This window comes from Pseudomonas sp. MWU347 (assembly GCF_017947305.1).
Lineage (GTDB): Bacteria > Pseudomonadota > Gammaproteobacteria > Pseudomonadales > Pseudomonadaceae > Aquipseudomonas > Aquipseudomonas putida_A.
In genome coordinates, this window is sequence record NZ_JAFGZB010000018.1 from 1 (window position 1) to 56,219 (window position 56,219).

Consider the following 56,219-nt stretch of genomic DNA (forward strand, 5'->3'; position numbering starts at 1 on the left):
ATTTTCCTGCCAATACAGGCCCTAACTGCTTGTTTTTGCCCTGATCTGACGCGAAATCCAAGCCCGACTGTAGGCCAAAACACGACTAGCCATGGTGGTCGGAAAATGGATAAAGCCATGGGCGGACGAGGGCAGTAGATGGATTTCAACCGGTGCTGATCGTTGCCAGCGCTCAGCCAGTTCCAGCGTGTCATCGCGCAGCGGATCCAGTTCACCGGTGAACATCAACGCCGGTGGCAATCTGCTCAAGTCGCCGTACAGCGGAGACAGTGGCGCCTGCCGGCGTTCATCATCGCTCAATCCTGGAGTCAACAAGCGTAGCGCCTCGACCATTCCCGGGCCGTCGAGTACCAGCGTTTCAGCAGGTGCTGCGTGCACGCTTGGGGTGCCGGCGAGATCGTAAACGCCGTAATAGAGCAGGGCGCCGCTGACCCGCTGCAGCAAATCGGATGATGCTTTGAGCGCTAACAGGGTGGCAGCTGCCAGATGCGCGCCTGCCGATTCGCCGACAACGATTACCGGCAGGCCGACGAACTCCGTGCAATCATCGCTCAACAGCCAGCGTGCAGCGCACAGACAATCCTGCATGAGATCCTCAACTGGCGTATTGACTGCCAACCGATAGTCGACCGATACCACCGCCACGTTGCATGCCTTGACCATGCCGATATTAAGGTCGTCGTTCATCTGCGCATTGCCGATCACCCAGCCGCCACCGTGGTAATCCAGCACCACACCTTGAGCCTTTCCTTGCGGGCGGATGATTCGGACGGGTACTGAAGTGCCTTGTGAGTGGACCACAATGTTCTGCGCATGAAGATCATGCTTGAGCGTTTTATCCGCGCTGAGAATCTGACTGGCACGCAGCAATGCCTGGATCAAACGCGGCGTCAGCCGATTGCGGATGCGAAAACGCGGCAGCCAGGCGAGCTTGCGATTGAAGCGTTGCATCTGCGCCAGATCACTATCGCTGAACTCAAGCACATTCTTAGCCAAATCCTTCCTCCTCAGGTTGCAGCGCCGGCTCAATATTCCCCACCTGCGGCAATGTCTCAGGCACCGCCAGCCACAACAGCACGAACGCCACTCCGGCAATCACTGCCAGGGTGAGAAATGCCGCGTTGTAACCGGCCTCCTGCAGCACAATGCCCGCCACGCTGGCACTCAATGCTGCGCCCAGACCAAACACCGTCGAGAGAGCGCCGAGGCTGATGTTGAAGTGTCCAGTGCCCAGCGTCAGGTCTTTCACTACCACCGGGAACAGCGCACCGAAGATCCCCGCGCCGACGCCGTCGAGCATCTGCACCGCTACCAACCAGTAAGGGTCGGCGGATAACGTATAAAGCACGCCACGCAGCGGCAGAATCAGGAAGCCTGCGAGTAGCAGCGGCTTGCGTCCCCAAACATCGGCTTTGGCCCCGACCAGCAAGGCGACCGGCACCATGACCAGTTGTGCGGCAACGATACAGGCCGAGGTCAGTGGCGTCGCCATCTGCAAGTTGACCTGCGCCAGTTTCTGGCTCACCAGTGGCAGCATCGCTGCGTTGGCCAGGTGAAAGAGGGCGCAGCAGATGGCGAACATCAGCAGCGCCTTGTTGGTCAGCAGCACCGCCAATCCCGAAGGCGCCTTGGCGTGAGTGGCGTCGCTGGGGTCAAGGCCCCGGGCCAGATCATGGTTGATCGCGTTGGCATCGACGAAGCTCACGGCGATAACACTGCACAGCGCCATGACCGCCATCAGATAAAACACCGCCACCGGCCCGAACAGGTACGCGAATCCACCGGCCAGCAGCGCCGCGCAGGCGTTGCCGGCATGGTTGAAGGTCTCGTTGCGTCCGGTGCGTCGGGTGAACGCGCGCGGCCCGGTGATGCCCAGGGTGATCGCCGAAATGGCCGGAGCGAACACCGATGCCGCGGCGGCGCTCAGCGCTTGGGTGATCGCTACCAGACTGAAGGACGTCACGAAGGGCAACACCACGCAACTGCCGGTCACCAGTAACGCGGCAATCGCGATCACCGCTCGTTTACTGCGTGTGTTGTCGACCAGGGCCCCGGCGGGCGCCTGGGTGACAAGGGCGGCAATGCCAGCGAGGGTCATCACCAGCCCGATGCTGGCCGGCTCCCAGTGATGAACGGCCAGCAGGTAAATGGCCAGATACGGCCCGAGCCCGTCGCGCACATCGGCGAGGAAGAAATTCAGGCTGTCCAGCGAGAGGTTGTTGCGACGATTGGTATGAGTGACCACGCTGGCATCTTCAATAAACGAGGTTCGGCGAAATGCCTCAACCTCCGCTAAGTCAGTGACTTGTCGCCTGCGGATTTAGTTTCCTGGCGGATGCCGACGGCACACACTTTTTCGCTCGGTGCTCGCCCCAGCAATGGCAACCCGACCAGGGTCAGACCGATACCGAGTAGCGCGCTGGCACTCAGCGGATCGTCGAACTGCATCCACGCCCACAACAGTGTCACCGGTGGCGTCAGAAACAGCGCGCCACTGATGCGCTGTATGCTGAATTGCTGCAAGCACAGCCAATAAAATCCGTAGCCACCAAACGTCGAGAAGATCACCAGCCACAGCACGCCACTGACGAAATCCGCAGTGATGGGCGGGCGTAATTCACCCTCAAGGCCAGCCAGCAGCGCAAATACAGGAATCACCGCGCATACCTGAATGAACAGCGCCGTGGTGGCCGGTATTGCAATGCCCGGCCGGGCTTTCTCAAACAAGGTGGCCGCCGCCAGCGACAATACCGCCAGTAACGGCAAGCTGTAGGCCCACAACCCCGCACCGGCCCATTCGACACTCGCGGCGCTGGACAGGAGCATGCCGATCACGCATAGCGCCGCACCCAGCCATTGCCAGCCACGTGTGCGCTGGCCTGGGACGCTGCCGGCCAGCAGCACGATCGTCAGCGGCAACAGATTGGCAAACAGTGACGCAGTGCCAGGCGTGACGCCAAGTTGAATCGAGGCGGCAATCGGTCCGATGTAGCCACCCATCGCGAATAGCCCAAGCAGTGCCTGATGCCACATGTCCTTGCCGCGTAAACCACGCAAGCCGGGCCAGGCGAACGGCAGCAACAGCAATGCCGCCAATACAAAACGCCACAATGAGGCCAGGTATACGCTGCCCTGATCGGCGACGTAGCGATAGCCAATGAACCCCGAACTCCAGCTGACCACCATTGCCATCAGCAGTAAAAAACGAACAGGCATGACGTTCATCGCATGGCACCTGACAGAGGAATGAGTTCGATGATATGAATCAAGCACTGATGCATTCAAACGATACGATCCGCACCACTGATGCAGGAATTCTCAAGCATGGCCGAAGCCCTTGATATCGAACTGTTGCGCACCTTTCAGGCAATCGTGCGCTTCGGGCAATTTCTCGCCGCCGCGAGTTTCCTCAACAAGAGCCCGTCAGCGGTCAGCCTGCATGTGCGGCGTCTGGAAGCGCTGGCGGGCGGGCGCTTGCTGGAGCGCGATAACCAGACGGTCAACCTCACGCCACTGGGTCGACGCTTCGCCCTGCAGAGCGCCGATTTGCTACGCCACCACGATCAATTGCTGGCGAGTTTCAGCACGCCGCTGGCCAGCGGGCGGGTTCGCCTGGGGATTTCCGAGGAATACGCCGGCGCGGTCCTGGGCTGTACGTTGCCGCACCTGTCGGCAGATTTTCCGCACATCGAATTGGAAGTCGAAACAGGTGCCAGCGGTCGGTTGAGTGCGCGTCTGGAACGCGGGCAACTGGATCTGGCGTTGCTGGTGGTCGTCGCAGACGCGCCGCCATCGACGCGTTGCGTAAGGATGCTGGGCCTGACCCAGCCCGTGTGGGTTGCCGCGCACAATTACACGCAGGATCTCACCCGGCCGGTACCGCTGGCCTTGCACGGCAAGGGTTGTCCCTATCGCAGCGTTGCCGTGGATGCATTGAGCGAGCAGGGACGCCGGTGGCGCGCAGTGATTGTCAGCGCCGGTGCCAGCGCGCTGGAAACAGCCATCGAGGCCGGACTGGCGGTGGGCATTGTTGATCGTGCGCAAGTGCGACCCGGCCTGCGCGTGTTGAGCAGTGAGGAGGGGCTACCCGAGTTGCCGCTGCACGAGTTGCGCCTGATGCAGGCACCGGGTGAATTGAGTGAGGCGGGGGAGGTTCTGGTGCGCTTGATCGGTGACGGCTTCGTGTTGTGACGCGTTGAGCGACGGCGGCCTCCGGGCAGGGCCGCCGTCAGTCATTACATCAGTTGATGCGCGGATGCTGCTGCACCAAATCCTTGCGCTTGGCTTCCAGTTCGGCGATTTCGGCGTCGATGTCTTCGATTTTCTGCTCGATGTTGTCGTGATGTTCCTTGAGCAGTTCCTTGGCTTCCTCAAGATCCGACGCCGCCGGTGCGGCACCGCGCAGCGGTTTGTTGGCGGTCTCTTTCATGGTCACGCCGGTGATCAGGCCGACCACGGCAATCACCATCAGGTAGTAGGCCGGCATGTACAGGTTGTTGGTGCTTTCTACCAGCCAGGCCACGGCAGTCGGGGTCAGACCGGCGATCAACACCGAGACGTTGAACGCGGCGGCCAGTGCGCTGTAGCGGATGTGCGTGGGGAACATTGCCGGCAGGGTCGAGGCCATGACACCGATGAAGAAGTTCAGCAACACCGCGAGGATCAGCAAGCCGGAGAAGATCAGGCCGATCTTGCCGCTGTTGATCAGCATGAACGCCGGAATCGCCAGCAGGAACAGGCCGATGCTGCCGACCACAATGAAGGGCTTGCGGCCGATCTTATCGCTGATAAAACCGATCGCCGGCTGCACGAACAGCATGCCGACCATGATCGCGATGATGATCAGCACGCCACGGTTTTCGCTGTAGTGCAGGTTGTGCGACAGGTAGCTCGGCATGTAGGTCAGCAGCATGTAATAGGTGACGTTAGTCACCGCCACCACGCCAATGCAGGTCATCAGGCTGCGCCAGTGTTTGGTCGCGACTTCCTTGAACGAGACCTTCGGCCCGCCCGCCAGACCTTCACGGTCGCCTTCTTCGAGTTTCTCGACGTGCTGTTGAAACGCCGGCGTCTCTTCCAGCGCATGCCGCAGATAGAGGCCGATCATGCCCAGCGGCAGGGCGAGGAAGAACGGCAGACGCCAGCCCCATTCGAGGAATTTCTCTTCGCCGATGATCGTCGAGATCAGCACCACCACACCGGCGCCGAGGACGAAACCGGCAATCGAGCCGAAGTCCAGCCAACTGCCAAGGAAACCGCGCTTGCGGTCGGGCGCATATTCGGCGACGAAGATCGAGGCGCCGGTGTACTCACCGCCGACCGAGAAGCCCTGAGCCATTTTCGCCAGCAACAGCAGGATCGGCGCCCAGATGCCGATCGACTCATACGACGGTATCAGGCCGATGGCGAAGGTACTCAGCGACATGATCACGATGGTCGCGGCCAGCACTTTCTGCCGCCCGTATTTGTCGCCCAGCGCACCGAAGAACAGGCCGCCCAACGGACGGATCAGGAACGGCACCGAGAAGGTCGCCAGCGCTGCGATCATCTGCACGCCAGGATCGGCGCCGGGGAAGAAGATCTTGCCCAGTGCATAGGCGACGAAGCCGTACACCCCGAAGTCGAACCATTCCATGGCGTTGCCCAGTGCGGCAGCGGTGATCGCCTTGCGCATCTTGGCGTCGTCGACAATCGTGATGTCTTTCAATCCGATGGGATTGACCTTGTTTTTCCTTGATTTCATGCGGGTCACTCATAGCTGAACGGATTCGATGCCATTGTTTTGCTGGCATGGGTTCTTTCCGTCAGATACAAGAAGACACGAAAAAATTCACTGCTCAGGGCATTTTTGTCGTTCGCACCCGCCAAGACGCAGCAGAGCCCACCCGGCGGCGATTACGCAAAAGCACAAGACGTCAGGCTGAAAACCCGGATAATGGCCGCCAATTCGTTTCTGCTCTCTGGTAAACCCGCATGGAAATCAAGGTCAACTTTCTCGACAACCTTCGACTTGAAGCCAAGTTCGACGACTTCACGGTGATCGCCGATCAGCCCATTCGCTACAAGGGCGATGGCTCGGCACCGGGGCCGTTCGACTACTTCCTGGCGTCGTCGGCCTTGTGCGCGGCTTACTTCGTGAAGCTGTACTGCGAAACGCGCAATATCCCGACCGAGAATATTCGCCTGTCGCAGAACAACATCGTCGACCCGGAAAACCGTTACAACCAGATCTTCAAGATCCAGGTCGAATTGCCAGCGGACATTTCCGAGAAGGATCGTCTGGGCATCCTGCGTTCGATTGATCGCTGCACGGTGAAGAAGGTCGTGCAGACCGGTCCCGAGTTTGTGATCGAAGAAGTCGAGAACCTCGACGCCGATGCGCAGGCCTTGTTGATGCCGCATTCGACTTCCGAAGCCGGCACCTACATTGCCGGTAAAGATCTGCCGCTGGAGCAGACCATCGCCAATATGTCGGGAATTCTCGCCGATCTGGGGATGAAGATCGAAATCGCCTCGTGGCGCAACATTGTGCCTAACGTATGGTCGCTGCACATCCGTGATGCGCATTCGCCCATGTGTTTCACCAACGGCAAAGGCGCGACCAAAGAGGGCGCGCTGGCCTCGGCACTGGGCGAGTTCATCGAGCGCCTGAACTGCAACTTCTTCTACAACGACCAGTTCTGGGGCGAGGACATCGCCACCGCCGAGTTCGTGCATTATCCGAACGAGCGCTGGTTCAAGCCCGGTCCGAAAGACGAGCTGCCGGCAGAGATTCTCGACCCATACTGCCTGGACATTTACAACCGCGACGGCGAGCTCAAAGGCTCGCACCTGTTCGACACCAACTCCGGCAACACCCAGCGTGGCATCTGCTCGCTGCCGTTCGTGCGCCAGTCGGACGGCGAGGTGGTGTACTTCCCGTCGAACCTGATCGAAAACCTGTTCCTGAGCAACGGCATGAGCGCCGGCAATACCTTGGCCGAAGCGCAGGTGCAATGTCTGTCGGAGATCTTCGAGCGCGCGGTCAAACGCGAAATTCTCGAAGGCGAGATGGCTTTGCCCGACGTGCCGCAGGAAGTGCTGGAGAAGTACCCGAGCATTCTCGCCGGGATCAAAGGCCTGGAAGAGCAGGGCTTCCCGGTGCTGGTCAAGGACGCGTCGCTGGGCGGTGAATTCCCGGTGATGTGCGTGACCCTGATGAACCCGCGCACTGGCGGCGTGTTCGCCTCGTTCGGCGCGCACCCGAGCCTGGAAGTGGCGCTGGAACGCAGCCTGACCGAACTGCTGCAGGGCCGCAGTTTCGAAGGCTTGAACGATCTGCCGCAACCGACTTTCTCGGGCCAGGCCGTGACCGAGCCGAACAACTTTGTCGAGCACTTTATCGACTCCAGCGGTGTGGTGTCGTGGCGCTTCTTCAGTGCCAAGTCTGACTTCGAATTCGTCGAGTGGGACTTCTCGGGGCAGGGCGAAAACTCCAACGCCGAAGAAGCCGCAACGCTGTTCGGCATCCTCGAGGAAATGGGCAAAGAAGCCTACATGGCGGTCTACGACGACCTCGGCGCCAACGCTTGCCGGATCCTGGTGCCGGACTACTCGGAAATCTATCCGGTGGACGACCTGATCTGGGACAACACCAACAAGGCCCTGCAATTCCGCGCCGACATCCTCAACCTGCACAGTCTGAGCAAGGTCGGCCTGCGCAACCTTGCTCAAGGCCTGGAAAACAGCGAGCTGGATGATTACACCGACATCACCACGCTGATCGGTATCGAGTTCGACGACAACACGCCGTGGGGCAAACTAACGATTCTGGAACTGCGCCTGCTGATCTACCTCGCCCTGCAGAAATTCGAACAGGCCAAGGATCTGGTCGAAGCCTTCCTGCAGTACAACGACAACACTGTCGAGCGCGGTTTGTTCTACCAAGCGGTGAACGTGTGCCTGGAAATGGAGCTGGACGAGGATCTGGAGCTGGCCGATTACGAGGCCAACTTCCGCCGCATGTTCGGCGACGAGCGCATGGACGCGGCGATCGGTTCGGTCAATGGCAGCGTGCGTTTCTACGGTCTGACGCCGACCAGCATGAAGCTCGAAGGGCTGGATCGTCACCTGCGTCTGATCGACAGCTATAAGAAGCTGCACGCGGCGCGGGCTAATGCGGCGGCGTTGAATCGCTGATAGCAGACGGTCACTTCTGCTGAGTAAACCTGTCGTGAGGGGATTTATACCCGATGGCGCGCAAAGTGGGCCGGGCTTCTTCAACCAATAAAGAAGCGGGCCTGCTACGCAGTCCATCGGGGATAAATCCCCTCACCACAAGTGAGTATTGTGGGGACATGGAGTCGGCAAAATGACTCTCACTAATACTGCTGTGTACTTGAACGCCAACGCCATGAACCGCATGGATCAGGACGGCACACTGGACGCCAATCCCGTCTCCGCCGCAAAACCTGCGGGAACCCGCCGCTAATTCTGAGTCCACTGCACAACCCCATGTGGGAGCGAGCCTGCTCGCGAAGAGGGCGTGTCAGTCGCCATCGCTTTGGCTGACGGATCGCATTCGCGAGCAGGCTCGCTCCCACATTGGATTTCTGGCAGCCGCCAATCCTGAGTCCACCCAATAACCCTGTGGGAGCTGGCTTGCCAGCGATAGGGCCGTTTCAGCCAACATCATTATCGGTGCCGTCAGCGCTTGCACTGCGCCTGCACCACCTGGCAAGTGTTCGGCGTCCCTCCGGAGCGGCTCGCATAACGCATGCAGTTATTCAACGACTTCTTGCGCGCCATGCTCAAGGTATCGCCCCAGGCCAGACCGCCTTCGCCGGAAGTGGGCACGGCTTTGGCGTAGCAGTTCGAGCCATTGGTGGCGTAGCGCTTGCTCGAACAGCCGGCCGTCAGCGCCATGGCAGTGGCGAGCAGGGTAAGTAGCACCCAGGACGAGCAGTGGCGTGCGGTGATTGTGGTCATCTGGGTTCCTCGTTGGGTCATGCGCCTCAATTGCCTCGCCGACAGGCGTTGGGCATTATCCAGCAATCGACATAAGGAAGCGTCCCCAATGCGTGCACCCACACTACACCTGATGTGCGGCAAGATCGCCTCGGGCAAATCGACACTGTCCCAATTACTGGCTGAGGAGCAGCGCGCGCTGGTGCTCAGTGAGGATCAGTGGCTGTCGCGGCTGTATCCGGAGCAGATCAAATCCGTGGCGGATTACCTTCGATGTGCGCGGCAGATTCGCGGCGTGCTGGGGCCGTTGGTGATCGATCTGCTTAGCGCGGGGGTGAGTGTGGTGCTGGATTTTCCGGCCAATGCCGTGGCGGATCGGCAGTGGCTGCGAGGGCTGGCGGATACTGCAAAAGTGCCGCATTGCCTGCACTATCTCGCGGTGGATGACGATACTTGCCGCGCCCGGCTACATGCACGCAATGCGCTGGCCGAACATGAGTTTGCGGCGTCGGATGCAGAGTTTGATTTGATCTCCAGCTACTTTCAGGTGCCGGAAGTGGGCGAGGAGCTGAAGATCGTCATGCACGGAAATCGCTAGCAGGCTAGCTCCCACTTTGGATCTCTGGCAGCCGCCAACCCTGAGCTCACCGCAAAAAACTGTGGGAGCTGGCTTGCCAGCGATAGGGCCGTGTCAGTCGCCATCACTTTGGCAGGCTCGCCCCAATCGCCAGCAGGCCAGTTCCCACAATGATTTCCACCGCCTGATCCACGGAGAGACTCGTGGTGTCGAGCCGAAGGATCGGCTGCGTCCAGGCCTCATATTCGTGATTCACAACAGAAAACCAACTCGGTGATGTCAGCCCCGTGATGTCTGATTGCCGCTGCTCAACCCGACGACGATGCTCACGTCGATCCGAGCAAATCACTTCGATGTTGAGCAACGGCGCACCCGAGCGAGCCGCGATGTCGGCCCACGTCGCGTGCAGAAGTGGATGAAGAACTTGACCTACAAAGCCCACATCCGAACCAGGGCAAATTGCAGATCCACAGTGACGCATGTCCGGCCATCCACCCATTCATCTTCGCGAAGGCGACGTCCGGTATTGGTTTCGCGCTCGCCTTTGGCGATGACCAGGACGAACAGGCGGGTGGGGCATTCGAAAGAGCGCAACCGATCAACATCGGCCCGCACTGACCAATCGCCTTCCAGGCACTTGGCCTGCGAGACATCGCCCAGGCATTTGATTTCGGCGACCATCCTCGGCGCACCGTTGTCGTCCAATGAGTACAGGTCCGCTTTGCGTCGGTCGCCTATCGGCAGATCCGTCCAGATCTCGATCTCATCTTCGAACCAGGCTTGCAGACTGATCTGGGCTTGAATCCAATGCTCGCGGCAACTGTTGAGTTGCAGCACTTGCTCAAGATTCTTCTCCATGCCGCGAAAAGCCCGCTCGAACAAACCGAGCCATTGAGTGGTGTCCATTTCACATTTCCTGTGTCAGTCCATTTGGGGGAGGGATTATGGACGGAATCGCCTTCAACCGAAAACTCCACATTCTTCACCGAACCCTGTAGGAGTGAGCCTGCTCGCGATAGCGGTATATCGCTGACATTTACGTTGTCTGACCCACCGCTATCGCGAGCAGGCTCACTCCTACAGTGGCTCTCCGGCAGATACGGACAAAAAACGCAGCCCACGGCCCAATCACGCAGGCATTTGCGTGCGCAGTCGTTCTGTCATATTTGGTATCAGTTGATTGCAGATAGTAGCCAGCCCAATGCTAATTCCAATGAGGCTGCACTGTGTTTCAACGTCTTGTGTGTTCGCTGTCCGTTCTGAGCCTGTCCATCGCCGCTGCCCACGCCGCCGAGCCTGTGGTGCTCGACACGCCGCGCCTGCAAAGCATCGACAACTTCCGTGATGTCGCCGGCCTGACCACTGCGTATTCCACCGCCCACGACGGCACCATGCGTGGCGGCGTGTTCTACCGCTCCAACGCGATCACGCCGTCGGCAGCGGATCTGGCGACGCTCAACAGCCTGGGCATCAAAGCCGTCTACGACCTGCGCACCCCGAGCGAAATCGCCGCCACGCCGGATACGATGCTGAGCGGTGCGACCTACCAGAACATCGACATTATCGGCAGCACTACCTCGGGCGCGAACATCACCACCGTGTCGTTCAAAAGCGCCGCCGACGCCATCGCCATGATGGAGCAGACCAACCGCGCCTTCGTCAGCGACGCCGGGATGCGCGGTCAATTCGGCAAGCTGTTCAACGAACTGGCTACCACCGACGGCGCACAATTGTTCCATTGCACCGCCGGCAAGGACCGAACCGGCTGGACCGCCGCCGTGCTGCAGAGCATCGCCGGGGTCGATAACGCGACCATCATGGCCAACTACCTGGCGACCAACGACTACACCGCCGCCCGCGTCGCCGCGACTCTTAAAGCAATGCCGCCAAGCATGGCTTCGGTGTACGCGCCGCTGCTCGGCGTGCAGGCCAGTTACCTCCAGGCCGGTCTGGATGAGGTCACCGCCGAATACGGCAGCATGGACAACTACCTCAAACAAGGCCTCGGCCTGTCGCAGGAAACCATCTACGTGTTGCGCGGCAAACTGGTCGAGTACAACAGCCTGCCGGGTCAGGCGGGGTTGATCGGCAACGCCGCTGCCGGTGCCCAATTGCTCCGCGAGTTGCAGAACACCAACCTGTCCGGCACCTACAGCGCCTACAACTACTACCTGCAATCGGCCATCGACGCCGGCACCCTCGGCGGTGTCGAATCCCAGGTTGGCGGTCAAGTTCACGCCGACGCCGCCAGTTACTTGCTGCGGCAGAACGCGCTGATCGAACAAGCCGCCGCACCCTACGCCAGCGGCACCGATCTGAAAGTCGGCCAATACCGTTTGTGGACCACCGCGCTCGCCGGTTACCTCGGCACCGACGGCTCGTCCCACGCCGAAAGCAGCAACGAACACAGCCAGGGCCTGATGGTTAGTATCACCCAGCGCTTCTCCGAACAACTCAGCGCACGCGGCGGCTTCGGCTACAGCAAAGGCACCGTCGGCGGCGCGGGCGGCGAGGCCGATACCGATTTCACCTTCTTCAACCTCGGCGCGCGCTACGGCTTCACTAGCCTGGAACGTGGCCTGTTCGTCGACGCCAACGCCAGCGCCGGCTACGTCGATTACGACAGCAAACGCGAACTCGGTGGCGGCCTCGGCGCGGCCAAGGGCGACACTCACGGCAACCTCTCCGGCGCGACGTTGGCGCTGGGTTACCGCGCACCGGTCAACGGCATGATCCTCGAACCGAGCCTCGGCTTGCGCGTCAGCCACCTCGACCTCAAAGGCTTCCAAGAGAACGGCAGCGAACTGGCACTCGACATCGACGACAACACCGCCACCCGCCGCAGTGCCGTCGCCAACCTCAACGTGGCATTTGCCCCGGTGGCGATGGGCGCATGGCAACTGGTGCCGGGCGTACAAGTCGGCTACGAACGCACCCTGGGCAACAACGACGTCAACAGCCAAAGTCACCTGCTGGGCCTAGACATCGAACAGCGCGCCGCCTTCGACAACCGCGACCAGTTCAGCGGCGGCGTCAACCTGATGGCCAGCCTCGGCGCGGTCAGCGTCGGCGCAGAAGTCGGTGCCAGCGGCGGTGGTGACAGCCACGGTTTCAGTGGCAGCCTGAAGGCCAGTTACGCGTTCTAAAGCAGGGACAACCGCGCAAGGTCAAGGACGACCACCATTCACAAAGCACCAGCAAAATATGGTGGAGCAGGGAACGGCCAACCCTGAGTCACCGCAAAAACTTGTGGGAGCGGGCTTGCTCGCGAAGAGGCCGTGTCAGTCACCATCACCTCGCCTGACCCACAGCATTCGCGAGCAAGCCCGCTCCCACATTCAGATCCCGGCCAGCCGCCAAACCTGAGCCCATCACATCAGTCGTGTCACCGACCAGCGCCAGTCTTGAGTCCACCAACTAACCCTGTGGGAGCGAGCTTGCTCGCGAAGGCGTCATGTCAGCCAACATCACCATCAACTGACCCGCCGCATTCGCGAGCAAGCCCGCTCCCACATTCAGATCCCCGCCAGCCGCCAAACCTGAGTCCAGCACATCAGCCGTGTCACCGACCAGCGCCAGTCTTGAGTCCACTGCATAACCCTGTGGGAGCGGGCTTGCTCGCGAAGGCGCCATGACAGCCAACATCACCATCAACTGATCCACCAGCATCCCCGCCGATAAACCAATCAACCCCGCCCTCTCAGATGCGCCGGACTCACCCCATACGCCTGCTGAAAATACTGACAAAACCGCCCGACATTACTGAAGCCAAAGCGCAACGCCACCTCCGTCACCGACGCCGAATGCCGCTGCCCCAGCGCCTCGAAAGCGCGCTCCAGCCGCACCTGCCGCTGATACGCCACAATCGACATCCCGACAAACTGCCGAAACCCATCCTGCAATGCGCGCTGACTGGCATTGCTCAACCGCGCCAACTCAACCCCACTCACCAACTGCTCGGGATGCGCCTGAATAAACTCCATCGCCAACTTCACATGCCGCGGCGCCACCCTCGGCGCCGGCTGGCGCAACGCCTCGGTAAAATTGTGCGGCCACGCCTCCAGCACCGCATCAATCAACATCTCGCGCAACCGCGACGGCATCAGCGTCCCGCTGTTGAGCAACAGATCAAACTCCGTCCCCGTCGCCAGATCAATCAACGCCTTGATCCCGCCAAACGCTGCCGAGTGCAGATCCACCACCGGCTCAAACACAATCTTCTGCACAACCGGCCGCCCCAACAACGCCGCCAACCGCTCAGTCAACTGCCCCCGATTCACCGAAATCCCGTGCTGCGCGTGATTGTCGAGAAACCGCATCGAGCGGATATCCGCCTTATCAATCGCCAACCCCACTTGCGCCACACCGACGGACTCGGTGCGGTGGTTGAACACAATCTTGCCCGCCGTGGGAATCACAAAAGTGATCTCGTCCTGCGGGTCGGGGAAGGTGACGGTGAAATCACCGTGGTAATGCATACGCCGGAAACTGACCCCGTCGTGCCGCCCGTAGACGCCGCCGATGATGATGTTGGAGGGGATCGGCGGGGTGTCGGCGTAGCGATTGCCGAAGAGCCGGGAGAAGAGGGCGCCGAAGTCTTCGGAGTGGAGGTTTTCGGAGCGGAGGATGATTTTTTGGCGGGGTGGGGCGACGGAGTACACCTTGGGGCACCTTTTGTTGGGGCTCTTAAGTAAGTGGGGAGGAGGCGCAGGGGAGGTTAGCAGGTTGGGGGTGACAGGTTTGTGACGGGAGATTGAGCCACTGGAGGCAGGTTTCCTTTCGACCAATAACCCCCAGGTATATCCAGCAGCAGGCAGATACTTCAGGTTGTTCTTGCTTAGGTTTTATCTAAGGCTTCTTAAATATCTGTTCTGTCATTTTCGTGGTTGGAATGATCAATGACTTTGTGTAATAGGTTTTATATCCATACGCAGTAATGCTTACCTTGCAGGGTATGAAAGCCTTATTGGCTAGTAGCGGTCGGACGGCTTCGTAATCATTCAGATCGAGTTGCGTCCCATCGGGTCTTGTATTGTAAAAAACAAGTTCTGAAGTGAAGGTGTAATTTGGTCTGGTTTGGCTGCTCGCGTTCACCAGGCCTTCAGCCTTTATATTGATTGAATGCTCGGACGAAAAATCCATATCGCCGTCTAACGAACAGGTCAGCGTTGGTGTGAGCTGATTAGTATTTTCGAAATCATTGAATGCGCTAGCCAAATCCACTGTTGAAGTAAATTTCACAGTGAAAAGATTATTCGCTCCTAATTCGAAAGACGATAAAGTAAGGTCGGCGGGTGGGATGTTGGCTGTTTTTACACAGCCAGCGCAGAGAAGTAATGTCAGGTAGACGAAGCAGCGATACAGATTCATTGACCGAAAATACCATTGATGGAATCAAAAATCAGATCGAGCGCTGAATTGGCTTCCTGAACAGGTTGAATGAATATCCAGTTATTCGGCTTGCCGTTTTTTATCTCTTTGCGCACATTTCGATGTCAGCCTGCGTTGACGCCTCTGTGTGGATACCTAATCTGTACTTGCAATAATCAATGACGTCCTGCCTTTGCTCGCTCGTGAGCTTTCCTACTCTACGGTAATTCCCATCGTTTGCATGGATGTTTGTAAATTTTACACGCAACGTTGGCTCCTTCTTAATGAAGAAAACTCGATTGACCTCACCATCAGAAACTTCGTTATAGAAGCCCACGTTCAGGATGATCAAAAGCGAGACCAAACCAGCAAATATCAAATATTTCATTCCGCGCCTGGCTTCGGTGGTGGAAGAAGTCCGGTCTTGGTGCGGATGTTTCTGACAAGCTCCATGCCAATGTTGCCGGGGCAGATTTTCCCTTCACTCACTTGGCCGGGGTACTCCCGGTGGCCGCCAAAATTCTTGATCAGAAAAACGTCTTTAAGCACTTTGATCAATCGCAGTAACGAGTCAATCTGTGCCGCAGGTATGACATTTGTTGTGCTAACCCCGAAGTACTCCAGGGTTTCCCTGCCTTTCGCAACGATGTCTCCGCCTTCCTCTGCAGTAGTCAGGTTTTCCAGAAGCACTATTCCGATCACGCCTGTATTGAAGAGGTGAACGTTCGACCCTAGAAACCTGATGTCACGGCCTTCTAGAACCGTTCCGTCGCATGCGATTCCATAGTGGTAGCCGATATCGTCAAAGCCGTTACCCATGTGGTGGGATTGAACGCCTTTCATCTGCTTGCTTCCGCCTGGAGTGCATTCGTATGAGCGCCCGGCATGGTGCAGAGCAATCATTGAATAGTCCCAATCCTTTTCCATGTCAGGTTTGGCCTTGGCCGCACCCCAGCTAGAGCGTTCGGTAAAGACGCCGCCTGCCTTTCGGATGCTTTGAATTATCGCCTCGCGTGTTGCCGCACGATCATCGACTTTTACCGGGATGGGGCACATGAACTCGCCAGGTTTGATTTTTTGAGCGGTCGCTTTCGTTGAGAAATTGTCAGCCATTATTGCCCCTCCGACAGTTCGTCGAGTGTTCTTGCCGGAGCATTAAATATGACGTGCAGAGAGATTTTTGAGTCTTTCGATGGCGCCTTCACGTGAGCAACTCCATTTGCATCCGTGACGCCCGTGACTTTTACCCCGTCGACGGTTGCTACAAAATCCCTGAGTGCCAATGGCTCACCGGTCTCGCTGTTGAGCACGCTGAATGATTGACCAAAGGTATTAGGCAGGACTAACGGCAGTGGAGGCGTAAACGGCGCGGGAGTATGTGAGTTGCCAATGATTACAGTACCGGAGCCACTGATGACATTGTTGCCATGGGCTCCCGTGCTACCCAAGGTTGCTGCGGGCAAGCCGTTGATGAGAACCGTGGAGGCGACGTTTCCGACAATTGCGCTCCCACATGCGCTCTTGTCAGTTTGTCGGGCGGCAGCCAAGCCATCGAAGAAAACGTCAGGAGACCCGGAGGCTATTGGATTGACTCCATGCCCTGGTAGTGGGCAGGACGTGGGATCGGTAATACGAGCGGCAGGTTTGCCCGACATCTTGAACATCCTTGTAGAAGTAACGGCAGTCGAAGTCTGGCATAGAGGCAGGCTGCAAACCATAGCAGGGCGATCTTGAGCTTTCGGAGCGAGGTGTTGGGAATCTGAGAATTCGCCTATCGGTTCGTCCTGAAGGCAGATGCCTAACGCGTTCCTGTTTCTAGTTAGTCCCTCCGTGGCGACCTATTTAACGCCGCCAAGGAGGGAGCGTTCGTTATGCCGTCGGCACAACATTATCCAACGCCTGATTCACCGCCAGTTCCCCCAGCATCACCACCTGCGCAATGCCCAGCAGCGTCTTGCGAATCGGCCCCTCCACCAGCGCGGCCACATCCCCCAACATCACCGTTGCCGAACCCAGTGATTCACTGGCGTTCGCCAGCAATTCCTCGGTGGCGATTTTGGGGTTGGCCAGGAACATGGCGTTGGGTGTGTAGGGCGTGGCCATGATTTGGCTGGCGGGGTTCAGGTAGTGGTCGAGGGCGCGTTCGGCGGCTTCGCTGAGTTTTCGGGAATCGGAGGATTCGTAGGGTGAGACCGTTTCGGTTACGGGTGGGTTTGGTGTGACCTTGAACATAGTGACGCTCCATATGTGGCTAAGGGAACCATCACATTCGCTACCAAACGAGGGTGGTGGCCATTACGAAGGTTGGTAGACCGGCACACATGGAAAAACCGGCGCGCTCGAAAGCGCCCTGCGCATGGCCACCATAAAACACAGGCGCCAGAAGGCATCTGCGTAAGGTGACGTTTTGCGCCATGTGTGAAACCGGGCTACCAAACCCGATCGCTGCTTTATCAGCGACCGACCCACGATAGAACCCGCACTCTAGGCGCACAAGCCGGCGGATTCTGGCGTAGTCGTAGGCAATGGCGCAAGGCGTTGTAGCCTTGGGGACGTAACACCGGGTGTCATATAAACAACTCTGTTTAAACGCGTCATCGCGCGCCATTGGTAGGGTCGCCCTCGGCCAGCATGTGTTTCATGTATTCGCGTTCTGGCGCGCCGGGCAGGACGCCGGTGGTGATAGCTTCGAGCACGGTGATGTGTTGTTCGTTGAAGACGCTGACTTCGGCTGTTGCGTGGCCTCGCTCGTCGATGCTGGTGATGAGCCAGTGGCAGGTGATGGTTTCGCCGGGATAGACGGGGCGCTTGAACTGGAGGTTCATGCCGGTGGCGAGCCAGCCGATCTGGCCGCCGATTTCGGTCATCAGGCTGGCCGTGAGCAGGCCGTGGGTGATCGGCGCTTTGAATGCTCGCAGTTGCGCATAGTGCGCGTCGCAGTGGACGGGGTTGTAGTCGCGGGACAGTTGCGCGAAGTGATGGACGTCGTCGGGTGTGAAACGGCGGACGACGTTGAAGCGGTCGCCCACCTTGAGGCCTTCGGCGGCGCGTTGTCTCGGGGTTTGCATGGGGGCCTCCTGCTGCTGGCGGTTGGTTAAAAGGTGTGTTCGGGGCCGGGGAAGGTGCCGGCCTGTACGTCGTCGGCGAAGTCTCTGGCCGCCGTTTGCAGGACGCTGCGCAGGTCGGCGTACTGTTTGACGAAGCGCGGCAGACGTCCCAGGCGCAGGCCGGCCATGTCTTGCCAGACCAGCACTTGCGCGTCGCACTGATTGCCGGCGCCGATGCCCACAGTGGGGATCGCCACCGCTTGAGTGATCGCTGCGCCAACGTCGCCGGGCACCATTTCGATCAGCAGGGCGAACGCGCCGGCGGCTTCCAGCGCTTTGGCGCTGTCGATCAGGCGCTGCCCGTCTTCGCCCCGACCTTGTACACGATAGCCGCCCAATTGATGTTCCATCTGCGGGGTGAAACCGATGTGGGCCATGACCGGGATGCCCGAGACGCTGAGCTTGGCGATGTGTGGCAGCAATTCGACACCGCCCTCGATCTTCACCGCATGGGCGCCAGCCTCCTTCATGAAACGCACGGCGGTTTGCAGGCATTGTTCGGGTGAAACCTGGTACGAGCCGAAGGGCAGGTCGGCGATGACCAAGGCCCGCCGGGTTGATCGGGTGACGGCGCGCACCAGCGGGAGCAGTTCGTCGACGGTCACGGCCAAGGTCGAGTCGTTGCCAAACACGTTGTTGGACGCTGAGTCGCCGACCAGCAGGACGGGAATGCCGGCGTCCTCGAAAATTACTGCGCTGTACATGTCGTACGCGGTCAGCATCGCCCATTTGCGCCCTTCGACTTTCATCTGTTTGAGCTGCGGGATGCGCAGGCGTGTTGCCGGCTTGGTTAGGGCAGTGGTGTCGTAGGGTGAGGTGTGTTCGGTCATTGGCAGATCTCGTCAGGAGGAAGAATCAGGCGTGCAGCTGTTCGATCAGCAGCCCCAGCGCAATCGCAATCATGATCAGCCCTGAAACTCGACTGACCCTGCGTGCCGCTGCAGGCCGGGCGCGCAGTACCACCTGTGAGCCAAACCCGACCAGCAGATAGATCACCGCGCAACTGGCGGTATGCACCAGGCCGAGCGCGACCATTTGCAGCGGCACGGGCCACGGCGCGCCGGCGTCGGTGAATTGCGGCAACAGGGCGAGAAACAGCAAGAACACTTTCGGGTTGAGCCCGCTCACGCAAAGACCCTTCAAGGCCCAGCGCGCCCATGAGTCGCTGGTCTGGCTCGCTGCGGCGTGCGGAGTGGAAGGGCGGGCGAACAGATTGGCGCCCAGCCACAGCAGGTAACCGGCGCCGGCTACGGTCAGTGCTGTCAGGGCCAGCGGATGTCCGGCGATCAGCGTGCCTACCCCGGCCGCCACAATCAGCGTCGCGAGTAAGTGCCCGGACAGCAGACCGCCCACGGCGGGGAGTACGACGCGGTGCTTCAAGCCTGCGGAAATCGCGTAGGCCCAGTCGGCGCCGGGGGTGATCACAAACAGAATCGATACCGCCCAGAAAGCGGCGAATACGCTGAAGGTCATGGCGTCACCCATGGCCGTTGACGTGGCGTTGCTTTGCTCATGTTGGTTTTCCATCAATCAAGTGCCGCGCCGGTTGCAGCGGTGCGGCAGTTTTTGGTTGAGGGAGAATAAGCAAACTCGGCTAGAATATTTTTCCAAAGATGGTCGTCATGGCGCATCAGATTAGAAGGTTTTATTGCGTGGACAGAACTGATCGGAAGATTCTTGCTGAGCTGCAAAAGGATGGTCGGCTGTCGGTCACCGAACTGGCCGATCGCGTGGGCCTGAGCCTTTCACCCTGCCACCGCCGCGTGCGGGCGCTGGAAGAGTCCGGGGTGCTGCTCGGCTACCGGGCAAAACTCGACCCCGCCGCACTGGGCCTGAACTTTTCCGCGATGGTCTTCGCCACGTTGCGCGAAGGCGACCGGCAAGCGGTGGAGGCGTTCGAGGCGGCGCTGGTGGAGATTCCGCAGGTGGTGGATGCGCAACGGTTGTTCGGCGAACCGGATTATTTGCTGCACGTCATCGCTCAGGATTTGCCAGCGTTTCAGCGCCTGTATGACGAGTGCCTTTCGACTTTGCCGAATGTGCAGCGGCTGACCTCGACGCTGGTGATGAAGCGCGTGGTGCAGGATCGACCGTTGCCGTTGTAAACAGAGTGATACGATCGGGGCGTGCCTCCCACGCCACAGAGCAGAATCGTCCACCATGAAACCCAGTTTCGAAAAAATCCCCACCGAAGCCACTGCCTCCTGGACGCTGCTGAACCGGCGCCTGCCAGGGGCAATTCCGTTTGAGTGGCACCACCACCCCGAGTACGAACTGACGCTGACCTTGAACAGTCGTGGCCATCGCTATATCGGCAATGACGTCGCGGCTTACGATGACGGCGATCTGATTCTGGTCGGGCCGAATGTGCCGCATAGCTGGTCGTCGGCGGAGCGGGTCGACGCCGGGCAACCGCATGTGGCGTTGGTGATCTGGTTTTCGGCGGCGTGGGCGGAGTCGCTGGTGACGTTGTTTCCGGAGATGGGGTCGCTGCGGCAATTACTTGTGGCGGCGCGGCAGGCGTTGAGTTTCAGTGCGGCAGCGTCGCGGGAGATTCGGCCGCTGATCGAGGCGATGGTTGAGCAGGAGCCGGCCGAGCGTTTGATCGCGCTGTTGACCGTGTTGAGCAAACTGACGCGGGACGTCGATGCCAGGCGAATCCTCTCTGCGTCGGACTCGCAGGCTGGCAGCCAGATTGTTGAAGACCCGCGCATCCACCGGGTTCTGGATTATTTGCATGGTCACTACGCCCAGGCCATCAGCATTCCAGCGTTGGCCGTGATGGCGTGCGTCAGTGTGTCGGCGTTCCATCGGATGTTCCGCCGTCATACGCGCTGCACGGCGTTGGACTACATCGTACGGCTAAGAGTCGGACACGCCTGTGCGTTGTTGATGCAGGGGAATACGACGGTTTCGCTGATTGCCGACGAAGTAGGGTACTCGTCGCTGGCGCTGTTCAATCGGCAGTTCAAGGCGTTGAAGGGGCTGACGCCTTCGGAGTTTCGTCGTCAGCACGGTCATCACTTTCAGTAAGCAGCGCGCCGCTACAACGCCACAATCGTATTACTTGACGCGGCAAATCAGGCTGCCGCCGACACCATCGGAAGTGGTCCCATACCTGCACCAACAACAAGGTCTGCAGGTCCCCCGATGAGCAAATACCAGGCATTCGAGAGCGCAACGCTTCCGGAGAATTACCGCGAAAGTATCGTCAAAATGAAACGCACCTTGCGCGCGCAGATCGGCGATGTGCAGGGGCTGTTTGCCGAGGTCAGTGAGTTTATTGCCGGCGAGATTGCGTCGATCAAAGCCCAGGAGGCGCAGACCGGGTCGGGCTGGCCGGTGCTGGAGTTCGCTGACATCGCCGCTGGCACAGTGACTGCCGAGCAACTGGCGTTGATCAAGCGTCGCGGTTGCGTGGTGATCCGCAATCACTTCCCCCGCGAGCAGGTGTTGCAGTGGGACCAGGGGTTACTGGATTACCTCGACAAGAACCGGTTCGATGCGTTTTACCGTGGGCCGGCCGACCAGTTTTTCGGCAATCTTGAGGCGTCGCGGCCGGAGATTTTTCCGATCTATTGGTCGGCGGCGCAAATGCAGTTGCGCCAGCATGAGCGGATGGGCACGGCGCAGGCGTTTCTCAATCGGTTGTGGAAGACTCATTCGCACGGTCAGGACTGGTTCAATCCGGACATCAACGCGCTGTATCCGGATCGGGTACGTCGGCGTCCGCCGGGCACGCACTCGAAAGGCCTTGGCCCGCACACCGATTCCGGGGCGCTGGAGCGCTGGCTGCATCCGGCGTATTTGAAGGTCTTCGACAAAATCTACAGCAACGACTTCGCGGCCTACGACCCGTGGGATGCGGCGTTTCGTACCGAGGTGGATGAATACGCCTACAAGGACACGGTGAAGTGTTCGGCGTTTCGCACGTTTCAGGGCTGGACTGCGCTGTCGGACATGCAGGCCGATCAAGGCGTGCTGCACACCCTGCCGATCCCCACGGCGATGGCGTACCTGCTGCTGCGGCCGCTGCTCGATGACGTGCCCGAAGACGAGTTGTGTGGGGTGGCGCCGGGCAAGGTGCTGCCGGTATCGCGGCAATGGCATCCGCTGCTGATCGAGGGGCTAAGTCCGATTCCGGATGTGCAGGCCGGCGATTCGGTTTGGTGGCATTGCGATGTGATCCATAGCGTCGCGCCGGTGGAGAATCAGCAGGGCTGGGGCAACGTGATGTACGTGCCGGCGGCGCCGATGTGTGCGAAGAATCTGCGCTATGCGCGGGATGTGTTCAGGGCGTTTGAGCAGGGGGCGTCGCCGGATGATTTTCCGCGGGAGGATTATGAGCGGGCGTGGGTGGAGCGTTTTCCGGTGGAGCGTCTGAATTCGATGGGGCGTGCGGGGCTTGGGTTGGAGTAGGTGAGTTTGGGGTTTGGGGCCGATTCGCGGCCCATCGGGACGGTGCGACGTATCGCTAAACCTCTCGCCATGGGTTTTGTGTTGTCTGGTCGCTGGCGGTCGTCTCGGGTTCTTTGTTGACTGGGCTGGCGCCATCGCGAGCAGGCTCACTCCTACAGGTTTTGCGCCCGCCACAACATTCGTGAGCACTGCAAAATCCACTGTAGGAGTGAGCCTGCTCGCGAAAAGGGCACCCACGGTGTCTGGACTTATTCATCACCATTCTGGACACAGTGTTTGTCCAGCCGACCGATTTTTGCCGTGCGCTTGAACCCCTAACATCGTCTCCACTCCGTGAACAAACACGGTTCCCCACGAGACGGTGAACATCATGAAACTTGCAAAAATCGCTCTTCTTCTGGCCCTAGGCGGTATCGGCGCGCAAGCCTTTGCGGCGGATGAAACCGCACAAGTCGAGGCGTACAACTCCGCCAGCCAACTCGACATCGCTCACGTGGTGTCGATCTCCGACACTGCCAATCAGTGCGGCGCGGTGCCGGTGCAGATGACTTATGACGACTCAACCGGCGCGCAACACGTCGTGCAATACCAAGTGATGGGCAGCGGTTGCTCTAACGGTTAATGGTCGATGCCGGTGCTGGAGGGTCGACACTCCAGGTCTGCGGCACTAAGCATCAGCGAGTTGCTTGGCCCCAGCCATGTCTTCATCCGATGCCAACAGTTGCGGGATGGCGGTTTTCAAGAACTCCACCCAGGTCTTGATTTTGGCGTCGACGAATTTGCGCGACGGGTAGATCGCGAACAGGTTGTATTCCTCCAGGCGGTACTGCGGCAGTACCCGCACCAGCGTTCCTCCCACTAATCCTTCGACGGCTGATGCCAGCGGCTGAATGCCGATGCCCATGCCATTTCTGATCGCCGTGGCCATGCCGTCGGCGGTGTTGATGTGGAAGGGTGAGTCGGGGATATTCTGGGTTTCCATGCCTTGAGGCCCTTCGAACACCCAGTTGTCTGCGGGCATCACCGTGTTGACGATGCGCAGGCAGTCGTGCGCGGCGAGGTCGGCGGGTGTGGCGGGGTGGCCGTGTTTGGCCAGGTACGCCGGTGAGGCGCAGAGGATGCTGTAAGTAGTGCCCAGGCGTTGCGCGACGAAGCCGGAATCCGGCAGGTCGCGGGCGAGGACGATCGACATGTCGTAGCTTTCTTCGAGCAGGTCGGGCAGGCGATTGCTCAGGGTCAGGTCGAACATCACCGTGGGGTGAATTTCGCGGTAGCGGGCGATCGCATTGATCACATAGTGGTTGCCGATGGCGGCCATGGCGTGGATCTTCAGACGCCCGACCGGCAAGGTCTGCGCGGTGCCGGCTTCGTCATCGGCCTCGCGCAGGTCATCGAGAATTTTCTCGGCGCGCTGCAAATAACGCACGCCGGCTTCGGTCAGGGCGAGGCGGCGAGTGGTGCGGTTGATCAGGCGCGTGTGCAGCCGGGCTTCGAGGCTGGAGACGGCTTTGGAGACGTTGGTCGTGGTGGTGTCGAGCACGTCGGCCGCAGCGGTGAAGCTGCCGCTCTGGGCCACGGCGACGAAGCAGCGCAGGGTCTGAATAACGTCCATCGTTGTGCTTGGCTCTGTGGCTGGGATGGCCATTCTAGGGTTTGCCGTGGGTGGTGGTGCAAATGTTTGCGAATGAGGGCGGGCGCATGGCGGGTGAAGGGCTTGAAGACATTCTGGCGCCGGGGCTTTCGGTGGTGTTCTGCGGAATCAATCCGGGATTGCTCGCGGCGGCGCAGGGGCATCATTTTGCCGGGCGCAGTAATCGCTTCTGGCGCACATTGCATCTGGCCGGGTTCACGCCGCATGAAGTGCGGGCGGAGGACGATCAAAGTCTCCTGCAATTTGGCTGCGGTTTGACGGCGGTGGTCGATCGGCCGACGGCGCGGGCGGATCAATTGGCGGCGCAAGAGTTCGCCGCTGCCGCCCAGGGCTTTGAGCAGAAAATCAGCAGCCATGCGCCGCGCTATGTGGCGTTTCTCGGCAAGTCTGCGTATGCGGCGTTGTCGGGGCAGAAGGTGGTGGCGTGGGGGCCGCAGGCAAGGACCTTCGGCGGCGCGCACGTGTGGGTGTTGCCGAACCCGAGCGGGAGGAACCTCGCGTTCAATCTTCAGCAGTTGGTCGACGCTTATCGTCAACTGCAAGTGGCGTCGTCAGCGTCGAAAATCTAAACATCACCACTGCGCAAAAAGTTGCGCAGTTGTTTCACGGATTTCACCCGAGAATCTACTTCAAACCCTTATAAACCGTGCCCTCCAGCCAAGTGCGCAAGAAGTTGCACAGTACTGCGCAACTTCTTGCGCACTTTTTTCTGTTTATCGAAATTTTAAACGCCTAAACGCAAAGGCATTGCCGCCAACCCCTTGATCCATAATGGCTAGGTGATGGCTGGCACGGAGTTTGATCTCTGAGCAGGCACCCGGACAGGCAATGGTGCCTGTCGGTTGTGTATTTTCAGGGTAGAAGAGCATCCCCATGGCCTAAAACAGGGTGGGCATACATCATCGTATTCAAAATGTATGAAAACCAAGCTGGGGATCTGATCAATGCAAAAGCCTGAAGCTGTTTATCCGGACGAAGCGCAGAAAGAAATCTGTAGTAAATATGGAATGCCTGTGCAACCGCCTGAAGAGCTGGTTGCGGTTGCTATCGAATCGCTTGGCCAGTCGCCTATCTACGGCACAAGAGTGCAATTGCCTACGGACGGCAATATCAGTTGGTTCATTCACTGCGGTGAGTACTCGGCGGCGGATGATTTTTACAAGCCTGTCCATGTTCACCACCTGAGTGAAATGCTGCCCCAGACTGTGAATTATCTTTGTTTGCCCACCGGCGCAAATTTCATCATCGATACAGCTGGCTATGGAGATGTCTGGATGGCCGATTAAGAAATATTGAAGCCGTTTGACCACCGGTTCCACGTTTTAATTGATCTCGTGAATCAAGATTGGAAGATCAGAGGCTGGGTCAAAGGGCTGACAACATGAAGTCGCAATTGATCGCGTTCTCGTGGTTTGAAAATGACCTGATATCACTCTTCAATACTATTTAAAGGACTAAACATGAAAAACACCGCTGTGATCCTCGTACTGGCTGCCACTTTAGGCGCCTCTTCCCTGGCCCGCGCAGAAGCACCAGATCCCGCTACCCTGAAAAGCATGTATGACAGCGGTCGCAACATGTCGGGCCTGATCAAGCATTGCGTCGACAAGGGCTACCTGAAAGCGGATAGCACTGAAAACGCCAACAAGATGGTGGCGTTCGTTGCGAATATGCCGGGCGAGTTCGACAAGGCCGATGGCGACAAGAACGAAGGTCGCGGTCGCAAGGGCGAAGTGTTGGCCGACGGTCAATACAAGAGCCTGGAAGGCAACCTGCCGCCGGATCTGAGCCTCAAGCAATGGTGCGAGCAAGCGGATCAAGGGATGCGTGAGGGGCTCAAGCAAATCGGCTTGTAAACCACATCGAAGAGAACACTTGCCATGAAATCCGAAATACCACCCACCGACGCCTCGGCACTCATCGACGCTCGAATCGCCGAACTGGCCGATTGGCGTGGTGCCGTCCTCGGCGAGATTCGCAAGGTCATGCACCAGGCCGATCCCGAGGTGGTGGAGGAGTGGAAGTGGCGCGGCGTTCCGGTGTGGTCGCGGGGCGGGATCATTTGCACCGGGGAGACCTACAAGGCGGCGGTGAAGATGACCTTCGCCAAGGGCGCGGCGCTGGCCGATCCGGCGGGATTGTTCAACGCCAGCCTTGAGGGCAACACCCGCCGGGCGATTGATTTTCATGAGGGCGACAAGGTCGATGAACAGGCCTTGCAAGCGCTGATTCGCGAGGCGATTGCGCTGAATTTGTCGAAGTGAATCGCACCGTTTGCCTCGGCTCAGAAATAACTGGCTGTTTTAAAACAAATTTTTTTGCACTCAGGGCTTCCCAGATCAAAAAAAGGTTGGTAAATTGCGGCCCATTCTCGCAGAGCTTGTTACAGAGCTTGAGATACAGGGGCGTCGCCAAGCGGTAAGGCAGCAGGTTTTGATCCTGCCATGCGTTGGTTCGAATCCAGCCGCCCCTGCCATATTCAGAAAAAACGCCAGTCCGAAAGGGCTGGCGTTTTTTTATGCGCGCGATTTGTGGCTGGGGCTGACAGTTGCCTGAGCCGGAGCGGGGGACTGATGTAAACTGCCCGCGCGAAAGTCCCGGCGGGTTGTTGGCCGGCGACCCTCAATCTCTCCAGACAAGAGACTTTCATGGCTAATCAAGACCTCAGCTTCACCCCTGATCCGGATGCAGATTCGATTTCCTCCGACGTTGTCGGTTTCAACGGCATTCTGGTTTCGACCCAGATCCCGACCCGCGCCGACGGCAGTCTGGAGCTGGGCGACATCACCCAGCAAAGCGAATGCACCCTGCAGGCGCTGAAAGTGGCGCTGGAGCGGGCCGGCAGTTCGATGGATCGCGTGATGCACCTGACCATCTACCTCACCGACATGGCCGATCGTGCGGCGTTCAACGAAGTCTACAAGCGCTTCTTCGCCAAACCATGGCCGGTGCGCGCCGCTGTGGGCGTGGCGTCGCTGGCGGTGGAAGGCATGCGCGTGGAAGTCACCGCAATGGCCGCCAAGGCCTGACCGCCCCCTGTAGGAGTGAGCCTGCTCGCGATAGCGGTAAATCAGCCACCATCAACGTTGACTGTGCCACCATCATCGCGAGCAGGCTCACTCCTACAGGAGACTCTCGTGTCGGATTGGAGCGAGGTCATCTGCCACTTGGCAGCACAGGCGTGCCGCTCGGGCGTTTCGCGGCTACAATGCGCGCCTTAACCGTGACAGCCTGACTAAAAAAACTATGTCCTTGCCCAAGCATCATCTGGAATTGCTCAGCCCCGCCCGTGACGTGGCGATTGCCCGCGAGGCGATCCTGCACGGCGCCGATGCCGTGTACATCGGTGGCCCGAGCTTCGGCGCGCGCCACAACGCCTGCAACGAGGTGAGCGAAATCGCCGAGCTGGTGGAGTTTGCCCGCCGTTATCACGCGCGCATTTTCACCACCATCAACACCATCCTGCACGACAACGAACTGGAGCCGGCGCGCAAGCTGATCCACCAGTTGTACGACGCCGGTGTCGACGCGCTGATCGTCCAGGATCTGGGCGTGATGGAACTGGACATCCCGCCGATCGAGCTGCATGCCAGTACCCAGACTGACATCCGCACGCTGGAGCGGGCGAAGTTCCTTGATCAGGCCGGTTTCTCGCAACTGGTACTGGCCCGCGAGCTGAACCTGAAAGAAATCCGCGCCATCGCCGACGAAACCGATGCCGCCATCGAGTTCTTCATTCACGGCGCACTGTGCGTGGCGTTCTCCGGGCAGTGCAACATTTCCCACGCGCAGACCGGGCGCAGCGCCAACCGTGGCGACTGCTCGCAGGCCTGCCGTTTGCCGTACACCCTGAAAGACGAAAAGGGTGGGGTGATCGCCTACGAAAAACACCTGCTGTCGATGAAGGACAACAACCAGAGCGCCAACATTCGCGCGCTGGTCGAGGCCGGTGTGCGTTCGTTCAAGATCGAAGGTCGCTACAAGGACATGGGCTATGTGAAGAACATCACCGCCTATTACCGCCAGCGCCTCGACGACGTGCTCGAAGACCGCCCGGACCTGGCCCGCGCTTCCAGCGGCCGTACCGCGCACTTCTTCCTGCCGGACCCGGAAAAGACTTTCCACCGTGGCAGCACCGACTACTTCGTCACCGATCGCAAGATCGACATCGGCGCGTTCGATTCGCCGACCTTCACCGGCCTGCCAGTGGGCACCGTCGAGAAAGTCGGCAAGCGTGACATGCAGGTGGTGACGCAGGAGCCGCTGTCCAACGGCGACGGCCTCAACGTGCTGGTCAAGCGTGAAGTCGTGGGTTTCCGCGCCAACATCGCCGAGCCAAAGGGCGAGTTCGAAGAAGACGGCGAGAAGCGCTATCGCTACCGCGTCGAGCCGAACGAAATGCCCGAAGGCCTGTACAAGCTGCGGCCGAATCATCCGCTGAACCGCAACCTCGACCACAACTGGCAACAGGCGCTGCAGAAGACCTCTGCCGAGCGTCGTATCGCATTGAGCTGGGTCGCACGTCTGCGTGAAGAACAGCTGGAAGTGACCGCGACCAGTGAAGAGGGGATCAGCGCCAGTGTGACCCTCAACGGCCCGTTCGGTGTGGCCAACAAGCCGGAGCAGGCGCTGGAGCAATTGCAGGATCTGCTCGGTCAGCTCGGTACCACCCAGTACCACGCCACCGACATCAAACTTGATGCACCGCAGGCGTTCTTCATTCCGAACTCGCAGCTCAAGGCCTTGCGCCGTGAAGTCATCGAAGCCCTGACGGCCGCCCGTGTCGCGGCGCATCCGCGTGGCAGCCGCAAGGCTGAAACCACGCCACCGCCGGTGTACCCGGAGTCGCACCTGTCGTTCCTGGCCAACGTCTACAACCAGAAGGCGCGCGACTTCTATCACCGTCATGGCGTGAAGCTGATCGATGCGGCCTACGAGGCGCACGAAGAGGCCGGTGAAGTGCCGGTGATGATCACCAAGCACTGCCTGCGTTTCTCGTTCAACCTGTGCCCGAAACAGGCCAAGGGCGTGACCGGTGTGCGCACCAAGGTCGCGCCGATGCAGCTGATTCACGGCGACGAAGTGCTGACCCTGAAGTTCGACTGCAAGCCGTGCGAGATGCACATCATCGGCAAGATGAAAGGCCACATCCTCAACATGCCGCAACCGGGCAGTGTGGTCGGCCACATCAGCCCGGAAGACCTGCTGAAAACCATCCCGCGCGCGCCACACTGAGTGACGGGCGGGCGTGGCGCTACGGTGTCACGCCTGCTCGGGCTCTCGCTCCGCCAGCTCTTCGAGCAGGTCGGCTGACGGCACAAAGAACAACCCCCCGGTGACTGCGGTGCTGAAGTCCAACAAACGGTCGTAGTTGCCGACGGGTTTGCCGACAAACATGTTCTCCAGCATCTGCTCGATCGGTTCCGGCGAGCGCGCGTAACCGATGAAATAGGTGCCGAACTCGCCAACCCCCGGACGACCGAACGGCATGTTGTCGCGCAGGATCTTCTGCTCCTGACCGTCCTTGGTGATGGTGGTCAGGGCGCTGTGGGAGTTGCTCGGCTTGACCTCCTCACCGAGTTCGATGTCGGCCAGTTTGGTGCGGCCGATCACCTTCTCCTGAGCCTCCACGCTCAACGCATTCCAAGCGTCCATCTTGTGCAGGTACTTCTGCACCAGCACATAACTGCCGGATTCGAACGCCGGGTCTTCGTTGCCGATCAGGGTGAAATGGTTTGCCTTGCGGCCCACCGGGTTCTCGGTTCCATCGACAAAACCGATGATGCTGCGCATGTCGAAGTAGCGGAAACCCTGCACCTCATCCACCACCGTGATCGCGCCATTGAGTGCGCTGCACAGCTGCGTTGCCAGTTCGAAACACAGGTCCATCTGATCGGCACGGATGTGCAGCAGGATGTCGCCCGGGGTCGCCACGGCACGGCGGCCCTCGACGCCGAATTCGCGGAATGGATGCAGTGAGGCCGGGCGCGGACTACCGAACAGGGCGTCCCAGGCGCTGGCGCTGAACCCGCAGACACACGACAGGTTGCCGCTGGGCACGCGTTTGCCAACCGAACGGGTGAGGGCGGCGATGTCGCCGCACCAGCCGCGCACCTGACTGGCGGCGTCGCTGCCGGGCAGCAGCGTGGCGACGATGAAGATCGCGCTGCTGGTGATCGGGTTGCAGATTGCTTGTGGCTCGGGTGTCTGGGTATCCATTGATGAAGTCATAGTCGGTTCCATATGCGCGGGGCCAAGGTCGGCGCTCAGTATGAAACCAAAAACGTTTCATCGATATCTCAGAAGCGACCGAGTCGATAGGCATCCAGTGCCGGCAAGCCGGAGTTCGCTGAGGGTGACACCAGATGCGCGACCATCTCTGCGGTAATCGCAGCTTGAGTCAGCCCCAGATGCTGATGACCGAACGCGAGCAGTACCTTGCCGTCGCAGACCTTGTCGATGATCGGCAGCGAGTCCGGCAGCGACGGACGAAAGCCCATCCACGGCGTCGCGTCTTCAGCGTTCAAATCACGGCGGAATAAGCCCTTGCTCAAACGGTGTAACTGCCAGGCGCGTTCCATAAACGGCGGGCGCTCCAGACCGGCGAACTCAACGGTGCCGGCCAAGCGCAAGCCGCCGGCCATCGGCGTCATGATGAACTTGCGCTCCAGCGACGTGACGGCGAACGGCAGGCGTCCTTGCTCATGCGGCAACATCAGGTGATAGCCGCGTTCGGTGTCCAGCGGCACGCGTTTACCGGTCAGTGCAGTGGTGAGCTTCGCCGAATGCGCGCCACAGGCGATCAGCACCTGCCGCGCGGTGAAACGTCCCTGATCGGTGATCAGCGACATGCCATGCGCCTGCAACTGGCCGCCCTGAACCTCCTGCTGGAAGAACTGCACGCCGGCCGTTTTGGCCGCGCTCACCAGTTCACATACCACCTGATACGGGTCGAGAAAATGCCCGGTGCGCGGGTAGAACAATCCGCCCTGAATCTGTTCGCTGAGCTGCGGCGCGCTTTCTCGCACGGCGCTGGCCGACCAGAAATCCACCGGCACCTGTTGCTGACGCATGCGCGCCTGCAAGGCTTCGACGGCGGGTCGCGATTCGGCGCGCTCGAACACTAACAGCGAGCCGTCCTCCTTGAGCAGGTCGGGGTGGGCGATGCTGTGCAGCAGGCGCTTCCAGGCGTCGAGGCTGCTTTCGTTGAGCGCGCGCAAACCGGCCACGGTGCGCTGAAACGGCGCCGGGCGCAGGTTCAGCAGTAATCGGCTGAACCACGGCAAAGCGCGCGGCAGGTACTTCCAGTCCAGGCGCAGCGGCCCCATCGGGTCCATCAGCATTGCCGGCAGGCGCTTGAGGATCGACGCATCGGCAATCGGAAACACCTGCTCGGTGGCCAGATGCCCGGCGTTGCCGAACGAGGCGCCATGACCGGGCGGCTGCTTGTCGATGACCACCACCCGTTTACCCTGACGCGCCAGTTGCAGAGCGCAGGCGACGCCGATGATGCCGGCGCCGATCACCGCGATGTCGGCGTTGTCCGTTGTGAGGTTGTCGGGCATGTTCAGGCTTCCCTCTGGCCGTCGAGCAAGCGTCGTAACTGCAGCGGATTTGCCTGTTTCAGCGGCTGCGGCAGCAGGCTGTCGGGGAAATCCTGATAACACACCGGACGCAGGAAGCGCAGGATCGCCGCCGTGCCGACCGAGGTGCTGCGCGAATCCGAGGTGGCCGGGAACGGCCCGCCATGCACCATCGCGTCACACACCTCGACCCCCGTCGGCCAGCCGTTGACCAGCAGACGTCCGGCCTTGCGTTCCAGTGTCGGCAACAAGGCCCGGGCTTGATCCAGATCGGCGTCATCCAGGTGCAGGGTGGCGGTCAACTGGCCTTCGAGGTGTTCGCAGACCTGACGGATTTCATCGTCGTTGGCGCACTGTACGAACAGTGATGCGGCACCAAAGATTTCACCTTGCAGGCGTGCGTCGGCGAGGAAGTCCTGCGCCTGAGTCATGAACAATTGCGTCTGGCACTGGTTCGGGCCTTCAGCCGCTAGACCGCTCGCCACGTGTTGCGCCTGCGGATGTTCGGCCAACGCGGCGACGGCGCTTGCATAGGCGCGGAAAATCCCCGGCGTGAGCATGGTCTGCGCCGGGCTGCGCTGGACCCCTTCGGCGGCGGTGGCGATGAAACTGTCCAGCGCCGGCCCTTGGTGAGCGATGACCAGCCCGGGATTGGTACAGAACTGCCCGGCACCCTGAGTCAGCGAGGCGACAAAACCCTGCGCCAACGCCTCACCGCGAGCAGCAAGCGCTGCGGGAAACAGCAGCACCGGATTGATCGAGCTCATTTCCGCGTACACCGGAATCGGCTCCGGCCGTGCCTGCGCCGCTTGGCTCAGGGCGAGACCGCCACTGCGCGAGCCGGTGAAGCCCACAGCCTTGATGCGCGGATCGCTGACCAGGGCGATGCCGACCTCATTGCCCGAACCGAACAGCAGCGAAAACACGCCGTCTGGCAAACCCGATTTTTTCACTGCACGCGTCAGCGCTTGGCCGACCAGTTCACTGGTGCCGGGATGCGCGCTGTGCGCCTTGACGATCACCGGGCAGCCGGCGGCGAGTGCCGAAGCGGTGTCACCGCCTGCCACCGAGAACGCCAGCGGAAAGTTGCTGGCGCCGAACACGGCCACTGGCCCCAGCGCGATCTGCCGCTGGCGCAAATCAGAACGTGGCAGCGGCTGGCGCTGTGGTTGTGATTGATCGACGCGAACGTCCAGCCATTCGCCAGCACGCACTGTGCGGGCAAAGGTGCGCAATTGCCCGCAAGTGCGTCCGCGTTCGCTCTGGATACGGGCGCGTGGCAGGCCGGTTTCGGCCACGGCACGGTCGATCAGCGCATCGCCAAGGGCTTCGATCTCATTGGCGATGGTTTCGAGAAATTCGGCGCGCGCCTCCAGGGAGGTCTCGCGATAACGATCAAACGCTTGCCACGCCAGTGCGCAGGCCTGTTCGACATGTTCTGCAGTGCCACCGGCATAGGCCGGTTCCAGCACTGCGTCGGTGGCGGGGTTGATCGCATGGATCGCTTCACGGCTGCCGGCAATGGCTTGGCCGCCGATCAGCATGTGGCCTGTCAGAGTCATGACGCTTCCTTGATAAAAGAGGTGAAGCCCCGGCATCACACCGGGGCAGGGACTGCGATCAGGCGAGGTTCTGTTCGGCGGACCAGTTTTTGTACCACTGGCGGAACAGCGCGTACTGGGTCTCGGCGTAACGGCGCTGGGCATCGCTCAAGGCGTCGGTTTCGTTGAAGTGCAGGGCGTACTCATGGTCGCCGTTGAGCACCATCAGGTGCTTGTAATACAGCACCAGATCGCAGCCTTCATCGAACGACGACAACACTGCCAGCGCCGCTTCCAGTTCGCGCGCCAGACGTCGGGCCTTGGCATCGCCCTTGGCCGCTTGCTTGCTCAGCGCCACCAATTGCAGCACTTCGCGGGGCAGGGCGTTGCCGATGCCGGTGATCGCGCCAGTGGCGTTGCAGTTGACGAAACCGTGCACCACTTGGGTATCGACACCGACCATCAGGGTCACGGCATCGTCCTGCGAGGTGATGTTTTCGGCGGCGTAGCGCAAGTCGGCGCCACCGCCGAACTCCTTGAAGCCGATCAGGTTCGGGTGTTCACGGCGCAGTTCGAAGAACAGCTCGGCGCGGGTGGCGAAGCCGTAGTAGGGACTGTTGTAGATCACCGCCGGCAGGTTCGGCGCGGCGTTGAGGATCGCGGCGAAGTGGGCTTTTTGCGCGGTGGCCGAAGCACCACGGGACAAGACGCGCGGAATCACCATCAGGCCATGGGCACCGACTTTCGCCGCATGTGCAGCGTGGGACACCGCTTCACGGCTGTTGACCGCGCCAGTGCCGACGATGGTCGGAACCCCGGCGGCCACCAGACGCGCTACGCCTTCCTGACGCTCGGCCTCGGTCAGCAGCGGCCAGTCGCCCATCGAGCCGCAGTAAACCACCGCGCTCATGCCGATATCGATCAGCTCGCGACCCTTGGCCACCAGTGCGTCGAAGTCAGGTTTGCGCGCGGCGGTGCACGGAGTCATCAGCGCGGGAATGCAGCCAGTGAAGATGTTATCGCTCATTGTTGTAGCTCCTCGGGACATTCATTCGGATCGTTAGAAAAGCGGGGCACTCAGATGCCCCACGCGAAAGGGTCCTGCTCGTCGATCAGCAGAGTGGCGTCGGCGGTCATGTAGGCGCGGCCGGTAATGAATGGGCGTACGCGTTCGCCTTGCCATTCGAAGCGCCCTTCGAACTGGCTGCCGGTGATGCTCGCCTGGGTCCAGACCTGGCCTTCGGCGAGTTTGCCGTCAGCGGCCAGGCAGGCGAGTTTGGCGCTGGTGCCGGTGCCGCAGGGCGAGCGGTCGTAGGCCTTGCCCGGGCACATGACGAAGTTGCGGCTGTCGGCGTGGGCGTCGTCGGCAAACAGTTCGACGTGATCGATCAGTGCGCCGTCCTCGCCGTGAACGCCTTGGGCCTCAAGGGCCTTGAGCATCGCCCAGGTGTAATCGGTGAGGCCTTCGACGTTGCTCATCTGCAGGTCCTGGCCGTGCTCGGAGACCAGGAAAAACCAGTTGCCGCCCCAGGCGATATCGCCGAACACGCGACCGTAACCGGGCACGTCCACCGGCACCTGTTTGCGGTAGCGCCAGGCGGGGACGTTGCCAAGGGTCACCGCGCCGTCCTCGTGCAGGGTCGCGCTGACCGGGCCGACCGGGGTGTCGATCTTGTGCACGCCCGGTTCGATGCGGCCCAGGTAATGCAGCGAGTTGACCAGGCCGATGGTGCCGTGGCCGCACATGCCGAGGTAACCGGCGTTGTTGAAGAAAATCACCCCGCAGGTGGCATCCGGCGAGACCGGCGCGCAGTACAGCGCACCGACCAGCACGTCGTTGCCACGTGGTTCGAGCAGGCAGGCGCGGCGCCATTGATCGTGGCCTTCGCGCAAGGCATCGCGCTTCTCGGCCATGCTGTTGCCGGGCAGCTCGGGGAAGCCCTTCATCACCAGGCGCGTGGGTTCGCCGCCAGTGTGGGAATCGATGATGTGCAGTCGTTTCATGGTTCGTCCCTTGAGTGAAGGTCAGGCGTGAGCAGGGCGCTGGCCCTGTGCCGAATGGGTGGAGGATTCAGCGGCTTCGCTTTCGTCGTCTTCGGTTTCCAGACGAATCAGGTGTGCCGGCACGCCGGTGGCGGCGCCCCAGTAGTAGATGCCCAGTGCGCAGACGGCGACGATCACGGTGTCGAACGGATGACTGAGCACGCCGATACCACCGAAACTGCCGAGCTTGGAGAGGACGATGGTCACGGCGTAGAAGCCGATCAGCCACGCTGACGAGCGCACTTGCTGGCCGAGGTTGAGGTGCGCGGTCGGCACCATACGCCCGCACAACAGGTAGATGACAAACATCAGGATTTGCAGGCCGAGCAACCACGACACGGTGCCCCAGCCCGACCAGTAGACAATCAGCGCGGCGATGATGAACGACAGCGGCCCAAGCACGCTCATGCCCTTGACCCGGAACGGACGCGGCATGTCCGGCGCGTTACGGCGCAGTGCGGCCACCGTCACCGGAGCCACCGCATAGCTCAATACCAGCGCGGCGGAGACCACGTTGATCAGCGCTTCCCACGACGGGAACGGCAGGGTCCAGAACACCGACAGGCCAAAGGTCAGCCACAGCGCCGGGCGCGGGATGCCGGATTTTTCGTCGATGCGGGTGAAAATCTTGAAGAAGGTCCCGGTCTGCGCCCAGCCGTAGATCACCCGTGGCGTGGCGTTCATGTAGATATTGCCGCAGCCGCTGGGCGAGATCACCGCATCGGCCACCACCAGATACGCCAGCCAGCCGACACCCAGTGCCAGAGCGATGTCGCGGTACGGCAGGGCCAGTTCCTTGGCGACGCCGGCCCAGCCATTGGCGAGCATTTCGGTCGGGATGCCGCCGAGGAAAGCGGTTTGCAGCAACACGTAAATCGCGGTGGACAGCAGCACCGACAGGATCAGCGCAATCGGGATCGTGCGTTGCGGATTCTTCACTTCGCTGGCCACGGAAATGATCGGCGTCAGGCCCAGATAAGCGAAGATCACCCCGCCGGCCGAGACCGCCATTTCGATCCCCGACAAACCGAACGGCGCAAAGCCGTGCACTTCGAAATTCGCCGGTTTGAAGAAGCTGAACAGCACGCCGATCACCAGCAGCGGCACGATGAACTTGAACACGCTGACCAGATTGTTGGCCATGGCGAAGGTCTTCACGCTGCGGTAATTGAGCAGGAAAAACAGGCACAACAGCCCGAACTGCACGAACCAGCCGAGCACGGTCGGGTCACTGGAACCGACCTTGGTCAACTCGGGAAACCACGCCGCCGCATATTGCCGGGAGGCAACCACTTCGATCGCCACCAGACTGGAAAACGCGATCAGCGTGATGAAGCCCATCAGGTAGCCGAGCAGTGGGCCGTGGGAGTAAACCGGGTAGCGCACCACGCCGCCGGCACGGGGCAGTGCGGCACCCAGTTCGCAGTAGACGATGCCCAGCAGCAACACGGCGAAACCACCGAGCAGCCAGGAAAAGATCCCCGCCGGGCCGGCGATGGCCGACACGTGACTGGCCGCGAACAACCAGCCCGAACCGAAGATCGCCCCCAGCCCGATGAACGTGAGGTCTATCAGTGAAAGTTGTTTCTTGAACTTGCCTTGGCCTGTCATAGCGTCGCCTTCTTGTTGGTTGTTGGAGGGGCGTGCAGTGGCGCTACAGTGAACTCATCAGGCGATGCGCGATTGATGTTTTTTGCCGGTGACGATGACGAAATCAGCACAATGGCCAAGGTCAAAGGCCCGGCTCGACAGGCTGTCGGCCATCGGGCAATCTGCGCGCAAGCCAATGCGCACCGTGGGGAGTGACAGTCATGACGCAGAATGCGTTTGCGATCCTGAGCCAGCAGAACGAAGCGAGCCGACCGCAAAGCCTCGACGATCTGCTCGCCAGCATGGCGCTGCTGTTGCCGATGCTCGACGTGATTCCCAACGCGGCGATCTTCATCAAGGATCTGCAGGCGCGCTATGTCATGGCCAACCAGACGCTGGTGCAGCGCTGCGGTTTGAAAGACCTGCGACCGCTGCTGGGCAAGACCAGCGCCGAGGTGTTTCCGGCGCAATTGGGGCCGGGCTATACCGAGCAGGATCGGCGCGTGCTGGAAGAGGGGTTTGTGTTGGAGGATCAGCTGGAGCTGCATCTGTACGGCAGCCGCGAACCGGGTTGGTGCCTGACCCACAAGCGTCCGCTGTACGATCGCGACAACCGGATCATTGGCCTGGCGGGAATTTCCGTCGACCTGCAAACCGCCAGCGAAACCCATCCGGCGTATCAGCGGCTGGCGGCGGTGGACGAGTACATTCGGGCGAATTTCGCCAGCCGCGTCAGCCTGAGCGAACTGACGCGCATCGCCGGGATTTCAGTGGCGCAACTGGAGCGCTACTGCAAGCGCGTGTTCCACCTCACGCCGCGGCAGATGATCCAGAAAGTCCGTCTTGAGCACGCGCATCGGCTGTTGCACGGCGACTTGCCGATCACCGAAGTGGCGCTGCAGTGCGGTTATACCGACCACAGCGCGTTCACCCGGCAGTTCAAGGCTTCCACCGGATTCACCCCGCGCCAGTATCGCTTGGCGACAGCGCCCTGAGGCTTGCCCGTCAGGCCTTGACCCAACGCTGCCGGCTCCAGGCACTCAGCGAATCCACGCCCAGCACCAGAATCAGCATCGCCAGAATCACCGTGCTCGCCTGCGCTTCCTGAAACAGGCTGAGGCTGACATACAGCATCTGCCCCAAACCACCGGCACCGACAAAGCCCAACACGCTGGCCATGCGAATGTTGTTTTCCCAGCGATACAGGCAATAGGCGAGCAATTGCGGAGCGAGGTTGGGCAGGGTGCCATAGCAGAAGGCGAGCACCGGGTTGCCGCCCTGCAAGCGGATCGCTTCGGCCGGTTCCGGCGGGGTATTTTCCAGCGCTTCGGCGAACAACCGGCCGAGCACGCCGGTGGTGTGCAGGGCCAGCGCCAGGGTGCCGGCGTTCGGGCCGAGGCCGGCGGCGAGCACCATCAGTGCCGCCCACACCAGTTCCGGAATCGCCCGCAGACCGTTGAGCAGCAGGCGCGAAGCGCTTTGCAGCGGCCAGCCGAAACGTCCGGCGGCGGGCAGCGCGAGGAGGATGCCGAACACCGCCGCGAGCAGGGTGCCGAGGGCCGACATGGCCAGGGTTTCCAGCGAGCCCTTGAGGATCGCCTGCAAATGCGTGGCGCTCAGGTCCGGGCTGAGAAAGCGCTGCGCGTAGGCACCCATCTGCTTGAGGCTGGTGGCGCTGCCGAGTTCACCGAGATCGAGTTCGAGGTAACCGAACGAGGCGATAACCGCGACGCCAATGCCGACGATCAGCAACAGATTGATCAGGCGATTCATGTCAGCCTCCAGCGCAGCAGGCGGCTGAGTTGGTCGGCACCGAGCACCAGAATCAGGAACGTCAGCAACATGCTCGCCACTTCACCGCTGGCGAACATGCGCAATGATAGGTCGATCTGTTGGCCGAGGCCTCCGGCGCCGACAAATCCCATCACCACCGACGCACGAATCGCGCACTCCCAGCGATACACCGTGTACGACAGCAGCTCGGCCGCGACATTCGGCAGAATCCCGTAGGCAAACGCCGCGAGTCGTCCGCTGCCGGCCTGCATCAAGGCGTGCGCCGGGCGTTGGTCGGTGGATTCGAAAATTTCCGCGTAGACCTTGCCGAGCATGCCGCTGTAGGTGATGGCGATCGCCAGCACACCGGCTGCCGGGCCTAGGCCCACGGCACGCACAAACAGCAGTGCCCAGACGATCTCCGGCACGCTGCGCAAGAAGATCAGCAGCCCGCGTACCGGCCAGCGCAGCAAGCGCCCGACCCGACTGGGAATGCCGCCGCGGGACGCGGCGGACAACGACAGCGCGCGGCTGGCAATCAGGCTCGCCGGTACCGCCAGCAGCAGCGCCAGGGCCATGCCGGCGGTGGCGATGGCCAGTGTTTGCAGAGTGGCTTTGAACAGTAACTGAAGAAAGTCGTGGTCATGCGCCGGTGGCCAGAACCCGGAGATGAAACGACCCATTTCGGTCTGGCTGTCGCTGTGCAGCAGCACGCCAAGGTCCAGTTCGCTGAGCTGGATGCCCGGCCACAGCAGGGCAAGTGCCAGCAGGGTCAGCAGTAATCGCGGCGCGGCGGCCGGGTCGCGTGAATCGGCCCTCAGCATCGCGGGATCTGCACAATCAGCGGCGCACTGGGCGTTGTCGGGCTTTGCAATTGCTCGTTGACGTACAGCGTGTCGAGCATCTCGCGGCTGACCTGTTCGGCCGGGCTGTCGAACAGGATCTGGCCATCGCGCAAACCGATGATGCGCGGAAAGTGTGCCAGCGCCAGTTCCACCGCGTGCAGGCTCGCCACCAGCGTGACGTTATGCGCCCGGGCATGCTGCGAGAGGATCGACAGGGTGTGCCCGGCCAGCACCGGGTCCATCGCCGACACCGGTTCGTCCGCCAGCAGAATCTCCGGCGCCTGATACAGCACCCGGGCAATGCCTACGCGCTGCAATTGGCCGCCGGACAATTGCTGGCAGTAAGCGAAGAGTTTGTCGCCCAGATCCAGGCGGGCGAGGGCCGCACGGGCGCCGGGAATATCCGTGGGATGCAGCAGATTCAGCAGGCTCTTGCCCAAACTCCATTGGCCGAGTTTACCGGCCAGCACCGCCGTCACCACGCGCTGGCGCGGCGGCAGCGGTGGGGCTTGATGCACCAGGCCGATGCGCGCACGCAGGCGTTGCCGTTGATGGGCGGATAGGTGCCAGGGACGCTCGCCCAGCACCTCGATTTCACCGCTGCTGGGGCGCAACGCAGTGGCCAACAGATTCAACAGACTCGATTTGCCGGCCCCGGACGGGCCGATGATCGCCACCTGTTCGCCCACGCCAATTTGCAGGTCAATGCCGCGTAGCGCGTCGACTCCATTGGCGTGGTGCAGTTTGGCTTGTTTAAGGCTCAGGGTCATTTCAGCAGGTCGGCAGCGCGAGCGGCTTCCTCGATGCCGTTGTAGTTTTCGGGCTTGGTGTCGATGAAGCGGCTGGCAGCCTGCAGATCAAGAATCTTCTTTTGCTCGGGGTTGGCCGGGTCGAGGTCAAGGAAAGCTTTCTTGATCTTCGCCGCCAGCGCCGGGTCGAGGGTGCCACGCACGGTCCAGTTGTAATCGAAGTAAGCGGGGGTGGTGGCGAACACATGCACCTTGCTGGTATCGACCTTGCCGGCGTCCACCAGTTTCTGCCAGACGCTGGCGTTCAAGACACCGGCATCGACCTTGCCGGCCTGAACCCAGGCGACGGTGGCATCGTGCGCGCCGGAGTAGGCGACGCGGCTGAAATAGGCTTCAGGCTTGATGTTGTCGTTCTTCAGCATGAAATAACGAGGCATCAGGCTGCCGGAGGTGGACGACACCGAGCCGAAGGCAAAGGTTTTGCCCTTGAGGTCGGCCAGGCTCTTCACTTTCGGGTCGGCGGTAATGAATTTGCTGGTGAACTGCGCATCCTGCTCGCGCTGCACCAGCGGGATCACCGGGGTGGTGGCGTCGGTCTTCAGGCGTGCCTGAACAAAGGTGAAACCACCCAGCCAGGCCATGTCGAGGCGGTCGGTCGCCAGCGCTTCGACCACGGCCGGATAGTCGGCCACGGGAACGAACTGCACCTTCATGCCCAACTGCTGCTCCAGGTACGCACCGAGCGGCTCGAACTTGCGCAGCAATTCGGTCGGGGCTTCGTCGGGAATCGCGCTGACCCGCAACACATCGGCGGCATGCGCCACCAGAGCAGAAAAAGACAGGGCCAGAGCAGCAGTCAGTGCCAGGGTTCGTTTGAGCATGGAAATCTCCGTTTCATGAGCGTCGCATTCTAAGCGCCACCGGGCGCGGTGTCGCGCGCGGACGCTCAATCAGGTTAGACGAAACGGCGAGGTTATACGCAGCCGGGCAGTCAAAGGCCAGCGCGGGTGCTCGGTGATGTTTTGCTCCACGTTTCTTGCCAGTGGATTGATCCGAGATGAATCGGCCGATTCAGGATCGCTCGTTGCCGTTTTGGCCGTCGCTGATGCGCTGTCGCGTGTCTTGGTCGATCAGCTCACGCAGGGTGGCGAAGACCGGGTCGGCACTGGTGTATTTCTTGCCGTAGCCCAGATTGAAACCGTAATCGAAATCCGCCGGGTTCAGCCCCTGGTTGTGTTGCAGCAGCGTCTCCAGTTTATCCAGTGCCTTGACCGCTTTGGCTTCGGCGGACTGAGCATTTTCGTAGTCGTCCCACAGCGCTAGAATTTCGCTGCGCAGCGCCTCATCGAGCGCACCGGTCAGCAGCAGAAGGTCGTTGCGTTCCTGTTCACCCTTGTCGGGGAACGCGGCCTGATTGACCGCTGGAATGTCACCATTGATGGCTTCGCCCAAATCGTGAATCACGCACATCTTCAGGACCTTGAGCAGGTCGAGGCCGGCCAGTTGATCGGCGAATACAATCGCCATCAGGCACAGGCGCCAGCTGTGTTCGGCGGTGCTTTCGGTGCGGCCGCTGGAGGTGTGCGCGCTGCGCAGCACGTCCTTGAGTTTTTCTGCTTCGCGCAGGAATTCGAGGCGGCCTTTGATCATTTCGAGGTTCATGTGTCTGCCTGGCTGATTACGCCGAAAAGCTCAGCCTAGAACCGCAGGGGCTTGGCGTCCACGCATAAAATATGCGTTCAGAGGGTTTCCACCAGCCGCGCGGCGCTGCCGTCGGAGAGTGGAATGCGCGTCCAGCGGCATCGGCCGGCGCGGATCGGCACGAGGTCGGAGGCATTGCTGCCGGTGCTGAATTCCACGGCTGGCGGCGCCTGAACTTCGTGCCAACCGCTGGTTGCCAGCGCCGACTCTCTCAGCACAATTTCCGGCGTTGCGAAGCGCCACAGCGATTGTCCCAGCAACGTACTCAAGGGTCGGGTGAACTCGGCAGCACGCGCAGGAGAGCAGGCCAGCAGGCGATGGGTGAGGTCGCAGATCAGGTGCATCGGCCGCTGACTTTCCCCGATCAGACGCGCCAAGACCTGATCGGCGGCGCTGTCCAGGCGCGCAGTCAGCAAACGCTCCAGTTGCAGTTGCGCGGCAGGTTCCATCGCCTGCACACCGCTTTCCCAGCGGGAAATGGTCGACTGGGTGACGTTGAACAACTGCGCCGCGTGAGTCTGTTTGACGCGATGCAGCAGGCGCCAGCGTCGCAGGGCGATACCGGGCAGGGCGGGCTTCAATAACAGGTCTGACATGGCGGTTGTCGAGCAAAGGCAAGCGGGCCGGACAGTCTGAAGACTGCCGGCCCTCGGCGCAAATCCGCCGGACGATCAGGCCGTTTCGCGCAGTTTGGCAATCACCTTGATCTCGAACTGAAACCCGGCCAGCCAGGTCACGCCCACCGCAGTGATCGTCGGATACGGCGCACTGCCCCAGTACTCCGGCACCACTTCCCAGATGGTTTCGAAGGTCGATTGTGGATCGATCATGAACACCGTGACGTCCACCGCATCGGCGAAGCTGCAACCGGCGGCGTCGAGAATCGCATTGAGGTTATTGAACGCCAGGCGCACCTGGTTCTGCAGATCCGGTTCGGGCGAACCATCTTCACGGCTGCCGACTTGCCCCGAGACGAACAGAAAACCGTTGGAACGAATCGCTGGCGAATAACGATGGCGCTCGTAAAGCGCATGGCGGGCTGGCGGAAAAACGACGTCGCGCTGGGTCATGGGTGTCTCCATCATTGTTTGGTGGTTGCTGATGGAGTGACTCTAGGGGCTTGCGCAGTGGCGATAAACGCGCAAGCTTGGCGTTCACTGTTTGCAGATTCCAAACAATCCGAGGGCGCAAAGTGGACCGTTTCGATGCAATGCAGGCGTTCGCCCGGGTGGTCGAGGCGGGCAGTTTTACCAAGGCCGCCGAGACCTTGCACATGAGCAAGACCACCGTGACCCAACTCGTGCAGCAACTGGAGGCACGGCTGCGGGTCAGGTTGCTCAACCGCACCACACGCAAGGTCAACGTCACTGCCGATGGCGCGATTTACTACGAGCGAGTGATCAAGCTGTTGGCCGATATGGACGACGCTGAAACCGGTCTGTCCGGCGCGTCGGCATTGCCCAGAGGACGCTTGCGCGTAGATGTGCCGAGCCCGCTGGCGAGGCTGATTCTGGTGCCGGCATTGCCTGAGTTTCATGCGCGTTATCCGGACATTCAGATCGACATGGGTGTCAGCGACCGCATCGTCGACATCATCGATGAGAACGTCGATTGCGTGGTGCGCGGCGGCGAATTGCTTGATCAGTCACTGATGGCGCGGCGGGTGGCCGATCTTCAGCTCGGGGTTTTCGCCGCGCCGGATTATCTGGCCCGCGCCGGCACGCCGCAGCATCCACGCGAGCTGGAGGACTCGCATCATCGGGTGGTCGGTTTTCTCTGGGCGCGCACCGGCAAACCCGTGCCTTACGCCTTGCACAATGGCAGCGAACACCTGCAGATCAAGGGCCGCCACGTGCTCGCCGTCGATGACGGCAACGCTTACCTTGCGGCAGGTCTGGCCGGCATGGGTGTGCTGTGGTTGCCCAGGTACATGTCGCACGCGCATCAGGCTCGGGGCGAGTTGGTGCCGCTGTTCGAGGACTGGCAACTCGAGCCGATGCCGCTCTACGTGGCGTACCCGCCGAACCGGCATATCAGCCAAAAGCTAAGGGTATTTATCGATTGGATCGTGGCGTTGATGGCGCACCATGGTAATGGCCCGGAACTTGCTGAGCCGCGCTCCGGGACTGTCAAATAACTAACGAATAACGCCAACCATGACAGTCGCCAGCTGTGGATGCACCGCTATTCACTCAAGGAGCGTCACCCGTCATGAACATGTACATCGATATTGTCGGCGCGTGCAATTTAAGCTGCCCTTCGTGCCCGATGGGCAACTCGGAAAACGTCAACTTCAAGAAAGCCATGCAAGTCGACATGTTCCGCAAGATCGTCGAGAAGGCCCGCAACGAAGGGGTCGAGACGATCTTTCTGTACAACTGGACCGAGCCGTTGATCCACCCGCGAATCGGTGAGTTTGTCGAGATCATCAATGCCGCCGGTTTGCAGAGCGGTATCAGTTCCAACTTGAACCTGGCCAAGAACATGGAAACCGCCATGCTTGCCAACCCGTGGTTCTTCCGTATTTCGTTGTCCGGGTTTTACCAGGAGACTTACCGGCAGGGGCACGTGGGCGGCGACATTGAAGTGGTCAAAGCCAACATGATCAAACTGCATGAACTCAAGCAGCAACATGGCTTGAGTACGCGCATCGAGGTTTACTACCACCGTTATCTGGACAACATGGAAGAAGAAGGGCTGATGCGCGAATTCAGCCAGAGTCTGGGTTTCGAGTTCTCCACCGGGTATTCAGTGATGATGCCGCTGGAGAAAACGCTGGCGCTGATCGAGCGCGACCCTTCGGTGACGGCTACCGATCATGAAACCCTGAAAAGGCTGGCGCTGCCGCCCTTCGACGATCTGGTCAATCTGGTCCGTCAATATCCCAAGCAAGCGTGCTCGCTCAAGGATGACTGGCTGGTGCTCGACTGCAACGGCAATACCGTTTTGTGCTGTTCCGTTTTCAATCAGACCGAATACCAGGTCGGCAAGTATCTGGACATGCCTCTGGCGCAATTGACCGGCCTGAAGTCCACCCAGAAAAATTGCGTCGACATGTGCAATCGCTGCGCAAAAAACGGCTTGCACATCTACTCGACCCAATCCAATCGGGGGCCGCTGGAAAGTCACGCCGTCAACCGCATTATCGACTTCCAGCGGCGCACGATCATGGGGCTGCCGGTCGAAAGCGAAAAGCTTGGGCGAACCGGTGAAGTCAGTGCGGATAACTTCGACGAAGCGCAATACCTGCATATGAATCAGGACGTCAAAAACGCGATTTCCACGGGTGCGTTCACCAGCGGTTATCAGCATTACGTGCTGTTCGGTCGTCTGGAAGGCCGGCTCGGTGCGGGTTATCTCACGGTCGTCTGATCGTGCGGATCAGGTCCCGCCAGTTGGCTTGAAAGCCATTCACTGAAGCATCGCGCCATCGGGTCATTCTCGCTGTCGCGATGGGTCAGCAGCGCCCAGTTCGGGCCACGAATGGTTTGCTCCACCAAGGGCTGCAACAGCCCGTTTTCCTGCGCCTGATGGCTGAGCAACTGACTGACCAGCGCAATCCCCAGCCCTGCCGCAGCGGCATCGAGCAACAAGCCCGGATCGGAAAAATTCAGCCCCTGATCCTGTTGCCCGACATCGACGCCGGCCTCCACCGCCCAGTGGCTCCAGTCCATTTCCCGCTCACCGTGCAGGGTGGTGCGCTGCGCGGCGGGCTGCGCCAAAACGCTGGGATGACACGCCGGAAACAGGCGGTCGGCATGCAGCACCTTGAAGCTGCATTCAGCCTGGGAGCTGATGTCGTCGCGCACCGCCAGATCGATGGTTTGCGTGGCCATGTCCGGTACTTCATCGGTGCTGAAAATCCACAAATCGACTTGCGGATGCTGGCGCCGAAAATCCGCCAGACGCGGCAGCAACCAGTGCCGGGCAAACGCCGGCGTGGTGTTGAGCACCAGTTGATTGGGCTTCTGATATTGCCCCAGACGCCGGATGCCGACCGCCAGTTGCTGCAGCATCGCCTGGGTGGTGCTGAGCAGATCGTGGCCGGCATCGGTCAGCGCGACACTGCGACCGTTGCGAAAGAACAGCGGCTGTTCGAGGTACGCTTCGAGGCTGCGAATCTGCTGGCTGATCGCCGATTGAGTAAGGCTCAACTCATCGGCCGCCTTGTGAAAACTGCCGAGGCGCGCAGCCGCTTCGAAGCCGCGCAGGGAGCTGAGCGGCGGCCAGTGTTTGAGCATATCGATAAGTTCCTCTAATCAGTTGTGCGCTAAATCCATCGTTTGTTGGTGGGGTTTTAGCTCCGTAGCATTCACCTCAAGCCAAATCACGGCAATTTCCATTGAACACAATGGCTTAATCGAGAGGTGCTTGTCATGCCGCGCAACGAGAATAACAACAACGCTTGGATGATGCCTGCCGAATGGGTGACGCATGCCGCGACCTGGATGGTCTGGCCGCACAACAAGGCGCTGTGGGAGTCAGGCTGGCGCGTGACATTGCCGCAGGTGCAAGAGGATTTCGCCCGGGTCGCCAACGCCATCGCCCGCTTCGAACCGGTGAAAATGGTCGTCGATCCGTCGGCGCTAGCGAGCGCCAAAGCCCTGTGCGGGCCGAACATCGAGCTGATCCCGCTGGCGGTCAACGACAGCTGGTGCCGCGACTCTGGCCCGAGCTTTGTCTGCCACCCGCAACAAGGGCTGGCCGGTGTCAGCTGGCGCTTCAATGCCTGGGGCGGCAAGTCGGCGCATGAGCTGGACGAAAGCCTGGCGCGGCGCGCACTCAATCATCTGGGGCTGGAATGCTTCGGCACGCCGTTGAGCAACGAGGGCGGGGCGATTCATGTCGACGGCGAGGGCACGCTGATCACCACCGAGTCGGTGCTGCTCAACCCCAATCGCAACCCGGGCATTAGCAAGGCCGAAATGGAGGAGATTTTCAGCCGTTTGCTCGGCGTGAAGAAAACCATCTGGCTGCCGGGCGACCCGGACTACGTCACCGGCGACATGACTGACGGTCACGTTGATGGCGTCTGCGCCTTCGCCCGTCCCGGCGTGTTGCTGGTGGATGCGACCCACGACCAAAGCTCGGTGTACGCCGAAGTGGTCCGCGAAAACCGTCGTGCGCTGGAGTTGGCGACCGACGCCCAAGGCCGCCGGTTCGAGTTGATCGAACTGTTCGAAGCCAGCGAAGCGGTGGACAGCGACGCCGAAGTGTTCTGCGCCTCGTACACCAATTTCTACATCGCCAACGGCGCGATCATCATGCCGGCCTACGGCATCGAGGCCGACGAGGTGGCGGCCAAAGTGCTTGCGCAGGCGTTCCCCGGACGCGAAGTGGTGCCGGTGCGCATCAATCATCTGGCTCATGGCGGCGGCGGGGTGCATTGCATCACTCAGCAGCAACCCGCCTGGCCGGCGGAGGGTTGAGTGATGAGCCATCTGACCATCGCCACCACCCAGATGCCGTGCACCTGGGATCTGCCGCGCAACCTCGATCAGGCCGAGCAACTGGTCCGCGACGCGGCCGCGAAGGGCGCGCAGGTGATCCTGTTGCAGGAGCTGTTCGCCACGCCATATTTCTGCATCGAACAGAGCCACAAACATCTGGCGCTGGCCGAGGAGTATCGCGACAGCCGCGTGCTGCAGCGTTTCGCCGCGCTGGCCAAAGAGCTGGGCGTGGTGCTGCCGCTGAGCTGGTTCGAGCAGGCCGGCAATGCGTATTTCAATTCGCTCACCGTAGCCGATGCCGACGGGCGCCTGTCGGGGGTGTACCGCAAAACCCACATCCCCAACGCCATCGGCTATCAGGAGAAGGAATATTTCAGCCCCGGCGATAGCGGCTTCAAAGTCTGGGAAACCGCGTTCGGTCGCCTCGGCGTGGGTATCTGCTGGGATCAGTGGTTTCCCGAGACCGCGCGTTGTCTGGCGTTGATGGGCGCTGAAGTGTTGCTGTTTCCCACGGCCATCGGCTCTGAGCCGGGTTGCGTGGCGCTGGATTCTCGCGACCACTGGCAGATGACCATGCGCGGCCATGCCGCCGCCAATCTGCTGCCGGTGGTGGCGGCCAACCGGGTCGGGCGCGAAGTGGCGAGCACCGATCCGTCGCTGCAGATGAGCTTCTACGGTTCGTCGTTCATCAGCGATCACAAAGGCCAGTTGCTGGCCGAAGCCGACCGCGACAGCACGGGCGTGCTGGTGCACGGCCTCGATCTCGACGCGATGCGCGAAGAGCGCCTGAGCTGGGGCATCTACCGCGACCGCAGGCCGGACATGTACGGCGCGCTGCTCAGTCAGGATGGTCGCAATCTTCATGCACGCTGGAACGCTCAAGGGGTTTGATATGGCTAAGCATCACAAACGACTGCTCGGCGTTCTGGGCCTGGCGCTGACCTGCGTGATTCCGGCGCTGCATGCCGAGGACAAAACCCTGCGGCTGTACAACTGGGCCGATTACTTTGCCGAAGACACCCTGAGCCGCTTTACCGCGGAAACCGGGATCAAGGTGATCTACGACGTCATGGACGGCAGTGAAACCCTCGAAGCGAAGATGCTTTCAGGTGGCAGCGGCTATGACCTGATCTTCCCCGGCGACACCGTGGCCGAGCGCCTGATGCGCGCCGGCAGCCTGTTGCCGCTGGACCCATCGAAGCTGACGGCGCTGGCCGACATCGAACCCGGCTTGCAGAAATTGCGCAGCCATTACGAACACTCCAGCCAGGCCACCGTGCCTTACACCTGGGGCACCATCGGCCTGACCTACAACGCGGCGCAGATCAAGCAACGCATGGCCGACGCGCCGGTCAACAGCCTGGACATGCTGTTCAAGCCGGAGCTGGCGGCGAAGTTTGCCGATTGCGGTATTTCGCTGATCGACTCGCCGGACGAAGTGCTGGCAGTCGTGCTCAATTATCTGGGCCGCGATCCGCGCAGCGCGAAACCGGCGGATCTGGCGGCGGCCAGTGAGCTGCTGATGAAGCTGCGGCCTTATGTGCGCAAGTTCCAGTCGCAACCGGTGACCGATCTGGTCAACGGCAACCTGTGCCTGTCGCTGGGTTACAGCGGCGACATGACCCAGGCCCAGCGCACCTCGGACAGCGCTGGCAAGACCACGAAATTTGAGTACCGCATCCCCCGCGAAGGTACCACGGTGTGGATGGACACCATGGCGATTCCGGTCGATGCGAAACACCCGGAGTACGCCTACGCGTTCATCAATTTCGTGATGCGCCCGCAGAACATGGCGGCGATCAGTAACTTCACCGGTTACCCGACTTCCAACGCCAAGGCGCGGGACAGCGTCGACGCCGCGATGCGCAATAACCCGGACATCTACCTCGACGAGGCGACCTATGCTCGATTGATACCGGGCAAGGACATCCCCCAGGCCGACATGCGCGCACGGATGCGCACCTGGACCAAATTCAAAACCGCCACCCACCCATGATTCAACGGCCGGCGCCCGGTCGCCGGCCCTTTTCAGGAAAACCAGAGATGTCGACACGTCGTGAATTCATCAAACAGGTATCGGTCGCTACAGGTGTTAGCGCCGCAGTCATGGGTCTCGGGCTGGCGCCGAGCAGACTACTGGCGGCCAGTGCGGGGGATTGGTTCATGCCCGACGAGGGTGACAGGCACGAACGCGCCTTCATTGCTTTCGGCGCACAGGATGCGATCTGGGAAGATTTCACCGCGGATGTGCAGGCTGCGCTGGGCCGCATTGCCCGCACCATTGCCCGTTATGAACCACTCACGGTGTTCTGTCGCAGCGGCGAACGCAGTCTCGCCGAAGAGTATTGCGGCACCCGCAACGTCACCTACGTGACCGCCGCGCTCGACGACATCTGGATGCGTGACATCAGCGCCAATTTTGTCATCGGCGACAAGGGGGGCCTCGGCGCGGTGGACTTCAATTTCAACGGGTGGGGCGACAAACAGCGGCACAGCAAGGATGCGAAAATCGCCGCACGGGTGGCCGCCGATGCACAGGCGACCTACCTGCGCAGTGAACTGGTGGGCGAGGGCGGCGGCATTGAAGTCGACGGCCACGGCACCGGGATCATGACCGAGAGCAGCTGGATCAACAGCAACCGCAATCCCGGCTGGAGCAAGGCCGATGTCGAGGCTGAATTGAAGGAACGTCTGGGCCTGCGCAAAATCATCTGGCTGCCGGGGATCAAGGGCAAGGACATCACCGACGCCCACGTCGATTTCTATGCGCGGTTCGTCAGGCCCGGCGTGGTGATCGTCAACCTCGACACCGACCCGCAGTCCTACGATCACCAGGTCACGCTGGCGCACCTGGAAATTCTCAAGAAAGCCACCGACGCTGATGGTCGCCCGCTGCAGATCCACACGATTTCGCCGCCACTCAAGCCGCGCAAGAGCAAGTTCAACCAGAACAACCCGGACTTCGCTGCGGGTTACATCAACTACTTCGTGATCAACGGCGCGATCATCGCTCCGGAGTTCGGCGACAAGGAGGCGGATAAAAAGGCTTATGACCTGCTGTCGAAGCTGTACCCGGAGCGCAAAGTCGAGCTGCTGAACATCGATGCGATCGCTGCCGGCGGCGGCGGGATTCACTGCGTGACCAGTCATCAGCCGCAAGCGTGATTGACTCTTTGGCCCATCAAGCCAACTATCGGCGCATAACAACATGACCGATGGGCCAGACCTTGATCGAACGACGTCAATTCAGCGGAGGCATGAAGGGTAAAAACCTCCGCTATCTGAATGAGCAAGCCGCCGAGACCCGCATCACCCGCACCGGATTCCTGTTGCTGGAGCACTTTTCACTGCCGGCCTTCACTCAGGCGCTGGACACCATTATCACCGCCAACCTGTTGCGCGCCGGACTGTTCAGCTCGCGCACGTTCGGGCTGGGTGAGGGTGAGGTGATCAGCGATCTGGGGCTAGTGATTCGCCCGGATGCGCGGATTGACGCCGCCAGCCTTGCGGATCTGGACTTGCTGGTGGTGTGCGGCGGCTACCGCACTGAGCTGAAGGCCAGCGAGGAGTTGAACAGCCTGCTGCGCGCGGCGGCGGAGCGCGGGCTCAGCCTGGCCGGTTTGTGGAACGGTGCGTGGTTTCTCGGCCGCGCTGGGCTCCTTGATGGCTATCGTTGTGCGATCCACCCGGAACATCGTCCGGCGCTTACGGAGATTGCCAAAGCCACTCAGGTCAGCAGCGAGCCGTATGTGATTGATCGTGATCGACTCACCGCGTCGAGTCCGTCCGGGGCGTTCCATATGGCGCTGGACTGGATCAAGGGCCTGCACGGCAAGGCGCTGGTCGAAGGCATCGAGGACATTCTGGCGTTCGAGGAGTCGCGGTATCGGCGGATCAAACCGGATGAAAACCTCTGCGTCAGCGCACCGTTGCGCGAGGTGGTCAAACTGATGGATGCCAACCTCGAAGAGCCGCTGGAGCTGGAGCAACTGGCGGTGTACGCCGGGCGCTCGCGGCGACAACTGGAGCGCTTGTTCAAGGAGCAACTCGGTACCACGCCGCAGCGCTATTACCTGGAACTGCGCATCACCGAAGCCCGGCGCCTGTTGCAGCACACCGAGCTGTCGCAGATGGAAGTGCTGGTGGCCTGCGGTTTCGTTTCGCCGAGCCATTTCAGCAAGTGCTACAGCGCGTTTTTCGGTTATCGCCCGTCCAGGGAAAAACGCCTGGTCAAATAACCCGCGCTGTTTCTACTGCCAGCCACAGACCGACCCCTGTGGTTGGTGTCAGAACCACTGGCTTAGCACAGACTAATGTGGGAGCGGGCTTGCTCGCGAAGGCGGTGTGTCAGTCAGCATATGAATTGGCTGACACGGCCTCTTCGCGAGCAAGCCCGCTCCCACGGTTTTAATCGAGTGGTGTCAGGTCCACTGGTTTAGCGCAGGCCAATCAAGCTATAGGCCAGTGACGCTTCATCGGGCGCGCAGCAACTTGCGGTAATCCACCGGCGAAATCCCGCGGGCCTGACGGAAGGAATGGCTGAAAGAACTGGCCTGCGAGTAACCCAGCATCAGGGCGATGTTCATGATGCTGGTCTCGGTGCGGCGCAGGTAATGGTCGGCCAGTTCCATGCGCATGGTTTCCAGCACCTGATTGAAGTTTTCCCCTTCGGCGGCCAGTTTGCGCTGCAAGGTGCGCGGCGAAATCGCCAATTGTCGGGCCAGGCTTTTCAGGCTGAAATCACCGGTCGGCAATTGCTCGGTGAGCAGCGCGCGCAATCGATCTGTGACCGAAAACGCCGGATACGACAGGCACAACTGCCAGTCCGCCTCCAGCAGCATGCTGCGATGCATGCGCGGGTCGGCGCCCTGGATCCGCGTCGAGAGCGTCGACTCGGCAAACACCAGTGCATTGCAACCGGCCTCGAACTGCACCGGACAGCCAAAGAAGTGTTCATACAGCGCCGGTTCGCCCACCGCCGAATGCATCATCCGGACTTCCAGCATCGGCTGATGACTCGCGATCAACCAGCGGCCGAACGCTGCCCAGCCGACCATCAGCGCTTCCTGATGCAGGGCGCAATAGGGCTCCAGTTCACTGATACGTTGATCTTCGAGAGTCACGCGGCCGTCGCCGATGACGATTCGGGTCTGGCTGGACGGACTGTCGTAAACGATCTTGCCGAAACGCAGAATCATGTTCAGCGACTCGCCTAGTGTCGCGCTGGTCATCAGCACATAACCCAGCACGCCGTAGGTGCCCGGGCGTACGGCGGCGCCGACCAGCAGGCCGAAATGCGGCAGGTTGCTGCTGAGCGCCGCCAGTTCCAGCAAGGCACGCAGTTGGCGCATGGGAATGCGCACGATCGAGTCAGACAACTGCTCGCGTGAGAGTCCGGTCTGCTGCAAAAGCCAATCGCCATCGCAGCCGTATTGCTCGGCGACATCAAGGACGTGGTTAACGAAAGCAGCGCTGGAAGTGGCGGGTCGCATGGGGGGAGGGGAAGTCCGGTAATCCGGTGATCTTGCTTTTCCGAAAGGTGAAGAAAGCGACGTCGCCAAGGCGCGCGGCGTCAATAGACCCTACATGCGCCCGATCACCGGAATGCCGGTGCCGGTGACGGCCGACGCTTGTTCCGAGATCAGAAACAGAATGACCGCCGCCAGTTGCGCCGGTGTCACCCAGCGCTGATGTTCGGCGTCGGGCATGGCCTCACGATTTTGCGGGGTGTCGAGAATGCTCGGCAGCACGGCATTGACCGTGATGCTCATGTCCTTGAGCTCTTCGGCGAGGCTTTCGGTCAGGCGCAAAACGCTGGATTTCGACGCGGCGTAAGCGCCCATGCCCAGCCCGGCCTTCGCCGCCATGCTCGATCCGATATTGACGATGCGTCCCGCCGAGGATTGCAGCAGCAATGGCAGCAAGGCTTTGCTGGCGTTCAATGCGGTTCGAAGGTTCAGCGAGTAGAGCCGATCCCAGGCCTCTATCGCACTGCCCAGCAACGGCTCCCACGCATAGCCGCCGGCGCCGTTGACCAGGGCGTCGAGGCGTCCGAAATAGCGGTTGATCTGGTGGGCGACTGCCTGGCAATCGGCAAGGGAGGTCAGATCGATGCCGGACAGGACCAGTCGATTGTGGGAACTGGGCATCGCCATCGTCGCCTGATCGATCAGCACCAGATCCGCGCCCTGGGCTGCGGCCATGTCCGCCAGGGTCTCGCCGAGATTCCCCAGGGCGCCGGTAATCGCCACAACGCGCCGTGAGAGTGACTGAGTCATCAAGAGTCCTTTCCTTTTTAAGGGCGCATACTCTAATGATATCGGTGGCCCGTGGCATGCTTTTGGATGTCAACTTGTTGTGCAAAAGTGCCAAAATTTTATGCTTGGCAACACATCACGAAAGGGTCGTGAAACAGGCGTCAGAAAGTTGGCTTCAGGCGTGTGGCGCCAAGCGGATTCTGAAAGCCTGGCGATGGTTTGGTCTGGCATTCTTGTCGCTGTTTCGCCAAGCGCAAAGCCTGTGCTGAAGTCTTTAGCAGGCTTTTTCCGGACGACGCAGCGCAAATCGGAAGTATGTCTTTTTTGCGCGACATAATCTGTTGCTGCAGCAAGCCAGTGCTGCTTGTATCCTTGCGCGCGACAAGGACACGCGGCTGCAGTCATCGAGTCGGTCGACCCGCCGCAGGAACGGAAACCGGACTTTCCCAAAGGTAGTAATGTGAAGCGTGATACCCGCCTGGTTGTGCTTTTGTTGTTGGTGATCGGTTGTTCCCTCGGGTCACTGACGGTGTGGAAAGTATTGGCCTCTCGAGAGCGCGCACTGGAGGAAGTCAACGTTCATGGCTTGAACCTGACCCAGGCGCTGGCGACTTATTCCGAAGGGATCGTTCGCCAGAGTTCGTTGCTGTTGCTCGGGATCGTCGAACGTCTGGAAACCGAAGGCAGTGGCCCCGCGCAGATCCAGCGTCTGAGCGCACTGGTCAATCGTCAGGAACCGCTGATGCCGCAGCTCAGCGGCATCACCATCTACGACAACCAGGGCCGTTGGCTGATGTCGTCCAACCGACCGATCCCGGCCGGGGCCAACAGCAGTGATCGCGTCTACTTCACCCATCATCGTGACGACCCGAGCCGCGAGACCTTTATCGGTCCGCCGATCCAGAGTCGCTCCAATCAGGAGTGGGTGATCACTGTCAGTCGCCGTTTCAATGATGCGCACGGCGAGTTTGCCGGTGTGGTGGCGGTGACCCTGGGAATCGAAAACTTCCTGCGCCTGTTCGGCAAGATCGACGTCGGGCAGGAGGGGGCCATCGGCTTGTCCTACACCGACGGCACGTTGCTGGTGCGCTATCCCTTCCGTGAGCAGGACATGGGGCGCAACTTTTCCAAGTCGCCCATCTATGCGAAGTATCTGGTCGATCGATCCGTCGGTACCGCGTCGTTTACCTCCAGCCTCGATGGCGTCGAGCGGCTCTACGCTTTCCGCAAGAGTGACCGGCTGCCGCTGATCACCACCGTCGCCCTCGGCAAACGCGAAGCCCTTGCTGCGTGGCGCATGGAAGCCTGGCTGTCGGCAGTGGTGGTCACGGGGCTGCTGGGGCTTACCGGGCTCATCGGCTGGTTTCTGATTCTCGATATTCGCAGGCGTACCAGGGCAGAAGACCAATTGCGCGGGACGCAGCAGCAGTTGCTTTCCTCCAATCGTCAGCTTGAGTTACTGGCGATGAAGGACGCCCTGACCGGCCTGGCCAACCGGCGCTGCTTCGATGAGAGCCTCGCCATGGAAGCCCGGCGCGCACAACGTGACGGCACGACGCTGGCGTTGCTGATGATCGATATCGATTACTTCAAGCTGTTCAACGACTCGTTCGGGCATGTCGCCGGCGATGCCTGCCTGCAGAAGGTCGGCACAATCCTCGAAGGTTGTGTGCGGCGCCCGTCGGATCTGGTAGCGCGTTACGGCGGCGAGGAGCTGAGCGTGATCATGCCGGCCACCGACAGTGACGGTGCTGCAGTGGTCGCGCAGTTGATCCTCGAACGCTTGGAGCAAGCGAACATCGCACACCCGTCCAGCCCATTCGGCCGGCTGAGTGTGAGTATCGGCATCGCTACGGCCTCGGGGGCGCAACTGCAATCCTTGCAAGGGTTGATCGAGGTCGCCGATCAGGCGCTGTATAACGCCAAGACGCTGGGGCGTAACCGGTTTGTGAAGTGATCGGTGGGCGTTAATCCGATAGATCGCCGTCAGGCTGACTTTCATGCCGGGCGGGAACCCGCTGGGTGTCTTTTGATGGCAGACACCCAAACTGGCGACTGAATTGCGACGGGCTTTCGTAGCCCACTCGATGGCAGGCACTCGCCCCATCCAGCCCTTCGCCGAGCTCGCAGCCCGCGCGATCTCGGATGATTTGTGCCAGGAAACGGACAAGATCCGCGTCACGGTGGTGTGCCCGGGCGTCGTCGAGTCCGACTGGCCGCTTCATTTATCGAGGCCGCAACGAAAACCATCCGTCGCGCCATCAGTCGCCGCCGCTGAACACTCCAGAACCGCAGCCCTCTACCGACTTACAAGTCACCCGGGGTAATGACCATGAGCGACGATGGGAAAGAGCAGGCGTTGGCCGCCTGGCGAAAATTACTGGAAGAGCCAGCGATCCGTATGGACGCCGAGGATCAATACGACGAGTTGCTGAAAATGGCCGATAGCATGGAACAGCAAAGGCTGATTACAGCAACTGAATGGCGCCAGTTGGTGCGCAAGGCCGGGGCGAGGTTCGTCCAGGCCACCGAGGGGCTTTCGGGCGGAACATAAACATTCGCGGGGCAGGGTGCAGAGCGGCGGTGTCTCCCTTACCAGGGATAACGCCGTTAATGG

56 protein-coding genes, 1 tRNA gene and 1 pseudogene are annotated in these 56,219 nt (G+C 60.7%); 26 read left to right on the top strand and 32 right to left on the bottom strand.

Annotation, left to right across the window (positions count from 1 at the left end; genetic code table 11):
* Positions 1–21: 21 nt before the first annotated feature.
* From KCG87_RS26635 to KCG87_RS26645, 3 genes are read right to left on the bottom strand one after another with little or no spacing between them, the layout of a single operon-like run.
* Positions 22–951 (bottom strand): alpha/beta hydrolase fold domain-containing protein, encoded by a 930-nt coding sequence (locus KCG87_RS26635; RefSeq protein WP_210559191.1) that lies wholly within the window; start codon positions 949–951, stop codon positions 22–24.
* A 37-nt stretch (positions 952–988) separates the two neighbouring features.
* Positions 989–2,245 (bottom strand): MFS transporter, encoded by a 1,257-nt coding sequence (locus KCG87_RS26640; RefSeq protein ID WP_210559167.1) that lies wholly within the window; start codon positions 2,243–2,245, stop codon positions 989–991.
* A gap of 47 nt (positions 2,246–2,292) precedes the next feature.
* Entirely contained in the window at positions 2,293–3,225 is a 933-nt protein-coding gene (locus KCG87_RS26645) for a DMT family transporter (RefSeq protein WP_246881852.1), read from the bottom strand.
* A 99-nt stretch (positions 3,226–3,324) separates the two neighbouring features.
* Between KCG87_RS26645 and KCG87_RS26650 the strand changes: the two genes are divergently transcribed.
* Positions 3,325–4,191, top strand: coding sequence for a LysR substrate-binding domain-containing protein (locus tag KCG87_RS26650; protein WP_134786161.1), 867 nt, complete (start codon positions 3,325–3,327; stop codon positions 4,189–4,191).
* Between the two features lie 49 nt (positions 4,192–4,240).
* Here the strand turns inward: KCG87_RS26650 and proP are convergent, their stop codons facing one another.
* Positions 4,241–5,743, bottom strand: a complete 1,503-nt coding sequence (gene proP / locus KCG87_RS26655) for a glycine betaine/L-proline transporter ProP (protein WP_134786162.1) — start codon at positions 5,741–5,743, stop codon at positions 4,241–4,243.
* Positions 5,744–5,973: 230 nt separating this feature from the next.
* On the opposite strand from proP, the gene KCG87_RS26660 reads away from it, so the two are divergent.
* Entirely contained in the window at positions 5,974–8,178 is a 2,205-nt protein-coding gene (locus tag KCG87_RS26660) for an OsmC domain/YcaO domain-containing protein (RefSeq protein WP_210559168.1), read from the top strand.
* A gap of 507 nt (positions 8,179–8,685) precedes the next feature.
* On the opposite strand, the gene KCG87_RS26665 is transcribed toward KCG87_RS26660, so the two are convergent.
* The gene (locus tag KCG87_RS26665; RefSeq protein ID WP_098968355.1) at positions 8,686–8,967 is read right to left on the bottom strand and encodes a hypothetical protein; all 282 of its coding nucleotides are present in this window, start codon (positions 8,965–8,967) and stop codon (positions 8,686–8,688) included.
* Between the two features lie 88 nt (positions 8,968–9,055).
* Here KCG87_RS26665 and KCG87_RS26670 point away from each other — a divergent pair, with 88 nt between their 5' ends.
* Positions 9,056–9,544: an ATP-binding protein gene (locus tag KCG87_RS26670; RefSeq protein WP_210559169.1), complete on the top strand. Its 489-nt coding sequence runs from the start codon at positions 9,056–9,058 to the stop codon at positions 9,542–9,544.
* Positions 9,545–9,647: 103 nt separating this feature from the next.
* Here KCG87_RS26670 and KCG87_RS26675 read toward each other — a convergent pair whose 3' ends face one another.
* Positions 9,648–9,887 (bottom strand): hypothetical protein, encoded by a 240-nt coding sequence (locus KCG87_RS26675; RefSeq protein WP_193774888.1) that lies wholly within the window; start codon positions 9,885–9,887, stop codon positions 9,648–9,650.
* Positions 9,888–9,952: 65 nt separating this feature from the next.
* A complete protein-coding gene (locus tag KCG87_RS26680; protein WP_098968357.1) occupies positions 9,953–10,429 on the bottom strand; it encodes a hypothetical protein in 477 nt (158 codons plus the stop codon).
* A 320-nt stretch (positions 10,430–10,749) separates the two neighbouring features.
* On the opposite strand from KCG87_RS26680, the gene KCG87_RS26685 reads away from it, so the two are divergent.
* The gene (locus KCG87_RS26685; RefSeq protein WP_098968358.1) at positions 10,750–12,669 is read left to right on the top strand and encodes a tyrosine-protein phosphatase; all 1,920 of its coding nucleotides are present in this window, start codon (positions 10,750–10,752) and stop codon (positions 12,667–12,669) included.
* Positions 12,670–13,209: 540 nt separating this feature from the next.
* On the opposite strand, the gene KCG87_RS26690 is transcribed toward KCG87_RS26685, so the two are convergent.
* The 8 genes from KCG87_RS26690 to KCG87_RS26725 form a co-directional block, all read right to left on the bottom strand.
* Positions 13,210–14,184: an AraC family transcriptional regulator gene (locus KCG87_RS26690; RefSeq protein WP_210559170.1), complete on the bottom strand. Its 975-nt coding sequence runs from the start codon at positions 14,182–14,184 to the stop codon at positions 13,210–13,212.
* Positions 14,185–14,371: 187 nt separating this feature from the next.
* Positions 14,372–14,893 carry a hypothetical protein gene (locus tag KCG87_RS26695; RefSeq protein WP_210559171.1) on the bottom strand — a complete coding sequence of 174 codons (522 nt, stop codon included), beginning with the start codon at positions 14,891–14,893 and terminating at the stop codon, positions 14,372–14,374.
* 384 nt (positions 14,894–15,277) lie between these two features.
* A complete protein-coding gene (locus KCG87_RS26700; RefSeq protein WP_210559172.1) occupies positions 15,278–16,006 on the bottom strand; it encodes a peptidoglycan recognition family protein in 729 nt (242 codons plus the stop codon).
* On the bottom strand, positions 16,006–16,548 hold the full coding sequence (locus KCG87_RS26705; RefSeq protein WP_210559173.1) for a PAAR domain-containing protein: 543 nt from the start codon (positions 16,546–16,548) through the stop codon (positions 16,006–16,008). The genes KCG87_RS26700 and KCG87_RS26705 overlap by 1 nt, the downstream gene beginning before the upstream one ends.
* Before the next feature lie 214 nt (positions 16,549–16,762).
* A complete protein-coding gene (locus KCG87_RS26710; RefSeq protein ID WP_134786166.1) occupies positions 16,763–17,125 on the bottom strand; it encodes a hypothetical protein in 363 nt (120 codons plus the stop codon).
* Positions 17,126–17,487: 362 nt separating this feature from the next.
* Positions 17,488–17,961 (bottom strand): MaoC family dehydratase, encoded by a 474-nt coding sequence (locus KCG87_RS26715; RefSeq protein ID WP_098968367.1) that lies wholly within the window; start codon positions 17,959–17,961, stop codon positions 17,488–17,490.
* Between the two features lie 26 nt (positions 17,962–17,987).
* Entirely contained in the window at positions 17,988–18,830 is an 843-nt protein-coding gene (panB, locus tag KCG87_RS26720; RefSeq protein WP_210559174.1) for a 3-methyl-2-oxobutanoate hydroxymethyltransferase, read from the bottom strand.
* Between the two features lie 25 nt (positions 18,831–18,855).
* Positions 18,856–19,473: a LysE family translocator gene (locus KCG87_RS26725; RefSeq protein ID WP_098968506.1), complete on the bottom strand. Its 618-nt coding sequence runs from the start codon at positions 19,471–19,473 to the stop codon at positions 18,856–18,858.
* A 179-nt stretch (positions 19,474–19,652) separates the two neighbouring features.
* On the opposite strand from KCG87_RS26725, the gene KCG87_RS26730 reads away from it, so the two are divergent.
* The 4 genes from KCG87_RS26730 (at position 19,653) to KCG87_RS26745 (ending at position 23,041) form a co-directional block, all read left to right on the top strand.
* Positions 19,653–20,105 carry an Lrp/AsnC family transcriptional regulator gene (locus KCG87_RS26730; protein ID WP_045122414.1) on the top strand — a complete coding sequence of 151 codons (453 nt, stop codon included), beginning with the start codon at positions 19,653–19,655 and terminating at the stop codon, positions 20,103–20,105.
* A gap of 55 nt (positions 20,106–20,160) precedes the next feature.
* A complete protein-coding gene (locus KCG87_RS26735; RefSeq protein WP_134786167.1) occupies positions 20,161–21,033 on the top strand; it encodes an AraC family transcriptional regulator in 873 nt (290 codons plus the stop codon).
* A 117-nt stretch (positions 21,034–21,150) separates the two neighbouring features.
* Complete coding sequence (locus tag KCG87_RS26740; RefSeq protein WP_134786168.1) at positions 21,151–22,419, top strand: DUF1479 domain-containing protein; 1,269 nt, start codon at positions 21,151–21,153, stop codon at positions 22,417–22,419.
* Positions 22,420–22,789: 370 nt separating this feature from the next.
* The gene (locus tag KCG87_RS26745; RefSeq protein WP_098968370.1) at positions 22,790–23,041 is read left to right on the top strand and encodes a DUF2790 domain-containing protein; all 252 of its coding nucleotides are present in this window, start codon (positions 22,790–22,792) and stop codon (positions 23,039–23,041) included.
* A gap of 45 nt (positions 23,042–23,086) precedes the next feature.
* Here the strand turns inward: KCG87_RS26745 and KCG87_RS26750 are convergent, their stop codons facing one another.
* A complete protein-coding gene (locus KCG87_RS26750) occupies positions 23,087–24,031 on the bottom strand; it encodes a LysR family transcriptional regulator (protein WP_210559175.1) in 945 nt (314 codons plus the stop codon).
* Between the two features lie 86 nt (positions 24,032–24,117).
* Between KCG87_RS26750 and mug the strand changes: the two genes are divergently transcribed.
* From mug to KCG87_RS26785, 7 genes are all read left to right on the top strand, one after another.
* Positions 24,118–24,639: a G/U mismatch-specific DNA glycosylase gene (gene mug / locus KCG87_RS26755; RefSeq protein WP_210559192.1), complete on the top strand. Its 522-nt coding sequence runs from the start codon at positions 24,118–24,120 to the stop codon at positions 24,637–24,639.
* 375 nt (positions 24,640–25,014) lie between these two features.
* Positions 25,015–25,356 carry a hypothetical protein gene (locus tag KCG87_RS26760; protein WP_098968373.1) on the top strand — a complete coding sequence of 114 codons (342 nt, stop codon included), beginning with the start codon at positions 25,015–25,017 and terminating at the stop codon, positions 25,354–25,356.
* A 174-nt stretch (positions 25,357–25,530) separates the two neighbouring features.
* On the top strand, positions 25,531–25,926 hold the full coding sequence (locus KCG87_RS26765; RefSeq protein WP_098968374.1) for a hypothetical protein: 396 nt from the start codon (positions 25,531–25,533) through the stop codon (positions 25,924–25,926).
* A 24-nt stretch (positions 25,927–25,950) separates the two neighbouring features.
* Positions 25,951–26,334 (top strand): DUF1801 domain-containing protein, encoded by a 384-nt coding sequence (locus KCG87_RS26770; protein WP_210559176.1) that lies wholly within the window; start codon positions 25,951–25,953, stop codon positions 26,332–26,334.
* Between the two features lie 137 nt (positions 26,335–26,471).
* A tRNA-Gln gene (locus tag KCG87_RS26775) sits at positions 26,472–26,546 on the top strand.
* Positions 26,547–26,718: 172 nt separating this feature from the next.
* Entirely contained in the window at positions 26,719–27,099 is a 381-nt protein-coding gene (locus tag KCG87_RS26780) for a RidA family protein (RefSeq protein WP_007969250.1), read from the top strand.
* A 217-nt stretch (positions 27,100–27,316) separates the two neighbouring features.
* Positions 27,317–29,305, top strand: coding sequence for a U32 family peptidase (locus KCG87_RS26785; RefSeq protein ID WP_096796873.1), 1,989 nt, complete (start codon positions 27,317–27,319; stop codon positions 29,303–29,305).
* A gap of 27 nt (positions 29,306–29,332) precedes the next feature.
* On the opposite strand, the gene KCG87_RS26790 is transcribed toward KCG87_RS26785, so the two are convergent.
* The 6 genes from KCG87_RS26790 to KCG87_RS26815 all read right to left on the bottom strand — a co-directional run bounded on the left by KCG87_RS26790 (position 29,333) and on the right by KCG87_RS26815 (position 36,848).
* Positions 29,333–30,301 carry a Dyp-type peroxidase gene (locus KCG87_RS26790; protein WP_210559177.1) on the bottom strand — a complete coding sequence of 323 codons (969 nt, stop codon included), beginning with the start codon at positions 30,299–30,301 and terminating at the stop codon, positions 29,333–29,335.
* A 68-nt stretch (positions 30,302–30,369) separates the two neighbouring features.
* A complete protein-coding gene (locus tag KCG87_RS26795) occupies positions 30,370–31,635 on the bottom strand; it encodes an FAD-dependent oxidoreductase (RefSeq protein WP_210559178.1) in 1,266 nt (421 codons plus the stop codon).
* A 2-nt stretch (positions 31,636–31,637) separates the two neighbouring features.
* On the bottom strand, positions 31,638–33,215 hold the full coding sequence (locus KCG87_RS26800) for an aldehyde dehydrogenase (NADP(+)) (protein WP_210559179.1): 1,578 nt from the start codon (positions 33,213–33,215) through the stop codon (positions 31,638–31,640).
* Positions 33,216–33,273: 58 nt separating this feature from the next.
* Positions 33,274–34,221, bottom strand: a complete 948-nt coding sequence (locus KCG87_RS26805) for a dihydrodipicolinate synthase family protein (protein WP_134786176.1) — start codon at positions 34,219–34,221, stop codon at positions 33,274–33,276.
* A 50-nt stretch (positions 34,222–34,271) separates the two neighbouring features.
* Positions 34,272–35,198 (bottom strand): 4-hydroxyproline epimerase, encoded by a 927-nt coding sequence (locus KCG87_RS26810; protein WP_210559180.1) that lies wholly within the window; start codon positions 35,196–35,198, stop codon positions 34,272–34,274.
* A gap of 21 nt (positions 35,199–35,219) precedes the next feature.
* Entirely contained in the window at positions 35,220–36,848 is a 1,629-nt protein-coding gene (locus KCG87_RS26815; protein WP_210559181.1) for an APC family permease, read from the bottom strand.
* 200 nt (positions 36,849–37,048) lie between these two features.
* On the opposite strand from KCG87_RS26815, the gene KCG87_RS26820 reads away from it, so the two are divergent.
* The gene (locus tag KCG87_RS26820) at positions 37,049–37,822 is read left to right on the top strand and encodes an AraC family transcriptional regulator (RefSeq protein WP_135295599.1); all 774 of its coding nucleotides are present in this window, start codon (positions 37,049–37,051) and stop codon (positions 37,820–37,822) included.
* A gap of 10 nt (positions 37,823–37,832) precedes the next feature.
* On the opposite strand, the gene phnE is transcribed toward KCG87_RS26820, so the two are convergent.
* The 7 genes from phnE to KCG87_RS26855 form a co-directional block, all read right to left on the bottom strand.
* Positions 37,833–38,600 carry a phosphonate ABC transporter, permease protein PhnE gene (gene phnE / locus KCG87_RS26825; RefSeq protein ID WP_003224391.1) on the bottom strand — a complete coding sequence of 256 codons (768 nt, stop codon included), beginning with the start codon at positions 38,598–38,600 and terminating at the stop codon, positions 37,833–37,835.
* Positions 38,597–39,424 (bottom strand): ABC transporter permease subunit, encoded by an 828-nt coding sequence (locus tag KCG87_RS26830; protein WP_103485021.1) that lies wholly within the window; start codon positions 39,422–39,424, stop codon positions 38,597–38,599. Before KCG87_RS26830 ends, phnE begins: the two co-directional genes overlap by 4 nt.
* Positions 39,418–40,215 carry an ATP-binding cassette domain-containing protein gene (locus KCG87_RS26835; RefSeq protein WP_210559182.1) on the bottom strand — a complete coding sequence of 266 codons (798 nt, stop codon included), beginning with the start codon at positions 40,213–40,215 and terminating at the stop codon, positions 39,418–39,420. The genes KCG87_RS26830 and KCG87_RS26835 overlap by 7 nt, the downstream gene beginning before the upstream one ends.
* Positions 40,212–41,075: a putative selenate ABC transporter substrate-binding protein gene (locus KCG87_RS26840; protein ID WP_210559183.1), complete on the bottom strand. Its 864-nt coding sequence runs from the start codon at positions 41,073–41,075 to the stop codon at positions 40,212–40,214. Before KCG87_RS26840 ends, KCG87_RS26835 begins: the two co-directional genes overlap by 4 nt.
* Positions 41,076–41,265: 190 nt before the next feature.
* Entirely contained in the window at positions 41,266–41,856 is a 591-nt protein-coding gene (locus KCG87_RS26845; protein WP_095135366.1) for an HD domain-containing protein, read from the bottom strand.
* A 77-nt stretch (positions 41,857–41,933) separates the two neighbouring features.
* Positions 41,934–42,491, bottom strand: a complete 558-nt coding sequence (locus KCG87_RS26850; protein ID WP_134786184.1) for a helix-turn-helix transcriptional regulator — start codon at positions 42,489–42,491, stop codon at positions 41,934–41,936.
* 75 nt (positions 42,492–42,566) lie between these two features.
* On the bottom strand, positions 42,567–42,965 hold the full coding sequence (locus KCG87_RS26855; RefSeq protein WP_134786185.1) for a RidA family protein: 399 nt from the start codon (positions 42,963–42,965) through the stop codon (positions 42,567–42,569).
* Between the two features lie 122 nt (positions 42,966–43,087).
* Between KCG87_RS26855 and KCG87_RS26860 the strand changes: the two genes are divergently transcribed.
* Positions 43,088–44,032 carry a LysR family transcriptional regulator gene (locus KCG87_RS26860; RefSeq protein ID WP_098968388.1) on the top strand — a complete coding sequence of 315 codons (945 nt, stop codon included), beginning with the start codon at positions 43,088–43,090 and terminating at the stop codon, positions 44,030–44,032.
* A 74-nt stretch (positions 44,033–44,106) separates the two neighbouring features.
* Entirely contained in the window at positions 44,107–45,267 is a 1,161-nt protein-coding gene (locus KCG87_RS26865; protein ID WP_098968389.1) for a radical SAM protein, read from the top strand.
* On the opposite strand, the gene KCG87_RS26870 is transcribed toward KCG87_RS26865, so the two are convergent.
* Entirely contained in the window at positions 45,249–46,136 is an 888-nt protein-coding gene (locus tag KCG87_RS26870; protein ID WP_139054481.1) for a LysR substrate-binding domain-containing protein, read from the bottom strand. The two genes, KCG87_RS26865 and KCG87_RS26870, sit on opposite strands and share 19 nt — an antisense overlap.
* Positions 46,137–46,271: 135 nt before the next feature.
* Here KCG87_RS26870 and KCG87_RS26875 point away from each other — a divergent pair, with 135 nt between their 5' ends.
* Genes KCG87_RS26875 through KCG87_RS26895 form a run of 5 tightly spaced genes read left to right on the top strand, consistent with a single transcriptional unit; the run spans position 46,272 to position 51,583 of the window.
* Entirely contained in the window at positions 46,272–47,324 is a 1,053-nt protein-coding gene (locus KCG87_RS26875; protein ID WP_210559184.1) for an agmatine deiminase family protein, read from the top strand.
* A gap of 3 nt (positions 47,325–47,327) precedes the next feature.
* Positions 47,328–48,236: an N-carbamoylputrescine amidase gene (gene aguB, locus KCG87_RS26880; RefSeq protein WP_210559185.1), complete on the top strand. Its 909-nt coding sequence runs from the start codon at positions 47,328–47,330 to the stop codon at positions 48,234–48,236.
* A gap of 1 nt (position 48,237) precedes the next feature.
* Positions 48,238–49,341: an extracellular solute-binding protein gene (locus tag KCG87_RS26885; RefSeq protein ID WP_210559186.1), complete on the top strand. Its 1,104-nt coding sequence runs from the start codon at positions 48,238–48,240 to the stop codon at positions 49,339–49,341.
* Between the two features lie 47 nt (positions 49,342–49,388).
* The gene (locus KCG87_RS26890; RefSeq protein WP_210559187.1) at positions 49,389–50,510 is read left to right on the top strand and encodes an agmatine deiminase family protein; all 1,122 of its coding nucleotides are present in this window, start codon (positions 49,389–49,391) and stop codon (positions 50,508–50,510) included.
* A 50-nt stretch (positions 50,511–50,560) separates the two neighbouring features.
* Positions 50,561–51,583 carry a GlxA family transcriptional regulator gene (locus KCG87_RS26895; protein ID WP_210559188.1) on the top strand — a complete coding sequence of 341 codons (1,023 nt, stop codon included), beginning with the start codon at positions 50,561–50,563 and terminating at the stop codon, positions 51,581–51,583.
* Positions 51,584–51,817: 234 nt separating this feature from the next.
* On the opposite strand, the gene KCG87_RS26900 is transcribed toward KCG87_RS26895, so the two are convergent.
* Positions 51,818–52,837, bottom strand: a complete 1,020-nt coding sequence (locus KCG87_RS26900) for an AraC family transcriptional regulator (RefSeq protein WP_134786192.1) — start codon at positions 52,835–52,837, stop codon at positions 51,818–51,820.
* Positions 52,838–52,927: 90 nt separating this feature from the next.
* Positions 52,928–53,623 (bottom strand): SDR family NAD(P)-dependent oxidoreductase, encoded by a 696-nt coding sequence (locus tag KCG87_RS26905; RefSeq protein WP_115987536.1) that lies wholly within the window; start codon positions 53,621–53,623, stop codon positions 52,928–52,930.
* Positions 53,624–54,062: 439 nt separating this feature from the next.
* On the opposite strand from KCG87_RS26905, the gene KCG87_RS26910 reads away from it, so the two are divergent.
* The 3 genes and pseudogenes from KCG87_RS26910 to KCG87_RS26915 all read left to right on the top strand — a co-directional run bounded on the left by KCG87_RS26910 (position 54,063) and on the right by KCG87_RS26915 (position 56,156).
* Positions 54,063–55,559 (top strand): sensor domain-containing diguanylate cyclase, encoded by a 1,497-nt coding sequence (locus KCG87_RS26910; protein WP_098968397.1) that lies wholly within the window; start codon positions 54,063–54,065, stop codon positions 55,557–55,559.
* A 163-nt stretch (positions 55,560–55,722) separates the two neighbouring features.
* Positions 55,723–55,815, top strand: a pseudogene (locus KCG87_RS27645) (oxidoreductase); the annotation flags it as partial.
* 119 nt (positions 55,816–55,934) lie between these two features.
* Positions 55,935–56,156: a hypothetical protein gene (locus KCG87_RS26915; protein ID WP_098968507.1), complete on the top strand. Its 222-nt coding sequence runs from the start codon at positions 55,935–55,937 to the stop codon at positions 56,154–56,156.
* The last annotated feature ends 63 nt before the right edge of the window (positions 56,157–56,219 follow it).

Bases quoted from the DNA above. Each gene is read 5' to 3' on its own strand.
- KCG87_RS26900 (WP_134786192.1), bottom strand. From the start codon at position 52,837: ATGCGACCCGCCACTTCCAGCGCTGCTTTCGTTAACCACGTCCTTGAT.
- KCG87_RS26820 (WP_135295599.1), top strand. From the start codon at position 37,049: ATGACGCAGAATGCGTTTGCGATCCTGAGCCAGCAGAACGAAGCGAGC.
- KCG87_RS26835 (WP_210559182.1), bottom strand. From the start codon at position 40,215: ATGACCCTGAGCCTTAAACAAGCCAAACTGCACCACGCCAATGGAGTC.
- KCG87_RS26915 (WP_098968507.1), top strand. From the start codon at position 55,935: ATGAGCGACGATGGGAAAGAGCAGGCGTTGGCCGCCTGGCGAAAATTA.
- KCG87_RS26760 (WP_098968373.1), top strand. From the start codon at position 25,015: ATGCAAAAGCCTGAAGCTGTTTATCCGGACGAAGCGCAGAAAGAAATC.
- KCG87_RS26780 (WP_007969250.1), top strand. From the start codon at position 26,719: ATGGCTAATCAAGACCTCAGCTTCACCCCTGATCCGGATGCAGATTCG.
- KCG87_RS26895 (WP_210559188.1), top strand. From the start codon at position 50,561: ATGGGCCAGACCTTGATCGAACGACGTCAATTCAGCGGAGGCATGAAG.
- KCG87_RS26850 (WP_134786184.1), bottom strand. From the start codon at position 42,491: ATGTCAGACCTGTTATTGAAGCCCGCCCTGCCCGGTATCGCCCTGCGA.
- KCG87_RS26695 (WP_210559171.1), bottom strand. From the start codon at position 14,893: ATGAATCTGTATCGCTGCTTCGTCTACCTGACATTACTTCTCTGCGCT.
- KCG87_RS26805 (WP_134786176.1), bottom strand. From the start codon at position 34,221: ATGAGCGATAACATCTTCACTGGCTGCATTCCCGCGCTGATGACTCCG.
- KCG87_RS26735 (WP_134786167.1), top strand. From the start codon at position 20,161: ATGAAACCCAGTTTCGAAAAAATCCCCACCGAAGCCACTGCCTCCTGG.
- KCG87_RS26670 (WP_210559169.1), top strand. From the start codon at position 9,056: ATGCGTGCACCCACACTACACCTGATGTGCGGCAAGATCGCCTCGGGC.
- KCG87_RS26815 (WP_210559181.1), bottom strand. From the start codon at position 36,848: ATGACAGGCCAAGGCAAGTTCAAGAAACAACTTTCACTGATAGACCTC.
- KCG87_RS26870 (WP_139054481.1), bottom strand. From the start codon at position 46,136: ATGCTCAAACACTGGCCGCCGCTCAGCTCCCTGCGCGGCTTCGAAGCG.
- KCG87_RS26810 (WP_210559180.1), bottom strand. From the start codon at position 35,198: ATGAAACGACTGCACATCATCGATTCCCACACTGGCGGCGAACCCACG.
- KCG87_RS26660 (WP_210559168.1), top strand. From the start codon at position 5,974: ATGGAAATCAAGGTCAACTTTCTCGACAACCTTCGACTTGAAGCCAAG.
- phnE (WP_003224391.1), bottom strand. From the start codon at position 38,600: ATGAATCGCCTGATCAATCTGTTGCTGATCGTCGGCATTGGCGTCGCG.
- KCG87_RS26715 (WP_098968367.1), bottom strand. From the start codon at position 17,961: ATGCAAACCCCGAGACAACGCGCCGCCGAAGGCCTCAAGGTGGGCGAC.
- KCG87_RS26890 (WP_210559187.1), top strand. From the start codon at position 49,389: ATGTCGACACGTCGTGAATTCATCAAACAGGTATCGGTCGCTACAGGT.
- KCG87_RS26770 (WP_210559176.1), top strand. From the start codon at position 25,951: ATGAAATCCGAAATACCACCCACCGACGCCTCGGCACTCATCGACGCT.
- panB (WP_210559174.1), bottom strand. From the start codon at position 18,830: ATGACCGAACACACCTCACCCTACGACACCACTGCCCTAACCAAGCCG.
- KCG87_RS26725 (WP_098968506.1), bottom strand. From the start codon at position 19,473: ATGACCTTCAGCGTATTCGCCGCTTTCTGGGCGGTATCGATTCTGTTT.
- KCG87_RS26845 (WP_095135366.1), bottom strand. From the start codon at position 41,856: ATGAACCTCGAAATGATCAAAGGCCGCCTCGAATTCCTGCGCGAAGCA.
- KCG87_RS26875 (WP_210559184.1), top strand. From the start codon at position 46,272: ATGCCGCGCAACGAGAATAACAACAACGCTTGGATGATGCCTGCCGAA.
- KCG87_RS26700 (WP_210559172.1), bottom strand. From the start codon at position 16,006: ATGGCTGACAATTTCTCAACGAAAGCGACCGCTCAAAAAATCAAACCT.
- KCG87_RS26795 (WP_210559178.1), bottom strand. From the start codon at position 31,635: ATGCCCGACAACCTCACAACGGACAACGCCGACATCGCGGTGATCGGC.
- KCG87_RS26905 (WP_115987536.1), bottom strand. From the start codon at position 53,623: ATGACTCAGTCACTCTCACGGCGCGTTGTGGCGATTACCGGCGCCCTG.
- KCG87_RS26650 (WP_134786161.1), top strand. From the start codon at position 3,325: ATGGCCGAAGCCCTTGATATCGAACTGTTGCGCACCTTTCAGGCAATC.
- KCG87_RS26865 (WP_098968389.1), top strand. From the start codon at position 44,107: ATGAACATGTACATCGATATTGTCGGCGCGTGCAATTTAAGCTGCCCT.
- proP (WP_134786162.1), bottom strand. From the start codon at position 5,743: ATGAAATCAAGGAAAAACAAGGTCAATCCCATCGGATTGAAAGACATC.
- KCG87_RS26705 (WP_210559173.1), bottom strand. From the start codon at position 16,548: ATGTCGGGCAAACCTGCCGCTCGTATTACCGATCCCACGTCCTGCCCA.
- KCG87_RS26885 (WP_210559186.1), top strand. From the start codon at position 48,238: ATGGCTAAGCATCACAAACGACTGCTCGGCGTTCTGGGCCTGGCGCTG.
- KCG87_RS26790 (WP_210559177.1), bottom strand. From the start codon at position 30,301: ATGACTTCATCAATGGATACCCAGACACCCGAGCCACAAGCAATCTGC.
- KCG87_RS26645 (WP_246881852.1), bottom strand. From the start codon at position 3,225: ATGAACGTCATGCCTGTTCGTTTTTTACTGCTGATGGCAATGGTGGTC.
- KCG87_RS26785 (WP_096796873.1), top strand. From the start codon at position 27,317: ATGTCCTTGCCCAAGCATCATCTGGAATTGCTCAGCCCCGCCCGTGAC.
- mug (WP_210559192.1), top strand. From the start codon at position 24,118: ATGGCGGGTGAAGGGCTTGAAGACATTCTGGCGCCGGGGCTTTCGGTG.
- KCG87_RS26840 (WP_210559183.1), bottom strand. From the start codon at position 41,075: ATGCTCAAACGAACCCTGGCACTGACTGCTGCTCTGGCCCTGTCTTTT.
- KCG87_RS26750 (WP_210559175.1), bottom strand. From the start codon at position 24,031: ATGGACGTTATTCAGACCCTGCGCTGCTTCGTCGCCGTGGCCCAGAGC.
- KCG87_RS26745 (WP_098968370.1), top strand. From the start codon at position 22,790: ATGAAACTTGCAAAAATCGCTCTTCTTCTGGCCCTAGGCGGTATCGGC.
- KCG87_RS26830 (WP_103485021.1), bottom strand. From the start codon at position 39,424: ATGCTGAGGGCCGATTCACGCGACCCGGCCGCCGCGCCGCGATTACTG.
- KCG87_RS26740 (WP_134786168.1), top strand. From the start codon at position 21,151: ATGAGCAAATACCAGGCATTCGAGAGCGCAACGCTTCCGGAGAATTAC.
- KCG87_RS26710 (WP_134786166.1), bottom strand. From the start codon at position 17,125: ATGTTCAAGGTCACACCAAACCCACCCGTAACCGAAACGGTCTCACCC.
- KCG87_RS26635 (WP_210559191.1), bottom strand. From the start codon at position 951: ATGCAACGCTTCAATCGCAAGCTCGCCTGGCTGCCGCGTTTTCGCATC.
- aguB (WP_210559185.1), top strand. From the start codon at position 47,328: ATGAGCCATCTGACCATCGCCACCACCCAGATGCCGTGCACCTGGGAT.
- KCG87_RS26765 (WP_098968374.1), top strand. From the start codon at position 25,531: ATGAAAAACACCGCTGTGATCCTCGTACTGGCTGCCACTTTAGGCGCC.
- KCG87_RS26665 (WP_098968355.1), bottom strand. From the start codon at position 8,967: ATGACCACAATCACCGCACGCCACTGCTCGTCCTGGGTGCTACTTACC.
- KCG87_RS26855 (WP_134786185.1), bottom strand. From the start codon at position 42,965: ATGACCCAGCGCGACGTCGTTTTTCCGCCAGCCCGCCATGCGCTTTAC.
- KCG87_RS26800 (WP_210559179.1), bottom strand. From the start codon at position 33,215: ATGACTCTGACAGGCCACATGCTGATCGGCGGCCAAGCCATTGCCGGC.
- KCG87_RS26680 (WP_098968357.1), bottom strand. From the start codon at position 10,429: ATGGACACCACTCAATGGCTCGGTTTGTTCGAGCGGGCTTTTCGCGGC.